The organism is Calothrix sp. FACHB-168 (genome assembly GCF_963889195.1).
GTDB classification, from domain to species: Bacteria; Cyanobacteriota; Cyanobacteriia; order Cyanobacteriales; family Nostocaceae; genus Aulosira; species Aulosira anomala_A.
Map to the genome: position 1 here is coordinate 173,015 of NZ_CAWPNJ010000010.1, position 43,914 is coordinate 216,928.

Genomic DNA, 43,914 nt, shown 5'->3' on the forward strand with positions numbered 1-43,914 from the left:
GGTGAAGTACCTGAAGGCGAACAGGAATATGTCTCAGAACTTCAAGACGCCTTAAATATTTCCAACCGCCGCGCACAACAGATTATAGATCACATCTTTGGTGAAGATGATGACGAAGAATACGATTACGAAGATTAATTTTTTTGGCGCAAACAGTCCCTTCTTATAAAACTTGCAGAATCAAAAACAGGCTCATGATGGCGTTATCAGCGCTATTATGAGCTTTTTATTCACAAGATTTACGCAAAAATCAGCAAAAAATTTGAATTTATTGAACCACCAAGACGCCTTCGCGTTAGCGTCTCCCTTTGGGAGCAGAATTCGTAACTCATTCTCTGAGTACCTCTGTCTTGAAAAGTTATGTTCGTCGTTCGACGAAGTCGTTCCCGAAGGGTAGACGTTGGCGAAGCCATCGCCGGAAGCCGGCGCTCATACTTTTCGCTGCGCTTACCTTTGCGAGCCTACCCTGCGGGAAGGCGAAGCGCCTATGCGTTTCAATTTCACCCTTCAATCAGCCAAGATTTTATCCAAAGCTGTACTAAGTTATTATCATCAAATAGTTTTCAGCACTATTTAATGACTCAAAAACTTTCCCTGGGCTTAACGCTACTGCTTTTAACTACCCAACTAGGTATTACCCAGCAACCAACTAAAGCCCAAACCCCTACACCAGCACCACCAACCACCACCACAAAACCAATCTGTCCCGCTCAACTGGGAAGTTCTATAGAGGCTATTATCAATCGTCCCTCATTTAATCGCGTGCGCTGGGGAATCTTAATTCAACCTTTGTCATCTGGACAAACTCTCTACAGTCGAGATGCTCAAAAATACTTTACACCAGGTTCTAATACAAAATTACTCACCACTGCTGCTGCATTACAAGAGTTAGGTGCAAACTTTCGCATTCGTACCTCTATTTATCAAAATTCCAATGGAGTGTTGCGTGTTGTGGGTAGGGGAGATCCCAGTTTAGGTGATACTCAATTGCAAGCCTTAGCAAAACAATTAAGACAAAAAGGTATTACCCAAATTCAGCAATTGATTGCCGATGATAGCTATATTCAAGGAGATATAGTTAACCCTACTTGGCAATGGGAAGATGTGCAATCAGATTATGGCGCACCAGTTAGTAGTTTTATTTTAAATGAAAATATTTTTAGCTTCAGACTTGCACCACAAGCTTTAGGGAAACCCTTACAAATAGCTTGGACTGATAGCAATGAGGAAAGACGCTGGCGGATTGTTAATCAGTCAACAACTGTAAGCAAAAATCAAACCAATTATATTGATGTTACTCGCGATTTAACAGGTACAGTCCTGCGTATTCAAGGACAGCTAACAGAAAATTCTCAACCTTATTTAGTTACCTTACCTGTAGTCGATCCCAATTATTATTTTTTGCGGCGCTTCCGGACAATTTTAGCAACAGAAAAAATTAGTCTAGGACAAACATTAGTATTAAATGGTGGCAATAATCAACAAGAAATTGCTGCTATTGATTCGCCTCCTCTATCACAGTTAGTAACAGAGGTAAATGTCAATAGTAATAATTTATATGCTGAAGCATTGCTGAGGGCATTAGCGGTGAAACAACCAAGAGTGCAAAATAAAATTACTGCGAATATTGGCTTAGAAGTTTTAAAGGCAAGTTTAACTAAATTGGGAGTCGATCCGACAAGTTACTCTTTAGTCGATGGTTCTGGTTTATCGCGGCGTAATTTAATATCACCAGAAGCTTTAGTACAAACTTTGCGCTTAATGGCGAAAACATCAGCCGCTAATATTTATCGTGCATCTTTACCGGTTGCTGGTAAGACTGGTACTTTAAAAAATCGCTTCCGCAACACTCCGGCTGAGGGAATTGTGCAAGCAAAAACAGGAACATTAACTGGTGCAGTTTCTTTAGCTGGATATGTGAATAATGCTAAGTATGAACCTGTAGTTTTTAGTATTATGGTAAATCAAAGCGATCGCCCCGCCAGCGAATTACGCCAAGCCATTGATGAAATTGTGGTGTTATTAGGACAGTTGCAGCGTTGTTAGGGACTTCCAAATAAAAAAATATACAACTATTTATTGTGGGGTGGGCGTCTCGCCCGCCCATAGTCAAAGGCGGGCAAGACTTCGGCGTGAGCGCTCAGTCGAACGCTGCCCACCCCACAAGATTAGATAATTTATTTCTTGGAAGTCCCTTAATGCTATCGCTGTGAATGCATTGAGCAGCATCTACCGATGACATCTGAGCACGTAAATTCATCATCAGCATCTACCAAGCAATAGCCATAGATTTCAAATTTAGAGCGGTTATGGTATTGAAATATAGAGCTAATTAGCGTTTCTATCACCTGTTCCTGGTAATTTGCCCAAATATAGCCCAAGCGTAGTTTACGAGGATGATGCATACAAGCGATCGCTTCCTTCACCAATGACAATTGTACAGACAAGGGTTCATCGCGTCTCTGACAAACGACTAATAACACCCTTCTCCTATAGGAGATGCTACGCGTAGCTTTCTTCCCCGCAGGGGTACACCATTTATCTTTAAATTCCGCCGACCTATTTCAATAGATAATTAAAGTCTCACTCCTCACTAAATTTTATGGGTTTTAATTCCGCATTGTATACAGTCATCGCTAATCGTATCGCCACAAGTCCCGAAAAGCGAATTACTTTTGCTGAATATATGGATACAGTTTTATACCATCCCGAACATGGTTACTATTCCAGTCATGCAGACAAACTAGGTTTTAAAGGTGGTGACTTTTTTACATCTGTGCATTTGGGTAATGATTTTGGCGAATTACTAGCAGTACAATTTCTGCAAATGTGGGAAATTTTAGGAAAACCAGAAAACTTTGATTTAGTAGAAATGGGAGCAGGACAAGGACTTTTAGCATCGCATATTCTTAATTATTATAAACAGCATCACCCAGAATTTTTAGCTATACTGAAATATTTAATTATTGAAAAATCACCCACACTCAAACAAGAACAACAGCAACGCTTACAAAATTTCTCCGTGCAATGGTGCAATTTAGCAGACATAGCATCTAATTCCATTACAGGTTGCTTTTTTTCTAATGAATTAGTCGATGCTTTCCCAGTACATCAGTTTATTTTTGAGGCGGGGGAGTTACAAGAGGTTTATGTGACAACGCACGGTGAGGGGGATGAGGGGGACAAGGAAGACAAGGGGGACAAGGGGGGAGGATTTGTAGAAGTTACAGGGGAATTGTCTACCCCCAGGTTGGCGGAATATTGGGATTTGGTGGGAATTGATTTGCGCCAAAATAATTACCCCGATGGGTATCGAAGTGAAATTAATTTAGCGGCTTTAGACTGGTTGAGTATAGTGGCAGACCGCTTGCGGTGCGGGTATGTGTTAACAATTGATTATGGCTACCCTGCCAGCCGTTACTATAACCCCAGGCGATCGCAAGGAACCTTACAGTGCTATTATCAGCATCGCCACCATGACAACCCTTATGTCAACATCGGAGCGCAGGATATTACAGCCCATGTTGATTTTACCGCTTTGGAACGATGGGGCGATCGCTGCGGATTAGATAAAGTAGGTTTTACTCAACAGGGATTATTTTTAATGGCATTAGGATTGGGAAACCGGATTTCTGCCCTTTCTGAGCAAGAAAAGTCCATTTCTCAATTATTACGGCGGCGAGAATCTCTCCACGAACTGCTCAACCCTTTAGGATTAGGCGGCTTTGGGGTGTTAGTTCAAAGCAAAGGCTTAACAGAAACAGAAATTTCTCAACCGCTAACAGGCTTAATTGTGCCAGAGTAAAAGTAGGCGAAAAGTTAAAACTCTATTAATGCTGTACTAGTCTCAGTTGACTAAGGTAACACTGTAACAGTGACAACTAAAAACCTAAGGAAACGAGGAATTATGAATACCCATGATTTGTTAATGCTAGTGACACTACTTGCCCCCGGTATCTTACTATCTGTTGTCATTTTGGTGACATTTGCCGCAGGTGGCTAGTTAAAAGAAGGCAGAAGGTGAGCCACTGCGGTGGACGGGTTCCCCGGCATAAAGCAAGTGGCGAACCCGAAGGGCAGGAGGCAGGAGGCAGAAGGAATTCCCAGATATATAGTAAATAAACGGGAATTTTTTCAGGAAATTGTATTGATTAAATAAGTTTAATTAAATACATTTCTGATTTTGGTTCATAAATATATTTACTTACTCTGTGAACTTGTGGCAGAAAAAAGAATCTTTCTTTTAACCTTCTGCCCTCTGCCTGGTCACTGAGCTTGTCGAAGTGCTGCCCTCTGCCTTTCTTCAGTTATCAGCCATCACTGTTAACTGTTAACTGTTAACTGTACGCGATTAATCGATAATAAAAACGCGAAGTCTCACACAGGCTTCGCCTAAGCTGTACGAAAGGAACTAAACAATGAAGGTGGCATTTCTGGGAACTGGACTGATGGGACTACCAATGGCGCAAAGGCTATTGGCAGCAAATATAGAGTTAGTTGCCTACAACCGCACCCCAGAAAAATTAGCACCACTACAAGCAGCTGGTGCCGAAATCGCAACAGAACCCCGCTATGCAATTCGTGCGGCTGATTGCATTATCCTCATGCTGACAAATGCTGCTGCAATTTATAGCGTGTTGCTTTCAGATACTTCCTGGCGCGCGCTTTCCGGACGCACCGTCATTCAAATGGGCACAATCACCCCTACAGAAAGCCTAGAAATTAGAGATGCTGTTGTCTCCGCAGGTGGCGAGTATATTGAAGCGCCGGTTTTAGGCAGTATACCCGAAGCCCAAGCTGGCAAACTAATTGTCATGGTAGGCGCTCGCGAAGACCAATTTCAACGCCACTTGAGTTTATTGCAAAACTTTGGCCCCGAACCGCGTTTAGTCGGGCCTGTCGGTGCTGGCGCATCAGTTAAACTAGCTTTAAATCAACTAATTGCTGCCCTTACAACTAGTTTTTCTTTGAGTTTGGCTTTTATTCAACGTCAGTATATTGACGTTGAAGTGTTTATGGAAATTCTCCGAGAAAGTAGCCTTTACGCTCCTACTTTTGATAAAAAGCTATCACGAATGTTAGATGGTAACTTTGCCAATCCGAATTTTCCCACCAAACATTTGTTGAAAGATACAGACTTATTTATCAACGAAGCTAAAGCTGCTGAATTAGATGTTAGTAGTATTAAAGGTGTCAGGCAAATATTGCACTCAGCGATGAAAATGTCATTTGGTAATGATGATTATTCATCGGTGTTTTATGCCATCAAAGCTTGGGAAGAAGGGCGCTGGGAATAAATAGGGAAGTTAACAACGCGCGATCGCCTAAAATTACACTAAATTACACTATTGGGTAAAATATTCATGACCTATGGTAAATTATCAACGCGATCGCGTCCTCCCAACCAGCGCTGAACTCCCATGTTCAGATGATACGCCTGTGGATAATGTAGACCGAAGGGCTTGGCGAAGCCTAGACCAAAACTTTATTCCCAACTTACTGCTTTTTCTCCTGGAGTCAATTTGGGCACACAGGAATGATTGGTTTTTTGGCATTGATATGAGCATTTACCACACTACAGGCGTGAGTCATCTAGTACCAGTAGTCCCCGATGGTTTTTTAAGCTGAGGAGTGGAACGGCGCAAAGCAGATAAATCCCGCCTCAGCTATGTATTATGGGAAGAACAAAACATTGTCCCCAAGTTTGTTTTGGAAGTAGTTTCTAAAACTCCTGGTGATGAATATGATACAAAGCTGAATATTTACGCCCAATTGGGTGTACTTTATTACGTCATCTACAATCCGCAATATTGGCGACGCGACCAACATCAGCCATTTGAATTGTATAAATTGATTGACGGGGAATATCAACTACAAATAGGCGAACCCTTTTGGATGCCAGAAATTAACTTAGGAATTGGGCGATGTCTGGCGACAAGCCGCTTCGCGTCTACGCGTTATATATCTGGCACAATTCAACGAGAGGTACTGTATTGGTATGATGAAACTGGTACTCGCTACCCGACTGCTGATGAAATTGCTCAAGCCGAACGCCAACAACGAGAACTAGCTCAACAACAAGCACAAGCCGAACGCCAAAAAACAGAAAAATTAGCAGCCAAGCTCAGAGAATTAGGCATCGACCCAGATAATATTTAATGATATTGGGAGCCTAAACTCAATTCTCCTCAAAATTACTCTTCTCTGCGTTCTCTGCGTCCTCTGCGATCAGCCTTAACTTGCTTTTTATAATTAACTATGATATCTGTTATTTGATATAAACTACTGTATTTCTACCAATTTATAGTACAATCTTGCTATATAGCAGGGTGTATACACTTTTTGCCATGAATTTAAGTTTTTTTAAAAAGCATCCACTGTTGTTATTAACAATGATTTTCTTTGGGCTTTTTTTCAGCAGTACAGTAGTTTCTGCCAGACTTAAATTATATTTAACTCACCGAGAATCCGGTTCAATCAAAATAGTAAACTCCCCAGCAATTAATATTAACAAACAACAAATACCTGTTGATAACTTACTAAAATTGATTCAGCAGCGATTGATAATTGCACATGATGTAGCACGTTGGAAATGGAATAATCAACGCCCTATTGAAGATTTAAAGCGCGAACAGGAGTTACTATTAAAAGTTAGGCAACAAGCAACAAGCCAGAATTTAGACCCCGATACAGTAGCAGCATTTTTTCAAGCACAAATAGAAGCAGGAAAAATGATTCAAAAAGCTGACTTTCAAAAATGGCAACAGCAAGGGATTAAATCTTTTAGTAATGTACCAGACTTAACCCAAACCATCCGACCATCCCTAGATAAATTAAACGTAGAATTTCTCCTTGCTTTAACAGAATTGACTCCGGTTCTAGGTTGTACAGAGATTAGAGAATTAATTCAGTCACGTTCCCAGGTAATTATTCAGGGTGATGGTATTGATAAACAAGTGCAGAATCTATCAATTTCACCATTACTACAATTGAAAAGCGATTCTTGTAAAGTAGTTTCCAAAGTTGAGGCTAACGTTTAAGTAGTTGACATGGGTATTAAATATTTATACCAGCCAAGTATTTCTGTAAACCTATATGAGAGAAAGAATAAATACCCCTTGCTCTCTCAAGCAATAAACCATTGTGAGCTTGAATATATTTAAGAATCGCAGCGCTATCAATTCCCGTTAAATCTAAACTTAAAATATATTCGCGAATTTGCTGCTCAATAGCTGCTTTTAAAAACAAATATTCGCCTTTATACCAATAATTTTTTGCAATATTACGCAATAATTCTGCTGTCTGTCTCACAGTAATTTGTTGACAAATCATATCCCGTTGAATATGACGCTGTTTATCCCATTGTGTAAGTAAAATATCTAATACCTCTTGATAAATTGCAGATGTATTCAAGTTAAAATCTGCTCTATCTTCAAAAAATAAACAGAGGAAAGTTAATAATAAAGGACTAGTCGCTAGTGATTTCAAGGATTGATTCTGTCGCAGTTTATATAAAAAATCTTCAGATTGTATCGCGGCTTTATCCTGAAACCATTGAATAGCAAACTGGGTAATCTGCTGCTCATCAAAATCAGCAATTTCTACTTCTGTGAATTGCTCAAAGATATAATTTTGTGCTGCGACTCGACAGGTAATTACAAAAGAATTGGCATAAAATCGGGTTGTAAACTGGCAAATTTCTTGCAAAATTCGGTTATAGTCCCTATCCCTTACTCGATCTAACCCATCTAATAAAACTACCGCTTGTCCTTGAGTCAGAAGAGTTAGCGCCGCATTGGGTGTAGTCACACCGCAATCTTCAAACTGTTCTGTAATATACTCTAGTAAGCTGGGTTTCTCTTTTATCTGTGCAAAGTCATTGAGGTCAATAAATATAGGAACGCGATCGCCTCGATACTCACCCAAGTTACACTGAATAGCCAGCCACTTTAAAAATATCGTCTTCCCGCTTCCCGGTTTCCCCAAAATCATCAATTTATCGTAGCTTTCTACAGCTTCTATCGCTGGTAAGCGCGGTTGTTGGAGAACACCCAAGTTAAAACAGTTAAACTTTGTTGGATCGAAATCTCTGACTATCTCCCCAATTTCCAGCCTTCTGCGTCTAGCGATCCGCTCCCAAATGTAAACAGGAGTGTAGATATTATCCAACCTTCGGGGCTTTTCCATATCCAGCACCCGCATCACCCCACAACGCCTTTGAATGCTGTTATGGACTTTTTCGCGGACATTCTGTACCAAAACTTGAATTTGGCTGAAACTAGCTGATGCTTCTTCCTCTGGGAACGATGAAGGCTTGACAATCTCTTCCCAATTTAAGTTAAGCTTCTCGCAAATTGTCACGAAAATATAGCGATCGACAGCTTTACCTTGAAAAAACTTAGTAACTGGCTGACGACTAATTCCTAATTCTCCCGCTAACCCTTGCTGCGTCAAAGAATTGCGGATTAGCGCAGCTTCAGCCTTACTAATTCCCTTAGCCGATGCTTGAAGCGATCGCCTACTCATTACCCCTATATCAAAGCATTTTGTTAATTATATGACTATTTTCCCAAAAAATCATACCTATCTCATGCAAAAGTCATACATAAGTCATGCCTAAGAATGATTGTAAAACATGCATAAGAGTGCGAATCTAGAGATCTAGGTATTTGACATCTCTTACATAAAGAAGTGAAATATTATGTTACGCGATCGGTTTAGGAGGGATTATGAGCGGGATTAACGTCACCATTGATGCTCCTTCCGGAAAACATGTTATGCAGCAAGCACTAGAGAAAATCGCCGGAGAATTTCAGGATTATCTCAATTCACTACAACCTGAGGAAATAAAATGTTTAGCTGAACGATTAACGCCAAAAAATATTAAGCCAAAGTATTCTCAAGCCGAAATAGACTTTGCCGCCAAGCTAGGCGCAGAACAAATTAGCGATGAAGAACGTAGCCGCTTAGAACTGGCTACCCTCACAAGAAATTTTAGATGGAGACAAGAATTACTTAAATCGTCATTAACGGCACCACAGGTAGCCGATTTACTCAATACAACTCGTCAGACACCACACGATCGCTTAAAAAAGAATAGCTTAATTGCTGTTCAAGATAACGGAGTCTGGAAATTTCCCACCTGGCAATTCGATCCTGAGGGGCCAGATGGAGTAGTCACTGGGCTACCAGATGTGTTAAAAGCCTTAAAAGTTCCTGCTTTCTCCAAAATTAGCTGGTTAACTCGACCCAATAGAGGTTTAAATGGTTTAACACCCATAGAAGCCTTAAAATTTGGTCAAATAAATGATGTCATTGCCGAAGCCAAGACGGTAAGCATCTTGTAATAGTCTGTTATTCAACAAATGATCAATCAAATTAACGCGGAGACGCGGGGAATTAACCTTCCCTGCGTCTCTGTTTCTGTATAAGGGTTAGTCAATGGTCAATCGTCAATGGTCAATAGTTAGTCATTTAGTTGATTCAAGCTTCCCCCAATGCCTAAATCCCTGCATCTTTCATCAATATCTGGACTCTTGACTATTGACTATTGACTATTGACCCTTGACTCTTAACTAAGTATAAATCCTGCCAAAAAAGCAAATCAGTGGCGGCTAAAAGTTACATAAACTACAGTTAAATTGATAAAAATGTCCGGAAACACGTAGCTAATATATGAAATTTGCAGTAGATGTAGTTGTAATGTACTAGTCCAGCACAGCAGAAATGCAGCTAATATTCAAAATAGATAAAAAAGCTACGTAATCAGCTGGTTTAATTTTGAATTTAGTATGGCGGCTGTAATTTCCTAATGCAGTCAAAGTCTGCAAGTTCAATAAAAGGCTGAATTATCAAGGATACAAGATGAAATCAAAGCTAAAGCTATTCTGCTTTTAAGTTGCACAATCCATTGTGAAGGCTGTTGACAGTTGACAGTTGACGGTTCACAGTTAACAGTCAACTGTCAACAATAACAATGGAATATTTTTTTACTTGGAAGTCTCTTAGTCAATTTGTCAGGAGGTAAAACACCTCACCAAAGACATCTTGGTTTTGTGTTGTTTTCCATTCACAGGAACTTTCATCTTTGATCCTTTATCGTTCATTCTTATTCGCTCAAGTATTTTTAATTTCTCCATCAACTAGATGAGGAGTGACAAGGTGGTTAAACTAATTGTCCCGCCACCTAACTTTGGCAGGCCAAAACCAAAATTTCATACCTTAAAAAAGGGTACGGAACTGTTCAGAATTTTCCGGACAGATTTTGGTACGACTGCTTTAAGTTTTCGCTTTTGGGGGCCCCTTTATCGCTTCGATCATCATCGTGGGAAATTAGATAAAGTTTCCTACGAACCTCTGGATTCTCACCAACCAGACAATGACAAAGAACGCGGTATCTATTACCTTGCACCAAAAGTTTCTAGTTGTTTAGTAGAAATTTTTGGCGATGTTGGTTGTATTGAAATTTCCGATCAGCAAATTGCGATCGTCACAGCCACAAGAGATTTAAAATTACTAGATATACGTGGTGATGGTGCAATGCGTGCTGGTGCAAATGAAGCCACCCTAGCAAAAACAGAAAAACGCGGTCTTAGCCAAGCTTGGTCACGCTATTTTTATGAACAGTCAGCAATTTACTCTCAAATTCATGGGTTAATTTATTACAATGCCCATAATAACGAAGAAGCGATCGCAATTTACGAGCGTGCCGAACATTTCTTCACCTGTAAACCCGAAAATATCTTTCCACTAAGACATGAATTATTACGAGGCGTAATTTTAAAAGCAGCCGAAGATAATAATTTAGAAGTAATTCCTTATTGGTAATTTGTTACCACCAATTCCCGTAGGGGCGGGGTCTCCCCGCCCTTTTCTTGACAATAATTCAACCCCATGATTTTTTAACTATCATTCAACCCCGCCCTTTTCTTGACAATAATTCAACCCCGCCCTTTTATTGACGATAATTTATATATGGCTATGATTAATTAAATTTGTAGAAAAATTATGATTAGCAAATCAAATCAAGAACCAAGTAACAACCAAATTTCCAGAGAAGCAGTAGACTGGCTACTCAGAAGAATTACTCATATCCCCAAAAATTGGTTAATTATCAGTAGTATTTTTATCTTACTAAGCACCATTCAAATTACGGGCGGTGAAAAATTTACTTTTAAATTTCAAGTAACTAATACAACAGCTATTTTTTCAGCTTTAATTTGGCTCCCATCTTTGCTAAAAATTGTAGCTTTAACTGGAGGTGCAATCAAAACCCCAGCAGGAGAAATTACAGGCTCTAGTATGATGCCGATGCTACAATCATTAACTGGAGATACTCTAGGCTTTTTAATTGAGCATACTAAATTAGCAGAAGATGTAGCACCACCACAACAGCAGTTAGAAATGCGACAAATGCGCCATGAATGGCAAAAAGCTTATGCTTCAACAGTTCCTTCTTCAGAAGCCAGAAAACAAATTGAAAGCTTAAGTCAACGCTACAAAGAACTGAGAAATTCTCTACCACCAGGCGCAAAACGTACATTTGAAATGGAATCGATTGCAGGTAGAATGCGTGCGTTAGCTTCCGAGGTAAATTTTTCAGAACCAGAGGTAAATCATCTGCTGAAATCTAACGACCAAGGTAAGCGATTGTTAGGACTTTCTGTCACAGAATGGTCTGGAGATGCGACTTATTTTTATACTGTGCTAAATATGATTAATAATTCGGAAACAGCCTTTGAACAGACTTGTGCATTACGCGCTGTAGAAAAGATGGTAATAAAACTTAATAATCAGCAGAAACAAGACTTACACTCAGTGCTAGTACATCAACGCAATTACAACGAAGCAGAAAAATGCTGGATTAGACCTAATTCTAACCGTTGGGCGTTGAGCGATCGCATTTTGACAGCCTTAGAAGCATAATTTAACTATTAAATTTTTTAACGCGCCTCTAGCTTGGTGATTCGCGTCTCTAATTTGTTGACTTGTTGCTTGAGTTCAACTACTAAAGTTGCAAGACGATCAAACATTTTGTCACGTTCTGTCTGTGATAAACTTCTCCCAGATCCACTTGAAGTTCTAGGCGTCAGAGTTGTTCTTGGTGATGGCGACACCCTAGTTTGACCAAGTTGATACTGCAACTGATTTAACTGTAATTGCACGCGATTTAAATCAGCTTCTAGGTTATTAATTCGCGATTCTACTTGTTGTGATGAAGCAGTATTAGATAATAGCCCCAACCAAAGCACAAGTGCAAAAACTCCAGCCAAAAATAATCTTTTAAACATTATTACTTTCTCCCTTGGGTAAGTAGATAGTAGGAAAAATCACTATCAACTACCCTTGACGTATTTTCTTACATTTATTCTCCCTGTTATTCGGCTTTATTTATCAGGTTGTAAGCTAGAAAAAAGCCTTTGCCAATCGATAGATTTAACCTCATTTTCTCCAGCTTTGACTTCAAATGTTAGATTAGCAGCTTGTGGTTGTTTCAAAGCTTCTATGCAAATTTCAGCCACATCTTCACGGCTAACTTTACCCCGAATATTATCGCCTTGCTCAAAAATTAATTCCTTTCCACCAGATTCTTCAGTTAACGCACAAGGGCGAATAATTGTGTAAGAAATTCCGCTATTTCTTAAACTTTCTTCACCTTGCAATTTCCAAGTTAAAATTCCTCCCAATTGCTCGTTTAATCTTACTGCTGGCGGTTCTTCATCCAGATTAATCCCAGGACGACCGGGACGAGTTACACCAGCAGAACTAACTAAGATAAACTTGGGTAAAGTTGCACTACCATAAGCTTTAATTGACTCCACTTGTAAAGTGAATCCCCCAGGCGAAAAATGAGGATTTAACGCGCCATCATATTCAAATTTACTTAACATCAATTGCAATGAGCAAACTTTGCTACTGTCAATTGCTGGCGCATCATTCACAACCTTGGCGCGAAATACAGGAATAAAATCTTTAAAAGGAATGCGAAGATTTATCCAGGTATTAGCTACCGTATCGAAAGAATAGCTATAACCAATGCCATCCCATTTACCATCAGTCCGCAAAAATAATTTATAGCGTTTTCCATCGCCTCTAACACGTAGTTCTACACCTTCATAACCAAGTAAATTAAAAGGTGTATCGAAATTCTTAGTTCTCACAGAAGCAAAACCACCAGAATTAGCAGTAGAGACATTACCAGCAAACAAAGCTGTATTGTCTACAAATTGCATATTACTTGCACTTACACCACCCATCACAACATCATCCAATGCTCCCCACACATTCCGCAATTCATCTGACGGATTGGTAAAATCAAATATTATTTTTTCATTTGATTGAGCGAGATATGGTTTTGCAGCTTCCAGCAAATTTTTCACACCCCGATATTCCACATTTTCGGGTGTATCGCCTACAATTTCTGGCTGATAAAATTTGACTCCTTGATAATATTTAGCTCTCTCTGCTGTATCTCCTTCTACAGGTTGTACCCGCACCGCCGTACAACAAATTACAGCTTGAATATTCGCCATCACAATAGGAGTCAAAGTTTCTGGTTTAGTAATATCTGCAACTACTAAATCAACATCATTACCTAAAACTGTTCTTGCTTTCTCAATATCACGGACAAGACATCTCACCTGATAGCCACGTTCTAATAATCCTTTAACAACACGCTTTCCTAAACCGCCAGTTGCGCCAGCTACTAATATTGGACTCACATTGATTCCTCCATTGGGTTGATTTTTATCATTTTTAGTACGTCCTTGAATTAATTTTTGGATGCAGTTTAAAAAAGGAATAACCTCAAAATAGCTCAAAGTTTTGATGAATCTGCCAAAGTCCCATTGAGAACGATTTTTTTCAGTCACGATTGCGCCCTCACAACTTTATCTAGTTTATAGCACTCTGATATCACTCATACCTGATTTTCGGGAGATTTGGAATATACGTAAGATAGGTATTGAGCAAATAAACTATTATCTATTTGGTAATTGCCAGTCTATAGATATGCATAATTACTATATTTATTATTTGATATTTATATGTAAAAATTACTGTATTTCAAATCCTCCGAAATACTTCAACCCTTCGAGATTGGAAACATTTGGCATTGATGTAAATCCCAAAAAACGATATTGTCAAAAATTGTAGCTGAAATTTTCCATGCCCAATGACGCCAGTTGCTACAACGCGGGAAACCCGCGCAACACACTGGCTCCCCAATGCCCCATGCCCATGACTAACTATTTCCGTTCTAATGTTAATGCAATGGCTAGCTATGTACCTGGCGAACAGCCACCGCGAGGTACATCAATAATCAAGCTGAATAGTAACGAAAATCCTTATCCTCCCTCACCTGCGGCTTTAGAAGTGTTGCGGAATATCGATGGCGAATGGTTGCGGCGCTATCCTGAACCCTTTGGCGGCGAATTTCGCCAAGCTGCTAGTAAAGTTTTGGGTATTCCTAGCGATTGGATTATTGTGGGTAATGGTAGCGATGAAGTTTTAAGTATTGTTATTCGTGCTTGTACTGAACCGGGACGCAAAGTAGTTTACCCAATGCCCACTTATGTTCTTTACCGCACATTAACTGAAATGCAAGCAGCAGATGTTTTAGAAATTCCTTATCAAGAGAATTACAGCTTACCAATAGAAGAACTTATTGCAGCTGATGGTGCGGTAACTTTTATTGCTTCTCCTAATAGTCCCTCTGGACATGTAGTCCCAGGTGAAGATTTGCGCAAATTAGCCAGTGCCTTATCTGGGGTTTTAGTAATTGACGAGGCTTATGTAGATTTTGCTACAGAAAATGCTTTAGATTTAGTCCGGGAATATGAAAATGTCATTTTAATTCGCACCCTTTCCAAAGGTTACTCTTTAGCCGGATTGCGCTTAGGATTTGGGATAGCGAATCCCCAATTATTGTCTGGGTTGTTTAAAGTCAAAGATAGTTATAACATTGATGCGATCGCCTGTGCAGTTGCAACTGCGGCAATTACTGATCAAGAGTATAAAAATACTTGCATAGCTAAAATTACAGCATCCAAAAATCAGCTAGCAACCGATTTAAAACAATTAGGTTTTATTGTTTGGGATTCCCAAGCTAATTTTTTACTAGTTCAGCCACCGCAAGGAAATGCAGAGTATCTTTATCAAAAACTGAAGGAACAACAAATTCTCATCCGCTACTTTAAGCAACCAGGATTAGAGGATAAATTACGCATTTCTATTGGAACTGATGAGCAAAATCAAACTTTGGTAAACGCCTTAAATAGTTTGCTCAAAACCGGAGAATAAAGCCTGCAAGGTTTCAAAATACATTAACTCAATACTTCCAGTCCCTTGGTAGTAGACTGTAAAGTGCCGTCAATAAAATATTCTATCTACGCCGCATAATCCAGAAAGCCTGTGTATTTTGACAGATTAATCTCAAATCTTTAGGACTATAGCTTATTTTCACCAAATAAAACTGTAGTTGAGGCTGTTAATGGAGATAGAGTCACTTTTAAGACTTGTAAGATACTCCGTATAAATACTTCATTACTTAGAGTATAATATAAAACGAACCAAGTAAAAATATATAAATGATAAGACTTGCTGATTTTATGGTATTAGGGTTTGTAAAATCTCATACTTTGAACAATATCGCGATCGGTTATCATATGAGCGTATGAGTAAGTTCAGCCCTATGGCACATCATAATTGTAGACATACCATAATTTTTGGTGCCGATCTACAATATTTGCCAGAGGTGAATCAGAGAAAACTATGCACAATTTGCAAGTTATTTACATCTGTTTTTAGCTGAACTTATCGCTCCTTGTTGAAACTTACGTAACCCACATGACTATTTACGTTGGAAATCTCTCATACCGCGCTACCGAAGCGGACTTAAGAGCAGTATTTACAGATTATGGCGAAGTCAAAAGGGTAGTTTTGCCTACCGATCGCGAAACAGGCAGGCTCCGGGGCTTTGCCTTTGTTGATATGACTGAAGATGCCCAAGAAGACGCTGCTATCACAGAATTAGATGGCGCAGAATGGATGGGGCGTCAACTCAGAGTCAATAAAGCTAAACCACGAGAAGATAACCGACGAGGTAGCTGGGCGAACAAACAAGAAATATAAAAAGTGTGAAATACAATAATAACAAATTGTTTTCTAGTTACGCAAGACATTAGTCAGTGAAATTTACTAGAAACAATCCACAATCTAATAACTTACTAGAATTCGACCCGGCTAGTTACGATGAGTAGGCAAATCTCACAGCTAGTCGGTTTTTCGCATTAATAGCGGAAAATTGAGGGCTAAGGGCTAGGGATAGAAAATCTTTCTTTTTGTGTTACGCGATTCTCCGGAGATTGACTAGCGGGAAAATTGGGGATAGCCGTTAGGTGCTAAAGGCTAGGGAATAGAGATTTTCACGCTTGGTTGTAGCAAACTGGGCGTGAATCGCTAGCAAAAAAATCAGGTATGGAGATTTGGCAGGAAGTATTTTTTTCCTTGCTCATTTCTTTAGTTTATCTAAAAACAAATATAGGTTATCAAATTCCCTTTCTAAGATAGAGGCAGCGACAACGATCGATAGCCATAACTACTAGGGAGAACAAAACAATGGCTCAAGCACCTGAATCTTTAAATTTATCTTATAAGGAAGCTGAAGATAAGACCTTAGATAGAGATTGTACAACGTTATCTCGTCATGTCTTACAGCAATGTCAAAGTTTTTCCGCCCAGGCGCAAGATTTGAGCGCCTTGATGAATCGGATTGGTTTAGCAGGTAAACTCATAGCCCGTCACCTCAGCCGTGCGGGATTAATGGAAGGTGTTCTCGGATTCACTGGCGAAGTCAATGTTCAAGGTGAATCTGTCAAAAAAATGGACGTTTACGCCAATGACGTATTCATTGCTGTGTTTAAGCAAAGCGGCTTAGTTTGTCGCTTGGCTTCCGAGGAGATGGATAAGCCTTATTACATTCCCGAAAACTGTCCGATTGGGCGCTATACCTTGTTATATGACCCAATTGATGGTTCCTCAAATACTGATACCAATCTCAGCTTAGGTTCGATTTTTTCCATTCGCCAGCAGGAAGGTGATGATATTGATGGCAAGGCTACTGACTTACTAGCCAATGGACGGAACCAACTGGCTGCTGGTTACATACTCTATGGGCCTAGCACGATGCTGGTCTATACTATAGGTAAAGGAGTTCACTCATTTACCCTTGATCCCAGCTTGGGTGAGTTTATTCTCACGGAAGAAAATATCAAAATTCCTAATCACGGTTCGGTGTATAGCGTGAATGAAGGGAATTTTTGGCAGTGGGAAGAATCCATTCGGGAATATATCCGCTATGTCCACCGTACCGAAGGTTATACGGCTCGCTATAGCGGAGCAATGGTGAGTGATATTCACAGAGTTTTGGTTCAAGGCGGAGTTTTTCTCTATCCAGGCACAATTCAAAAACCAGAAGGCAAGTTGCGCCTGCTTTATGAGACGGCTCCTTTAGCTTATGTGATTGAGCAAGCAGGAGGTCGTGCCACCACAGGACTAGTTGATATCTTGGACGTATTACCGAAAAAGCTGCATCAACGTACACCTTTAATTATTGGTAGTAGAGAGGATGTTGCTAAGGTAGAGTCGTTTATTCAAAACGGTCACTAGTGTAAACAGTCACTTCGACTTCGTTCAGTGACGTAGGTGTAACAAGGTGAGTAACAAATAATTACGGCGATTGGAAATGCACAATAGCTGTTTTGGAAGTGAATGAAACATTATCTCAGCAGGTCGATGCGAGAAGTGATTGGCAACGCCACAATTCAAAAGTCACCATCAACCTTTGATGGGTTGTGCCAAGTTCACTGAAAAAATTCCTCACAGGAGTGAAACAAATATAGCTATGGCAACCAATCATTTACTAGAGATTAAACAATACGGTCAAAGTATCTGGATGGATAATTTGAGTCGGGACATTATTCAATCGGGCGAACTCAAAAATTTGGTGGAAAATCAAGGAATTTGTGGGATTACTTCCAATCCAGCAATTTTTGAAAAAGCGATTGGCGGTAATGTAATTTATGATGCCGATATTGAGGCTGGAGTGCGTGCTGGGTTACCCACATACAAAATTTACGAATCCTTAGCTTTTGCAGATATCCGCAATGCTTGTGATATTTTGCGCCCTGTATATGATGCTTCCGATAGACTCGATGGTTATGTGAGTATCGAAGTCCCGCCCACAATCGCCCACGATACTGAAGCCACAATCAATGAAGCCCGGCGCTATTTCCAAGAAGTTGGCCGGGAAAATTTGATGATTAAAATTCCAGGGACAGCAGCTGGGTTACCAGCAGTCGAACAGGTAATAGCTGAGGGGATCAATGTTAATGTCACATTGCTGTTTTCTGTCCAAAGCTACATTAATACAGCAGCGGCTCATATTCGCGGTTTAGAAAAACGTGCCAGCGAGGGTAAGGACATCAGTAAAGTAGCTTCTGTCGCTAGCTTTTTCCTGAGCCGGATTGATAGCAACATTGACGGCAAAATTGATGGTAAGTTGAAAAAAGGCGTTGATGATATTGCTATTGAGGCCAAATTAAAAGCTGTGAAAGGAAAAGTAGCGATCGCAAATGCCAAGATTGCTTATCAAGAATACAAGAAAATCATTGAAAGCGATCGCTGGCAAGCCCTAGCCGCAAACGGAGCTAAAGTACAGCGCTTACTTTGGGCTAGCACCAGCACCAAAGACCCCAGCTACAGCGATGTCATGTATGTCGATGAGTTAATTGGCCCCGATACCGTCAATACCCTACCACCTGCCACCATCGGCGCTTGTGCGGATCATTGTAATGTCGCCAATCGCATAGAAACAGGCATACAAGAAGCTTACAACCTGATCGACAACCTCAAAGATCCCGACATCAACATCAATATCGATACCGTCATGGAGGAATTACTCACAGAAGGGATTGATAAATTCGTCCAACCCTTCCAGTCATTAATGAACTCTTTAGAAGGCAAAGTCAAGCTATTGTCACCTGTATAGGGGCTAGGGACTAGAGGCTAGGGGCTAGGGACTAGAGAATAAATGCCCAATGCCCCAAGCCCCAAGCCCCATGCCCAATACCCACTTCATCCAACATCCCAAATTCTTATGGTTAGTCTGTTAGAAAATCCCTTGCGCGTTGGTTTGCAACAACAAGGGATGCCCGAACCCCAAATTATCGTTATTTTCGGCGCTTCTGGTGACCTTACCTGGCGCAAACTCGTACCAGCGCTTTTCAAATTGCGACGGGAACGGCGCATTCCCCCAGAAACCACCATTGTCGGCGTAGCTCGTCGCGAATGGAGCCACGAGTACTTCCGCGAGCAAATGCAAAAAGGCATGGAAGAAGCTCATAGTAATGTTGAGCTAGGGGAACTCTGGCAAGACTTCTTACAAGGTCTGTTCTACTGTCCTGGTGACATAGATAAACCAGAAAGTTACCAAAAATTAAAAGATTTACTAACTGAATTAGACGAAAAACGCGGTACTAGGGGCAATAGAATGTTCTATCTTTCTGTTGCTCCTAATTTCTTCCCCGAAGCTATTAAACAGCTAGGGGGAGCAGGAATGTTAGACGATCCCTACAAGCACCGTCTAGTAATTGAAAAGCCTTTTGGTAGAGACTTAGCCTCTGCCCAAAGCTTGAACAAAGTCGTGCAGAAATACTGCAAAGAAAGCCAAGTTTATCGGATTGACCACTACTTAGGTAAAGAAACCGTTCAGAACTTATTGGTATTTCGCTTTGCCAATGCGATTTTTGAACCTTTGTGGAATCGTCAGTTTGTTGACCATGTGCAAATTACCGTAGCAGAAACCGTAGGAGTTGAAGACCGGGCTGGATATTACGAAAAATCCGGGGCGTTGCGGGATATGTTGCAGAACCACTTGATGCAACTGTATTGTTTAACCGCAATGGAAGCACCAAACTCAATGGATGCTGATAGTATCCGCACGGAAAAAGTTAAGGTGCTACAAGCTACCAGATTAGCGAATGTGAATAATTTGTCCCGTTCTTGTGTACGCGGGCAATACAGCGCTGGTTGGATGAAAGGAGAACAAGTACCGGGGTATCGTACTGAGCCTGGAGTTGACCCCAACTCCACCACCCCTACTTATGTAGCGATGAAGTTCTTAGTGGATAACTGGCGCTGGCAAGGCGTACCATTTTACCTGCGCACTGGCAAACGGATGCCGAAAAAAGTCAGTGAGATTTCCATCCATTTCCGCGAAGTTCCTTCTCGGATGTTCCCATCGGCGGCTCAACAAAGAAATGCCAACATTTTAGCGATGCGGATTCAACCGAATGAAGGTATTTCTCTGCGCTTTGATGTAAAAATGCCTGGGGCAGAATTCCGCACCCGTTCGGTAGATATGGACTTTAGCTATGGTTCCTTTGGTATCCAAGCTACTTCTGATGCTTACGATCGCCTTTTCCTTGATTGTATGATGGGCGACCAAACATTATTCACCAGAGCCGACGAAGTAGAAGCAGCTTGGCAGGTTGTGACACCAGCCCTTTCCGTTTGGGATTCACCAAGCGATCCCGCAACTATTCCCCAATACGAAGCCGGTACCTGGGAACCAGCAGAAGCGGAACTCTTGATTAATCAAGATGGTCGTCGCTGGCGCAGACTCTAAAATTTTAGATTTTAGATTTTAGATTTTAGATTGAGGATAGGGAAATTAGGTAATGAGTTATAGATAACTGGAAAGACAATTAACAATTACTAATTACCAATTCTTAATCCAAAATCTTACATCGCCAATCCAAAATCCGTCTTGAAAAGTTCAAACCTAAGGAAGCCTTCGCTCCGACGCCAGTCGCCTCAAGTCGGCAAAGCCGCCCAAGTCGCTGGCTCGACTTTTCGCAAAATCCAAAATCCCCAATTGACTATGACTCAAGCTCCTACGATTTTCTCACTACAAGCACCAAAGGACATTTCGCTCACAGAAATAGAAGCGGAACTGAATCAAATTTGGCAAAGTTACGGCATTGCTGGTGATGATGGTGCCCTACCAGCAGCTACCCGCGCCACGACTTTTACCTTAGTAGTTTATGAACCAGAAGAAACTCAGTATCTTTTGGCGACTTTAGGGTTTTATAACGGGCCAATTGACGGCATCTTAGGGCCGCAAACAGAAGCCGCACTGCGAGAAGTGCAGCGCAAATTCCAATTACCAGAAACCGGAACCGCAACCCCAGAAACCCTGGCTAAATTGCGGGAACAATTTGCTAAAGGTCACCGTCACGGAGCTATCGGCGATAGTTCTGCGCCTGTTTCCTATGGAGATGCGGCTAGTCCCCGGATTGCTGATGAAATTGCGATTCGTAACCCATGCCGAATTATTGCCCTGTGCCCCATTGCTGGTGAAGATGAAGGGGTGAAAGCGCAGGTTTCTGCTTATTGCCCAATTCAAAAGCAATCTTCCAGTACCCTTATTTGCTGTGAATACATCACTCTATCAGGAACTCCCAGTGCTTTGGAACGGATTGGGGGTATGATTCCCGCTTTGTTGATTGGTGGTTTACCTAAGTTTTTGTGGTGGAAAGCTACACCAGATCCCAACAGCCCTTTATTTAAAAAGCTGGCGGCGGTTTGTAACAATGTGATCGTCGATTCTTGCAATTTCAACGAGCCAGAAAACGATTTACTCAGCTTACAAGAGTTGGTAGAAAATGGCATACCTGTAGCTGATTTGAACTGGCGGCGCTTGGCTGCTTGGCAAGAATTAACAGCACAGGCTTACGATTCACCCAATCGTCGTGCGGCGCTCAAAGAAATTGACAGAGTGAATATTGATTACGAAAAAGGTAATCCTTCACAAGCTTTACTATTTTTAGGTTGGTTGGCTAGTCGCTTGCAATGGCAGCCAGTTACCTATGAAAAAGAAAGCGGAGATTATGATATTGCGAAGATTCGCTTTGTGACGCAGGATCAAAAGCAAATAGAGGCTGAGGTTGCTGGTGTTCCTGTGGCTGATGCGGGTGAAGTAGCAGGTGATTTAATTGCTCTGCGCTTAAGTTCTACCAATCCTAAAGCTGACTGCGGTACAGTAATTTGTACAGAAACTGGCGGTTGTATGCGCATGGAAACCCACGGTGGCGCGCAATCTGCTGGTTTGTTCCAACAAGTCAGTTCACTTTCGGAACAAAAGGCGGAAGCGTTGCTGAGTCAGCAGGTACAACGCTGGGGTCATGAGACTCTGTTTGAAGATAGTCTGGTATTAACAGCGCAATCGTTAAAGTTAGGCGTTAAGAGTTAGTTCAGCCTGAAAATTAAATACTTCAATTACCTCCAGATTTGATGATATTTTTATCTCTAGTCTGGAGGTATTATATGTATTAGCAATTTGAGCTTTGTTGGGTTTCACGACCTTCTACCCAACCGACGCATTTACTATATCTTTTTGAAACGCAAAGGTACGCGGAGGTTAACGCAAAGGTACGCAAAGTTAGCGATCGCATTTTTCATTCACAATTATTTTTATGGCTTTAGTAATTGCGGGAGAGCGTAGCGGGGTAGGTAAAACAACAGTAACGCTCACCCTTTTAGCATCATTATGTCGGCGCGCGATCGCAGTCCAATCTTTTAAGGTCGGCCCGGACTATATCGATCCAATGTTTCATCAGCATGTCACTGGGCTTGCTTGTCGTAATTTAGACCCAGTATTAACTTCTGAAGCTTATGTTCAGTCTTGCTTTACCACATATAGCCAAAAAAGTCAATATGCGCTGATAGAAGGCGTCATGGGCTTATTTGATGGAATCTCGTCAAATGACAAAATACCAATAACTGATTTTGCTAGTACAGCCCATATCGCCAGATTATTGAATTTACCTGTGGTGTTAGTAATTGATTGCAGTCGCTTGTCTGGTTCGGTGGCTGCGATCGCACATGGCTATTGTACTTTTGATCCCAATATTAAAATAGCCGGTTTAGTTTTGAATCGCGTCGGGAGCGATCGCCATCTTGATTTACTTAAAAATGCCCTAGAACCTTTAAATCTACCAATTATCGGCGTCATACGGCGTCAAGATGATATCACAATTCCCGATCGCCATTTGGGTTTAGTGCCTACAGCCGAACTTCCCGAACTGGATGCTGTGATTAATCGGCTTGCTGATTTGGGCGATAGTTGTTTTGATTGGGAACGCTTGTTACCACTGTTGAGGAGTGGGGATGAGGGGGAGACACAATTCAAAATTCAAAATTCAAAATTCAAAATTGAGGAATGTTTGAGTTTATCTGGTAAGGCTGTGGTGAGGGTTGCGGTGGCACGCGATCGCGCTTTTAATTTTTACTATCAAGATAATTTGGATTTGTTGCAAAAATTGGGCGCAGAATTGGTTTTTTGGAGTCCTTTAGCTGATAGTGAATTACCAGAAAACGTCCAAGGGATATATTTTGGTGGTGGATTTCCGGAAGTTTTTGCCCAACAATTATCAGAAAATATTAGCCTGCGTAAATCAGTTAAAAATGCAATTTTGCAAGGAATACCCACAATTGCTGAATGTGGCGGATTGATGTATTTATGCGAGCAAATAATTGACTTTGCTGGGGAATCTTGGCCGATGCTAGGAATATTACCCACATCTGCGGAAATGGGAGGACGCTTAACTTTAGGTTATCGTCGTGCAGTGGCTTTACAAGATAGTTTGTTAATAAATTACGGAACAAATATTTATGGACATGAATTCCATCGTTCGCGGTTAAAAATACCACCCAATCAACCTTTATTTGAAACTTATCGTTACGATTGTGCAGAAAATATGGGCGATGAAGGCTGGAATTTACCTGCAAATATTCATGCTTCCTATATTCATTTACACTGGGGTGCAACTGTAGAGATACCCCAGCAATTTATTCAAAAATGTCTGGAATTTAAAACTATAGCTGTTGACTGTTGACTGTTGACCGTTGACTGTTGACTGTTGACTAACGACTCTGTGAACTATCCACATTAATTTTTTCATTCAATTCGCGAATTAAACGTGATAATTCTCGAATGATATTAACTGCAATTTCTGGAGTTTCTTCAATGGCGTCATACAGTTGTTCTTGTGTCAGTTCCAAACAGTCACAAGGTTCTAAAGTTGTGGCGGAAGCAGAACGGGGTTGAGTGTCAAAAACAGCCATTTCGCCAAAATACTTGCCTTTATCTACCTCTGCCAACTTTTTATTACCAATGTGAACTTTGACACGCCCAGATACTACAATGTAGAGCGATCGCCCTTCTTCTCCTTGCCTAAAAATGGCATGATTCGCAGGAAATGATAGCTCGCTCATCACTGAAGCAAGCCGCACGATAAAATCATCCCGCAATTCTTTAAAAATCGGGACTCGCCGCACAAACAATAAACGGTCAACGCTGGTCAGCATGATAGCAAGTTAAAAATCAAACATTATTTTAGGTCATCTTGTACAGGTTGTGCCCAAAATAGGTGTGAATGGGTAGGGCAAGGGGTTAGGGGCTAGACACTTAGAGGCTGAATGCAGTTTAGTGCTAATTCAGACGCAAAGGGGATGAAAATTTTTAGATTTTAATGTTAAGATTTCTGACTTGTTTTCGCAATGCCAAAAAATTTTTTTTCCGCACAACAGCACAGGACAATTGTTTATAGGTCTATGTAGTTTAGGGAAAAGGTGCTGCCAAGAATGTTTTGGAAAGGGTTTTTGAGATTATTGATATTATTCCTGGGACTATGGCTAGTCTTAGATATAGCTGCCCGTCTAGGATGTGAGATTTTGTGGTTTCAGGAAGTTGGCTATCTGCAAGCTTTTTTGTTGCGATTTGTCACAAAAGCCAGTTTATGGGTAGTTGGATTCAGCATAAGCGCTACTTATATTCTGGGAAACCTCTACTTGGCGCAAAAGTGGAAATATCCCCAAAATTTAAAAATTGCCCCAGTTCGCCGTGAAGAAGCAGTAATTAGTAGTCAAATTAGAAACTTTTTAAGTCCGCAATATCCCAGAGGCGATGAGCGGAAAATAGCTAAATCAGAACGTTGGCAAACCTTCAGACTACGCTGGTTGTTACCTGTAAGTTTAGGATTAACCCTAGTAGTCGGGTTGATGCTAGCTTACTATGGGCAAATTATCTGGTCTTACTCAACTGCTGACCTGAACAAAGCTAATCTTACGGTTAACGCTTTGTTTCAATTGCACAGTTTTTGGCAGTTATTTAAGATAATCATTGCTCAAATTTGGTATCTGGGTTTAATTGGCGGAATTGCGATCGCTATTTTAATTTACCCCCGATTGTTGCTAAATGCGATCGCCATTATCTTCAGTATTTTATTTGGGATATTCCTATTCCACAATTGGGCACATGTTTTACAGTATTTCCATCCCCAGCCATTTGACTTCTCTGACCCTTTATTCAATAAAAATATTAGCTTTTACGTATTTGGCTTACCTGTATGGGAACTACTGTTAATTTGGCTATTTGGATTATTCCTCTATAGTTTAATTGCTGTAACTCTGACTTATCTGTTATCAGCAGATAGTCTCAGTCAAGGAATTTTTCCAGGGTTTTCGCCACCACAGCAACGCCATTTATATGGTTTGGGTGGTACATTTATGCTAGCTGTGGCTTGCTGTTATTTATTGAGTCGTTATGAATTGGTGTATTCTTCCCGTGGAGTAAGTTACGGTGCTAGCTATACCGATGTCAGAGCGCAATTGCCAGCTTATGACATTTTATTTGTCTTCGGATTAGCGATCGCATTTTATTTGTTATGGCGAACGATTTTTTGGAAACCCAAATCCTACAGCCAGCGATTTGTATTCTATGGATTAGGAATTTATCTCGCGCTAATGGTAGTCGGCGGTATTTTCATCCCCACTGCTGTACAATATTTGCTAGTAGAGCCGAATGAATTACAACGAGAGCAACCCTACATTCAGCGTACTATTACCGCAACAAGGCAAGCATTCAATTTAGCAGCGATTGATGCACAAGTTTTCAACCCTCAAGGTCAATTAACTGAAGCCGACCTTAAAGCCAATGATTTAACAATTCGTAATATTCGCCTGTGGGATCAGCAACCCCTACTGCAAACTAACCGCCAGTTACAACAAATTCGCCCATACTATCGCTTTCCTGGTGCTGATATTGACCGCTACACCCTAGAAACAGACAGCAGTAGCACTAGGCCAGCTGCTTCCGAAGATTCCCCAAATTCTCAGCCAGAACCTTTACCAACAACCGAACAACGTCAAGTATTAATTGCTGCCAGAGAATTAGACTATAGCGCAGTCCCCCAGGCGGCGCAGACTTGGGTGAACCGTCATTTAATTTATACTCATGGTTTTGGTTTTACCCTTAGCCCTGTAAATACAGTTGCACCTGGTGGATTACCTGAATATTTTGTCAAAGATATTAGCGGTGATAGCCGCGCCTTAACAACTTCTAGTCAAGCAATTCGTAATAGCATCCCCATTGGTCAACCACGAATTTATTACGGAGAAATTACCAATAATTATGTCATGACTGGCACAAGAGTTAGAGAACTCGACTATCCAAGTGGTAGTGACAATGTTTACAATACATACGATGGAGCAGGTGGTATTACTATTGGTAATTCTTGGCGAAAGTGGTTATTTGCCACATATTTGAAGGATTGGCAGATGGTACTGACGCGAGATTTTTTACCAGAGACAAAAGTTTTATTAAGGCGAAATATACAACAAAGAATTCGCGCGATCGCACCTTTTTTAAAATATGATAGCGACCCTTATTTAGTAGTTGCTAATGCCAATCTCAATAATAATAATCCAGACTTTTCCACAAATCAGAATTATCTGTACTGGATTGTTGATGCTTACACAACCAGTAATCACTATCCCTATTCCGATGTAGATTCAGATGGGATCAACTACATTCGGAATTCCGTCAAAGTCGTCATTGATGCTTATAACGGTTCTGTTAACTTTTACATTGCCGATGCTAGCGATCCTATAATTGCCACTTGGGAGAAAATATTCCCGCAATTATTTAAACCATTGAGTGACATGCCTGCAACACTCAAAAGTCATCTCCGCTATCCAGTAGACTTTTTCAATATTCAAGCGGAACGGTTAATGACTTATCACATGACCGATACCCAAGTATTTTACAACCGGGAAGACCAATGGCAGATTCCAAACGAAATTTATGGTAGTAAAGCCCGTTCCGTAGAACCCTATTATTTGATTACCAGCTTACCTACCGTACCCTTTGAAGAATTTATCCTGTTACTGCCTTATACTCCTAAAGAACGGACTAACTTAATTGCTTGGTTAGCAGCGCGATCGGATGTTGATAACTACGGTAAGTTGTTATTATACGTCTTTCCTAAAGAACGTCTGATTTACGGCCCAGAGCAAATTGAAGCCAGAATTAATCAAGATCCCGTCATTTCTCAACAAATCTCTTTGTGGAATCGCCAAGGTTCAAGAGCAGTTCAGGGTAATCTTTTAGTCATACCCATCGAACAATCCCTGCTTTACGTTGAGCCAATTTATTTAGAAGCAGCCCAAAATAGCTTACCAACATTAGTTCGGGTAATTGTCGCTTACGAAAATCGCATTGTCATGACGCAAACCTTAGAACAGGGATTACAAGCCATCTTCCAACCACAAGTAACCCCAGCACCGCCAATTATTCGTCCAGTAGAAGAAACCCCTAGTTCCTAGTCTTGTTGTAGTTGAAGCAAAGGCAGAAATTGTAGAGACGCGATTAATCGCGTCTCTGCGCCATGCCCAATGCCCAATGCCCAATGCCCTATACATATTAAGTAACATTATCGCGAATTATTCAGATTTAAATTCGGCATATAATCTGTAAAAAATCAGGTTTTATGCCGTTTTTTTGCACTGAATTTCAGATTTTCTACTTTACAAAATTTAAAATACCAAAAACCATGAAAAAAATCATACCATTATTACTAAGTGCAGCTTTACTTAGTAACACTGTTGCTTGTAGCAAAACAAGCGATCGCACTTCCAATAATGCTACATCTAATCAAACTACTGCTACTCAAGCTACAAATAATCAAGCCAGCAAAACTCCAACTTCTCCAGCATCCATACCCGCAAATACCAATTTAGAGACAGTTCTGCAACAAGAATTATCTACTGGTAAAAATACTAATAATGAGCGGTTTACTCTCAAAGTAAAAAACTCTGTTAAAGGTGTAACACCTGACTTAAAAGATGCGGAAATTCAAGGACATTTAGAGAATGTAGTCAAAGCAGCGAAGGGTAAAAAAGCAAGTTTACATCTAGTTTTTGATGAAATTACCTTTAAAAATGGTGATACTTATCCCATTGATGCGGGTTTAGTCAACACCCAAGTAGAAACCAAAACTAAAGGCAAATTTATCCAAAATGCTGGCATTATTTTAGGTGGAACCGTTGCTGGTCATTTTATTGGTAAAAAAACCAATGTCAAGCATGGAGGTTTAGCTGGCGCTGCTGCTGCGACTGCTTATGTTTTATCAAGTCCTGGGGGTGAAGTAGTATTGAAAAAAGGTACAAAAGTCAAACTGAAGCTAAAATCTGCAATTAGCAATACGCCATAAATTTGCAGAATTCACGCAGCAATTTTTCATATTACTTCCAGCTTATTCCAGATAAATTCATTACACATCTAGGGTAATTATCTCTAGAGAGCCAGTCCAGTTTTTATAAACACCCGCAGCTAGGGGCATGGCACTGCCATGCCCCTACAATCAACGATTCTAATTCATACTTTTGGCGAGCAAGCATCAATTTAATTTTGTTAAAATTGAACTAAAACTAAGACATTCAGCAGCAAAAAGTATTACGTGATTAAGCCAATATCCCCCAATGGAAGGATGTTGATTTCTAGTTTATTCCATTGGCTAAATAATACATCCCAAAAATACCCGTACTTATCGAGAGTCATTGGTGCAGGTTGGATTGCGATCGTACTTTCTTTAACTGGATGCGAACAAGCAATTGAGTATTTACCACCGCTACCAAATATTGAAATTCCCACCAACCAACCGCCACAGTCGCCCCAACTAGCGCAAACATCCCAAACAGCACAAATTGAGTCAGAAATTCGCCAAGAAATTAATCAAGTGCGTCAAAAAAATGGACTACAACCTTTACAAAATAATGAGAAATTAGCGCAAGTCGCTAGAAAATACAGCCGCCAAATGATGGAACAAAACTTCTTCAGTCACACAGGAATTGATGGTAGTACTCTCTCTCAAAGAGTGGGTGCTGGTAATATATCTTATTGGATGATTGGCGAAAATTTATTTAGAAGTAAAAATATTTTTCAGCCTGTATCGCCAGCAGTAGAAGGGTGGTTAGCTAGTCCCGGACATCGAGAAAATATTCTCAGGCCAGTATTTAGAGAAACAGGTGTAGGAGTGTGGCGCAAAGGTAACACCTACGTTATTACTCAGTTATTTTTGCGAGGTTAAATAACATCAAAAAAATAAATTATGCCAAATTGTAGGGGCGGGGTTACCCCGCCCCTACGAGTGGCGGGTTTGGTAAGTTAATGATTGGAATATTTTTTATTTGGAAGTCCCTAATCGCGAAAAAATCCCTCTTCCCAATGCCCCATGCCCCATGCCCATTTTCAATTAATACCTACTACTCGGTAAAAGCAGAATATCTACCATTTCACCGACAAATAAGGCTGATAATGCTAATATTGTCAACGCTAAAAATGAATCTAGTTTGCTAAAACCTGCAAACCGCATCTCTAAATCGGCTAAAAATGTCGTGGCAATTGGGATAAGAAAAAGACTTAATATAATAGACCAAGTGGCAACTATCGCAATAGAAAGACTTAAAAATAACACAATAACTAAAGTTTGAGAACCAAAAGTAAACAATTGTTCTAACCAAACAATACTCTTTCTGGCTATAACTAGCGCTACAGCCGTGATAAAACCTCCCACCAACCAAATAATGTGATGTGCTGCAAGATACCAGCCTAAAAGGATATAAGCTAGACAGAGTAATGCCAAAGACATCCAAGGCATCCTCTTGGAAAATTCTATATTCATAACTTGTTAACAATTAAACTTAATATCTAATACGGCAATTACAATTTTCTAATTGCGCAAGTATTTTACTTGTGTTACTTTTAGTAAATTGCCAGGGTTGCCCAGCCAAAATTGCAAGTTTTTGTAGACTTTTATACTAAAGTTTTGGCTGATGTCAAGATTAATAGTATGTATCAGAAATAGCTATTCATTTATGAGAACGAGCAAATATATTCTAACACAGTAGTTTATATATAAACATCACATCCTTAATTTATGCCTTTAGATATATAACTATAAATAACAAGCAAAACCCTTGGCAGATATACCTTAACTGGTGTTTTGCTAAACCTATAATTGAAGGATTGCTTGCTTCCTCTTCATCTGCTCAAATTAAAGATTTATGAAAATAATTTTCTTTATGTTAATTAACCAAGGTAAATAATATGTCCCTGGAACTCATACTGCAAAAAAATGCGATCGCCAATCAAAATATAGCTCAAGAAACAAGAAATGATGTTAAGTCTGAGCCACAAAAGCCAGCGCCATTTAGCATACCCGATGTGGCTATATCTGTGACTCCTCTAGCTGTGTTAATTACTTGGCTCGGTTTTTTTATCCTGTTACGCAAATACCAAACATCTAGAGACAATAAAAAAGGTTTTATAATTCAGACTTTACGTAAAGTTCCTTGTAAAAATTGTCAGTTTTATGCAAATAACCATTATCTCAAATGTGCAGTTCAACCTTCTTTGGTAATGACAGAAGAGGCGAAAAACTGCTCTGAATATTCACCCTCTACTAACAAATCAAGTTCTAAAGATTTCTTTAATCGTGATCACGATTCTTAGTTAAGTGGAGTGGCGCAATTACCCACATACCTATTTGTAGCAAAAATTATTAATTGAATTTTCACTATTTGGCATCTTATCGAGTATAATGCTGAACATCATTCCTGCCCAAAGGAGAATTTAGCTTTTGCAGTCGGAATTGTGAGCGCAAAGAGCCTTTGAAACAAGGGACATTTTTCAGCAATTTATACCTATGATTCCTACCTTAATTTTAGCTTGGATCGTATTTGCAGTATTATGGAAAGTGGTCAAAACGACTATCCGAACTGCACTGACTTTAGCAGCGCTCTTGATATTATTGCACATCAATTTTGGCATTACACCCCAAGATATTTGGGATGCAATTGTGAATTTACCACAAACTTTCTCGCAAGTAGGTATTAGAAAATAATCAAGATGAAGTGTGTCATATGTAGACATTAAACAGCTACATATTTCACGCTTCATCCTGTGAAATTAATTATTTTTAAATGTGGAAATTTTTAGTAATGCATCTTTGAAAGCACCTGGTAACTGACGCATAATTTTGCCTCTTTCCCGATCTAAGGCTACTAAAGTTACTTTGGCGGTGGTATACAATTGTTGTCTATCAGGAGAAACGATCGCATAATCCCAATTCATCCTGACACCAGTTACATCAGTCATGCGTGTTTTGACTAACACATCCAAGCCTAAAACTAGAGAACGATGATAATGCAGGGAAAGATTGACAACGGCTAGATCGCAGCCTAAAGCCACTAAATCTGTATAATCAATCCCAATAGATCTTAAGCATTCTACCCTGGCTTCTTCCATCCAAGTTATGTAGTTACCATGCCAAACAATTCCTGCACAATCAGTATGGTGAGGATACACCCTGACAGGATAGGTAAACCAATCTTCAAATGCATAATTTGTTGGTTTATCAATGGCGCTAGTTGGCGGGATTTCTGGTTGAGTTGGTTGAGCTGCTGACATGTTTAAATTTCTCAGTATTTATGAATTTCTACCTCTTGAGTAACATAAAAATTACTAACAAAATAGTTGATGCTTTGTCAAAGCCTGATATTTATCTCTGCTCAAAGCAAGCTCAGAGTCGGGCTAAAACTTCCACACGGCTCTTTCTGGTAGAATAGTATCAAGATATGTGGATGCTGAGTTAGCTTTGTTAACTCAGGAGCGGCAAAATCAGATAATTTATTACTTTATCATTTACGCTCCCAAAAATAGGGGGTGTTTTGTTATGCGATATTATTCTCAAATATATATTGTTATTATAACTACCTTGATGATTTGCCTTTCTGGGTGTAATACCCAACAAAAGCAACAGGTAAATCAAACTCCTAGCACCCAGCAAAACTCACCAGAAAACAATCAGCCATCTAGCCAGATTAAACTGCTGAATGAAGAAGCAGTAAAATTATCAGAGCAAGGTCAATTAAAAGAAGGTTTCCAAAAATTAGAACAAGCTTTAACTATTAGCACAGATAGAGGCGAGCGTTTTTGGGAAGCTGTGACTTTGAATAATATGGGCAGAATTTACCAAAAACAAGCCAATTATGCCCAATCGCTGCAATCCTATCAGCAAGCTTTATTAATTAACAAAGAATTAGGCGATCGCGTCCAATTAGGTAAAACCTATAGTAACATTGGCTACCTATTTGATATTCAAAAGCAACCAGAGTTAGCAATTTTCTTTTATAAACATTGTCTCATCAATCGCGAGCAAGCCAGGTTAGAGCCATCATTGCTATCTGCACCCCAACCAGACGCCTATAGTATCACAGTTGCCCAAACCTATCGCATTTTGGGCGACAAACTATTGAAACAGGGGAGGGTAGCAGAAGCCCAACGCAGTCTAGATTTACTCAAGGTAGAAGAATTACAAGGTTTTGCTTCGGGAGTAAGGGGTAATCAGCAAACTGCTAAAGGGATCAATATTATCCCCCAAGAAACAGCAACAAAACAAAAGTTAGAGCAAACTCTAGATAATGCTGTCGAACTGGGTAAAGAGTTAACCAAGCTGCGAAAAATTCCCCCCGAACAGCGATCGCCCCAGGAAAAACAACGTATAGAAGAAATCGTTTTAACTCAGCAAAAACTCTTAAAGCAATTTAACGATTTTATCGCTAGCCCGCCTGTAAAAGCACAATTAGACCAAATTAGCCGCGCAGCCAAAGGGCAAAATTTAGATTTAGGCAGTATCAACGAACTCCGGGATAATTTAGCCAAATTACCAGAAAAATCTGTGTTAATTTATCCCCTAGTTCTTCAAGATAGCTTGGAATTGGTAGTAGTCAGCCCCGAATCTGTACCCGTCCATCGCCCAGTTAAAGTCACCAGAGAACAGCTAAACCAAACAATAGCCACTTTTCGCCAAGATTTACAAAGTCCTCGGCGTCAAGATGCGAAAAAAACAGCCAATCAATTATACGATTGGCTGATTAAACCCTTAGAAAATGACATCAAACTCGCAGGGGCGAAGCAACTAATTTATGCACCAGACGATCAGTTACGTTACATTCCCCTGAGCGCTTTGTATGATGGTAAGCAATGGCTAGTTGAGCGCTTTAGTGTTAATTACATCACTGCTGCTAGCCTGAGTAACTTTAACACCCCACCAAAAAGAAATTTTCGGGCTTTAGCAGGTGCGTTTACTCAGGGTAACTATCAATTTCAGGTAGGTACTCAACAACTCAATTATGCTGGGTTACAATTTGCGGGACAAGAAGTAGAAAGTATCGCCGCTACCCTCCCCGGATCGCAAAAACTACTCGATCAAGCCTTTAATCCCCAAGCTACCATCCCGCAAATGGACGACTATCCGATTGTCCATTTAGCTACCCATGCGGCTTTTGTGGTCGGTAAACCAGAAGACTCATTTATTTTATTTGGTAATGGCGATCGCATTCACTTGCAAGATGTCGCCAACTGGTCTTTACCTAACGTTGATTTAGTCGTCTTGAGTGCCTGTGAAACCGGTTTAGGCGGTAAATTAGGTAACGGTGAGGAGATTTTAGGGTTTGCTTACCAAATGCAAAAAACTGGCGCTAGAGCCACAATTGCCTCATTATGGTCTGTAGATGATGGCGGTACGCAAGCCTTGATGAGTGCTTTTTACACCTTGTTATCTTCCGGTAAATTGACAAAAGCTGAGGCTTTGCGACAAACACAAATCGCCTTAATTACGGGGAAATCTCCGGAAAACAATCCTCTTCCCATAGCTATCAGTAGCGGTTTCAGCCATCCCTACTATTGGGCCCCTTTTATTCTCATTGGTAATGGCTTGTAATATTTATGACTCAACCGCTCAGTTGGCTAGGAAATATCTCCAAGAATAGTTTTCTGGTATCTGTCACTCGCTGGGTAGTGAAAATAAATCTTTGTTAAAAATCTCGCTATCCTACATCAGGTGTATGGTAAGGCGTTAATTTTAGCCACAGTAAACTTGATTGTTTCCAAAGATGTAGTCAGCCATTCATCCATAAAATAACTAAAGGTAACGGTGAATAGGTAATAGATGAGTCAAAATTTACTCCTAATTACCAATTCCCGATTACCAGATATATTCTCAATACTTGTTTGACAATAGCCCATCAGCCGCAATAATCCTTAAAACTTCTTAGCCAAGGCTTTATTTGCAGCGATCGCTGGTGGTGCAGACTGCTTGACAATATTCGCCAACTCTTGTAGTTGACTAATCGCTTCCGCACCTTCTAACTTCATTAATTCGCGATCGTCTCGCATTTCTGTCCAAGTAATACCGTAGTCAGATACTAAAAACCGAATTAGGTGATTATCTCCCAAACTCACCATAAATGAAGCACTATTCATCTGGTCGCCGCAGGTATAGCAGGATGCAGGATATCCGCGTCGCTCCAGTACTACTGCCAAGGCTTGTAGGTTCATTACCAAGTCTTGTACGAATTGTCGATGTTGATGCGCTAGTCTCAGAAACACTTTTGTCCTCCAGACACCACAGTCATTTGAATTTCTTTTATATTTTCTTTAGATTTTCTCATCCAATGGTATTGTAAACTATCCATTACAATAACCATACGTTTACGTAGACTTTTTTGACTACCTAGCTTAGGGTAGTAGATAACGGTTTTAAGTACCGTATCAAAGTATTCAATTTACAAAGACCAAATATCAGACAGAATTCCTAAATTTAAGATTATCTTTAGATGCTTCTGTCAGTTTAGATGTTTGAGATAGTAATCCGCTTTAAGAGTAACTTAAATTTGCTACTAGTCAACCAGATAAAAGATACATCTTGGGTTGAGATTGGCTAGTGAAGCCAAATTCCTTACTGGTAAAGACTTTGGGAATAGTTTTCGTAGCCTGAGCAACATAGGCTCCCTTAATCAACTAATTTATTCTCTAACATCTGCTTGGTCTTGCCCAAGTACTTGATACCTTGAGTTACATTGTCCTCAATCTATGGCATTTGGCAGATGACCATAAAACTTTGAGATTTAGTATTTCCTAAACTGAGATAATTTATCTGTCTTGGATTATACATTCAGTGTAACGTAACCACGATGCCAAATGTAAAACCCCCTGTCATCGGATTAAACACTGAGAATAACTCTAGTGAAAAAACCTATGTTGCCATTTAGGCAAGATTTTCGGGAATGTTCAGATTGCAGAGATATTGTTACATAAGGTACTAAATTTTTTTGGTCATTATAGAAAAAAGTTACATAAAATACAGAAAACTTTATAGTTAAGTGTAACTATGCGGTCTAACTGTTACTCTTCATTAACTACTTAGGGCACAATTTGATTGTGCCCTAAGTACTTGATATAAGTTGGGATGATTGATTTACCCAATATTTCAGTGTGATGGGAATTTCCTGAGATTAGTTAATAAACTACATCCCACCAACCAAAAGCTGGGCCGATAAAACGGATGGTTACCCAAGCAGCTACCATAACTCCTATACCAATCCAGGCCCCACGAGTCGTCAAACTGACAAATTGTTCGGCTTGAGATTTGGAAATTGGTACCCAAGGTAAGATTCGGGTAGTATCTTGACCGTAATTTTCGCCTAATGTGTCTTTACGACGCTTTGCTTCACCCATAATCAGCAATTTAAATTTGTAATTTCATCTAAGTTTTTGGTTGAGATTGGCTGTAATGCCTGTGGCAAGCCATTAAGGTATGTAAACAGATGATAGCTCGTGGCGTAGAGCGATCGCTCTATGGTTGACAAAACGTAAATAGTTAATGGGCATTGGGCATTGGGCATTGGGCATTGGGCATTAAAATAGACTTGTAGAATCAGGCGGAAATCTAGCTAAATTTAAACTCAGTACAAAGCTTGTCAGATAGCCATTATTCTGTTGACTGTTGACTGTTGACTGTTGACTGTTGACTGTTGACTGTTGACTGTTGACTGTTGACTGTTGACTGTTGACTGTTGACTGTTGACTGTTGACTGTTAACAGCCCTTATCTAGCACGAGTGATGAAAGTAGAATAAGTAGCAAACTTTCTCCTAGAGGCTAAAGCTAAACCAACCAGTGCAATACCTAATAATGTTCCTGGTTCCGGGACTTTCTCTACGCGAACGTTATCAATGTAAGAACCATAAGTATTTTGCTTATCATTAGAGACATCATAGTCAAATTGCAAGCGGGACAAGTTACTGTTGGCAACAATATCAACTGTATACTTTGACCATTTTGTTATAATATCATCACCTTTACCACCGGAAATAGTCTGGTTGAGTACGTTACCAAATAGAACACTAAAGTTATTTTCTGTTGCTTCTGTCTTAGGGCGTGGTGAATAGAAAAAGGATAGGCGGTATTTACTACCAATTTCGGTAGCAATATCCTGAAAAATACCGATTTTATTCTCACTTGTATAGTGATGGCTATCCAATTCTGTCAATTGTTGCCCATCTTGAGCCTTGCCTGCTACTCCGCCGCGTTGAAGTTCAATTTTGCCACCACTAGTAGCCTCCCAACCTATAATCTTGTCGTAGGTGTCCCAACGATTCTGATTGGTGACTATAGTATCTTCAAAGCTACCATTAACTACCAGATTGGCAGCAGCAGCAGGCTTAACTTGGCTAACACTCAAAACTGAACAAACAACAACACTAGCAACTGATAGCTTCTGAAGACTAGCAGGAATAAATTTCATATCGGTAGATTGGCTTAATAAAAGTCTAGTCATGTAGAAAGAAAATTCAGCTATTTATCGTCTGCAACTGTTTTTTCTCCTACATTGATTAACTTAGCACTTGTGTACTTAAATTAAAGCCATGAAAAAGTATATTTCATTACATCTTTATCAAAAAAATAGTCAGCATAAAAGCTTTACTAAGCCTAGAAAAACTTGATTTTATCTATAATTAACTAATAATGATTTCGTTAATATTACTTAAGCGTTTGTGGTGATGTCTTGTACCAATAACCATGAATATTAAAACAATGAGTACGTGTAAAAGGCAGCAAATGTTGAATATTCAGTTCATAGGTGTAAATTTAGCATTCTTCCCAGTGAACGATCGCCTAGCATATTGTAATATTTAACACAAGTATCTATTAGGTTTGGTGATTTCAGCTTGATTACAACATTCTGATTACGGATATTCAGCTAATCGTCATTTAAATTGCATCATTTTTATGGTAATTTACCCGCGATCGCTTTGCCCGTGCAAAATTGGCATGGTGAATAATCCCCAGGCTAAACCTGTAATTAATCCAAATGGTGTAACCAGATAATTATTAAAATCCCACCAGCCAAGAACCTGGGCGGCTAATTCCACGGGATAAGCCATCATCAAAACAATGGCTAAGGCGACACCATTCCAGCCATACTGACTTAACCAATAAAAACCTTTACCACCAGTTACCCCATACAACAGCCGCGTTATGAATAAACCACTGACAGTCCCGTAACAACGCATACATACAGCCATGATATGTGGTGGCGCTAAATCTAAGCCCATATCTGGTTGGGGACAGACATGAACGCCCATAAAATAAATAATATTGGCAATTACTCCCAATAGCCACGATCCAGAGGCAGCAAGAAAGGGAGCGGCTAGCGGGCCTATTACCATACCCGCTAGCAGAAAATCAGCGATCGCACTTACCCAATTAATTTGCAACTCTCGTTTGAAAGCTACTCTCATCATTCCCTTTCTTACCTTTAGCGCTGTGTGTTACGTTTCTTAACGTACCACTGCCCGATAAGGACTTGTCAACTTATCAAGCTGCTGGGTTAACAGACTGAGGAATAATCCCACATCTGTCACCACACCCACCGATTCTATCGAACCGCGATCGCTTAATTTGGTAACTACAGCTGGATTAATATCCACACATACCATTTTCACCCCAGCCGGAGTCATATTTCCCACGCCAATGGAGTGCAGCATACTCGACAGCATCAAAATCATCTCCGCACCTGCTAGATTTTCGGCGTATTCTTGCTGTGCTTTGAGTAAGTCCATTTGCGTGTCGGGTAAAGGCCCGTCATCGCGAATCGAGCCGGCGAGGACAAAGGGGACATGATTTTGTACGCATTCATACATTACCCCACTCTTAATTATGCCAGCTTCCACGGCTTTAGCAATACTGCCATGACGGCGAATGGTATTAATTACCTTCAGGTGATGACGATGTCCGCCACGCACAGCCACACCCCGTTTCATATCCACACCGAGAGATGTTCCCATCATATTTTGCTCGATGTCATGGACAGCGATCGCATTTCCGCCTAATAAAGCTTGGACATATCCCTCCCGAATCAACCTTGAGAGATGTTCGCCGCCACCAGTGTGAATCACTACAGGCCCGGCTGTGACAACTACTTTACCGCCAGCATCGCGAATTTTACGTAATTCCCAAGCTACTTGTTCTACGACTAATTCCACCCGGCGCTCGCTGGAAACCCCAGCAGACATAAAGCTGAATTCTTGGGCGTTGCGCTGTTCCCGCGATTCGGTTTTGCGGATGGTGCGGATACCTTGGACATCAACAATTACCTGTTCGCCTACTTCTAAATCGCGTAATATTTTACACTTAGCAACGTAACCATTAGCAGATCGAGTAATTGCGATCGCGCCGTCCATGCGCTGATTTTGCACCTTCACCCACTCACCATGAATCCGCACTTCGGTGGGATAAATTGTACTCACATAAAAATCATCTGGGGCGACACCAGCTTGAATTACAGGCTCTAGCTTCGCATCTCGTTCATCTTGGGGCAAGTCTACCGCACCCAAATCGATTAACTGCGAGATAATTTCTTCCATTACCTCATGAGATGGTGCTGATACCTTGACTTCAGCTGCTGAGGTACTTTGGCGCTGTTCTCCCAAGTCAAAATTCAGAACTTGGAAACTACCACCTGTATCAACAATCAAGTCTAAAGCGCGGTTAATCAAGCCAGAATCAAGCAAATGCCCTTCTAAGCGGATAATCCGACTTTCCACAGATACATTTGCATGAACTTCATCCCTGACTGGTTCGGTTACCCGCAGAGTCAGACATTTAGCCGCACCACCAGCTTTGAGGAATTCTGTGAGCGGCGTTTCAATAATTTGGAAACCGACATTTTTCAAGCGAGATTTTAAACTATCACTCGCCTTGTTCATAATCACGATGCTGTCTACATTCACCGCATTACAGGCGAAATTCACCGCATCAGCTTCTTCTATCGCAATGCGTTTTTCTGCTGCTACCCGCATTTCAATTAAGCGGTTAGAGTAGGAATCAAAGGCCCCAGGATAATAAAGTAAATAACCGTTAGCTAAAGGACAGAAGCAGGTATCTAAATGATAAAAACGCTCATCAATTAGCCGTAGGGATAGTACTTCAATATCTAACCACTTCGCCAAGAAGGGGTGAGAATCCAATTCTGAACGGAAGCCATAACCCGCCCATAACCAGCGTCCTTCTCGATCTAGTAGGGCGTCTCCCGCACCTTCAAAAGGTAAATCTTTGGGGAGGACATGAACTGTGTAACCATTGGCTTCAAACCATTTTTGGAAATAAGGCTCTTCTCCCTGACGTTCTTTGTGTAAAAAACGACTCAGAACAACATTATCGCCCAACACTAAGCCAGCGTTAGCGGTAAATACCATGTCAGGCCAGCCTTTTTCTGGTGTAACTAAATCGACAATGGCGTGTTCTTTGATTACGTGGTAGAGTTTTTGCCACTGTTCCACAGCGCGATCGCGCGATGATTTATGGATATTCCCTTCCATCCAGGGATTAATCACATAGTCCACATCGTAGTGGTCAGGAGCGCACATCAAAAAGCGAATCGGGGAAGTCATAAAAATCTTACAAGCGTTGAGATGCTACAAGTTCTTTTAGATACAGACTCTTGCTGTACTATTTTGTCAACTTTGCTACAAAATGTCTGTATGCAGCTAGTTTAATCCGATACAAAAGTTTGCTGTTACTTTTTCTCTTAGCTAACGAAATCCAGTGCAGAAAAGGCACATAAAAGTTCAGGTGTCAAATTACTTAAGGAATAATGGTACAAAACCAAAAGTTCAGTGTGGTGACATTGTAGCGCTAATTGGTTCAGGGCACTAAATATGACAGACTTAAAATTTACAGTTGATGACGATCCCCAGCCAGAGGATATTCGTACTGTTATCAATCAACTTGTTGAATACAATAATGCTCAACAGATAGAAAAAGATGTATACCAACCTTTAGCCGTTTTTATCCGCGATCCACACCAGGAAATTGTCGGGGGTTTAGTTGGTCAAATACAGTGGGGATGGTTATTTATTTCTCACCTGTGGGTGGCGGAAGCATTGCGCAGTCAAGGGTATGGAAAAGAACTCATGCTGCAAGCGGAAAGCGCAGCTAAACAACGCGGTTGTAGTTACGCTTATCTAGATACATTTAGTTTTCAATCCTTGGGTTTTTACCAACATCTTGGTTATCAAATATTTGGCGTTCTCGATAATTTCCCACCTGGACATCAAAGATATTTTTTAAAGAAAGAAATTTAGCTATTTGTAGTGAAAGCTAATGAGATTGCTTTGATGACAAAAATTATTTTACAAAAACAATTTTTAATAAAAAAGAATAAGTCAATTGTCAATAGTAATGGTTTTCAGTGTCTTGACGTTAATATTCAGCAATTTTCAGGTATATAGACCAAGCTGTAGGGGCATGGCAGTGCCATGCCCTCTAAAATATATTGATGTGCTGCTTTTATTGACCTGTAAATTCTCTGAGTATAAACATTGCTTGTGGAGGAATTTTTGTCACTAGACGAATAGGAAAGGCTTGAGTTGAAGCAAACTGCGCATAATCTGGTGTGAGAAAAACCGCATATTTTTCAGCTTCAGGAGTTAGTTGTGCGGCGAAAGATAAAGCGATCGCTTGCAAATATTTACGAATATCAGCAGCTTGCTCGCCAACTACCTCACCACCAGATAAAGGAGTATTGAGTCTTTGCTCTTGATCTAAGGTGGTACTGGGATCTTTAACACTTAAATGGGTACCTCCCAAAACGCCAACTAACCATTTAGGAGATGGCATTGCTGTAAATCCGATAAACTGTTCTGGTAAAGCGGGAACAGTTTTATCCGCAGAAGCAGCCCAGATTAAAGTAGGTACTTGCAACTTACTCAAACCATTTTTACCAAATATTAAAGATGTCGTGGGACTAAGAGCGATCGCTCTTTTAATTCTGCTATCCCCTAATTGATATCTATTAGCTGGTAATTCTTGCGCCACACATTGTAATGTTTCCCCAAGACTCAAGCCAGTAACATTCTTTTTACATCTTTGCTTGAGATTTTCTATTTGTAACTCAGCACCAGCAATAGCTAAAGCAGTACCGCCACCAAAAGAATAACCAATTACCATCGCGTTATCAGCCGCAATTTTGCCTTGTAATGGCTGATTTGGTTTTTGGTTGAGTTTTTCTAGTTCATCGAGAACAAAACTAATATCCTTGGGACGTTCTAAAAACTCTTGAGGTTGGATAAGTCTAGTATTATTTTTAATTGCTAATTCAGTATGTGTTGCATTACTTCCCGGATGTTCTAATGCCACCACTATATAACCGTGGGATGCTAAATGTTCTGCGAGGTAGCGCATATCTGTACGCACCGAACCAAAACCATGACTGAAGACAATTACAGGTTTTTCTATGCTAGAAGCATTTGACCAATAAATATCAGTGGGGATTTTGCGGTTACGTTTTTGGTCATTTAACTGCAAACTCAAAACCTGAAATTGTTCGTTTCCGCGCAAACCGGGATCGAAGGGAAAAGATAATTGGGATGTAGTGGGGTTAAATTGCGGCGCGATCGCCAGCATAAACTGTTGCGTTAGCCAAAAGCCAGAGTTTAAATTACTGGCAACGGCAAATGCTTGAGATAAATTAATTTCTAGACGTTGGCTAGGATAGGCTTTAATAAACGAAAGTATCGAAAGACCTTGAGGTGCAGTAGAGCCTAAAACAAATCCTGCTCTGAGTGCTTGTGCGCCGGCTTGGTCTTTTCTCACCAAAGCCGTTGCTAAATCGTTGAGAATCGTTGTCCCTATCTGCGTATTCAGCAATCGACTAATAGTCACCACATTGAGCGGTAGCTTAGTTCTCAGCGCTCCTAAAATTAAGTTACGGTCTTGTTCTGATAGCCTGTTGGTAAAAGATTCCAAGTCTCTGGGGAATTTTCCCGTTTCCGCAGCCGTTTGCAAATCCGCCACTGAGATTGATTCTGCAAACAGACCAAATCGCACCACAACTGTATCAGCAGCTGTTGCAGAGTGATTTATCCCCAAAATTTGAGCGATCGCTAATGCACAAAACCAACCTGTAATAGTTTGGAAACTTTCCCTAATTCTTCCCATTAACATCTTTATTTCCCACGCTTAGGGGAATATAACTGATATTCGTGCCTTTTACTACCCATATTGTAAAAAATCTTAGCAGCAGACCGGAGGCTAGGGAAGAAGTGCAAGGAGGACAAGGGAGACAAGGAGGACAAATGACAATTGTACAGACGCGATTCATCGCGTCTCTGAGCAATTACCAATGACCAATCAGTGTTGAATGCCACAAAAATTTAGTTGATTATAACTTATTTTAAAAATACAAATTTGCTCCAAAAATGATTGTAATGAGAGCCTTGAATTAGTAAATTGTAGCTCAAATTACTAATTATTTTCCTATTAGCAGTTTCATCTACTGACACACTTCATAAATTTCATAAATACTCATTGTTGACTTTATGTACCGTCAACTTATCTATGTCTTAGTCTTCCTTGTTTCACTAATTACTGTAACTTTGTTATGGCCTGTAAATGATTCTCGATGTAATTCAGAAGCTTTCCTCGCATCAAATATTCAAAAATTTCAAGTACAAGCTACTAAAGTTGTTGTCCAACCTTGGTTAGGCGAACATAATGTATATGGTATATTCATGGTTCCCGATAAATATAAACAAGCACCATTTTTTGTATTAACTGTAAAAGGATTTGGTCATGAATGTTCCAAACCTTTTGGCTATGGTCAAAAATATGATGATATCTCTGCCCAACCTGGTACACATTTAATCAGAAACTACATCAGAACTCGGACTGCACTGCGGCTCATGCTTCAAGGTTTATATTGGCAAATTAACGATAAACAAAACTGGACTCTAACCTATCCGGAAATTCAAGCTAGAAGTCAATAGTTAATAGTCAATAGTCAATAGTCAATAGTCAACAGTCAACAGTCAACGCTATTTTCAAGCTAGGTATAATCAACTTGATTTGTACCTGTAACTAAGAATTACAAATTATTAAAAAAGCGCCCTCCCAACCGGGAGAGCGCTTTTGAATTCACAGAGAAGCTATTGTTATCTGGGGCAATTAGCCGTTGATAGCAGGAGCAGTCAGAGCAACAGGAGCAACTTCACCAGCAGCCAAGTCTAAGGGGAAGTTGTGAGCGTTACGCTCGTGCATGACTTCCATACCCAAGTTAGCGCGGTTGATGATGTCAGCCCAGGTGTTAACTACACGACCTTGAGAATCAAT

General features: G+C 40.3%; 38 protein-coding genes and 1 pseudogene (1 of these 39 running past the window's edge). 24 read left to right on the forward strand and 15 right to left on the reverse strand.

What is annotated here, in order from left to right; all coding sequences use genetic code 11:
• Both AACW45_RS04595 and dacB read left to right on the forward strand, forming a co-directional pair.
• Nucleotides 1–138 carry the final stretch of a tellurite resistance TerB family protein gene (locus AACW45_RS04595; RefSeq protein WP_190631533.1) on the forward strand. The gene continues 333 nt to the left of window position 1, outside the view, so the window shows 138 of its 471 coding nt (coding positions 334–471); its start codon lies off the left edge, out of view; the stop codon is at nt 136–138.
• A gap of 438 nt (nt 139–576) precedes the next feature.
• Nucleotides 577–2,046: a D-alanyl-D-alanine carboxypeptidase/D-alanyl-D-alanine endopeptidase gene (gene dacB / locus AACW45_RS04600; RefSeq protein WP_190631612.1), complete on the forward strand. Its 1,470-nt coding sequence runs from the start codon at nt 577–579 to the stop codon at nt 2,044–2,046.
• Nucleotides 2,047–2,201: 155 nt separating this feature from the next.
• Here the strand turns inward: dacB and AACW45_RS04605 are convergent, their stop codons facing one another.
• A complete protein-coding gene (locus tag AACW45_RS04605; RefSeq protein ID WP_339381948.1) occupies nt 2,202–2,447 on the reverse strand; it encodes a hypothetical protein in 246 nt (81 codons plus the stop codon).
• A 155-nt stretch (nt 2,448–2,602) separates the two neighbouring features.
• Between AACW45_RS04605 and AACW45_RS04610 the strand changes: the two genes are divergently transcribed.
• From AACW45_RS04610 to aroQ, 4 genes and pseudogenes are all read left to right on the forward strand, one after another.
• Nucleotides 2,603–3,805, forward strand: coding sequence for a class I SAM-dependent methyltransferase (locus AACW45_RS04610; protein WP_190631537.1), 1,203 nt, complete (start codon nt 2,603–2,605; stop codon nt 3,803–3,805).
• Nucleotides 3,806–4,418: 613 nt separating this feature from the next.
• Nucleotides 4,419–5,297: an NAD(P)-dependent oxidoreductase gene (locus AACW45_RS04615; protein ID WP_190631539.1), complete on the forward strand. Its 879-nt coding sequence runs from the start codon at nt 4,419–4,421 to the stop codon at nt 5,295–5,297.
• A 73-nt stretch (nt 5,298–5,370) separates the two neighbouring features.
• Nucleotides 5,371–6,159, forward strand: a pseudogene (locus AACW45_RS04620) (Uma2 family endonuclease).
• Nucleotides 6,160–6,347: 188 nt separating this feature from the next.
• Entirely contained in the window at nt 6,348–7,040 is a 693-nt protein-coding gene (aroQ, locus tag AACW45_RS04625) for a gamma subclass chorismate mutase AroQ (RefSeq protein ID WP_190631541.1), read from the forward strand.
• 16 nt (nt 7,041–7,056) lie between these two features.
• Here the strand turns inward: aroQ and AACW45_RS04630 are convergent, their stop codons facing one another.
• Nucleotides 7,057–8,526, reverse strand: coding sequence for an NACHT domain-containing protein (locus tag AACW45_RS04630; protein WP_190631543.1), 1,470 nt, complete (start codon nt 8,524–8,526; stop codon nt 7,057–7,059).
• A gap of 203 nt (nt 8,527–8,729) precedes the next feature.
• Here AACW45_RS04630 and AACW45_RS04635 point away from each other — a divergent pair, with 203 nt between their 5' ends.
• From AACW45_RS04635 to AACW45_RS04645, 3 genes are all read left to right on the forward strand, one after another.
• Nucleotides 8,730–9,347, forward strand: a complete 618-nt coding sequence (locus AACW45_RS04635; protein ID WP_190631545.1) for a DUF2384 domain-containing protein — start codon at nt 8,730–8,732, stop codon at nt 9,345–9,347.
• A gap of 814 nt (nt 9,348–10,161) precedes the next feature.
• Complete coding sequence (locus AACW45_RS04640; RefSeq protein WP_313933759.1) at nt 10,162–10,827, forward strand: RES family NAD+ phosphorylase; 666 nt, start codon at nt 10,162–10,164, stop codon at nt 10,825–10,827.
• Between the two features lie 180 nt (nt 10,828–11,007).
• Entirely contained in the window at nt 11,008–11,925 is a 918-nt protein-coding gene (locus tag AACW45_RS04645; protein ID WP_190631550.1) for a hypothetical protein, read from the forward strand.
• 17 nt (nt 11,926–11,942) lie between these two features.
• Here the strand turns inward: AACW45_RS04645 and AACW45_RS04650 are convergent, their stop codons facing one another.
• Both AACW45_RS04650 and AACW45_RS04655 read right to left on the reverse strand, forming a co-directional pair.
• Complete coding sequence (locus AACW45_RS04650; RefSeq protein WP_190631552.1) at nt 11,943–12,290, reverse strand: hypothetical protein; 348 nt, start codon at nt 12,288–12,290, stop codon at nt 11,943–11,945.
• 96 nt (nt 12,291–12,386) lie between these two features.
• Nucleotides 12,387–13,871 (reverse strand): CIA30 family protein, encoded by a 1,485-nt coding sequence (locus AACW45_RS04655; RefSeq protein WP_190631554.1) that lies wholly within the window; start codon nt 13,869–13,871, stop codon nt 12,387–12,389.
• Between the two features lie 367 nt (nt 13,872–14,238).
• Here AACW45_RS04655 and hisC point away from each other — a divergent pair, with 367 nt between their 5' ends.
• The 7 genes from hisC to AACW45_RS04690 all read left to right on the forward strand — a co-directional run bounded on the left by hisC (nt 14,239) and on the right by AACW45_RS04690 (nt 23,957).
• Nucleotides 14,239–15,300, forward strand: coding sequence for a histidinol-phosphate transaminase (gene hisC / locus AACW45_RS04660; protein WP_190631614.1), 1,062 nt, complete (start codon nt 14,239–14,241; stop codon nt 15,298–15,300).
• A 546-nt stretch (nt 15,301–15,846) separates the two neighbouring features.
• On the forward strand, nt 15,847–16,131 hold the full coding sequence (locus AACW45_RS04665) for an RNA recognition motif domain-containing protein (RefSeq protein ID WP_190539105.1): 285 nt from the start codon (nt 15,847–15,849) through the stop codon (nt 16,129–16,131).
• Nucleotides 16,132–16,617: 486 nt separating this feature from the next.
• Nucleotides 16,618–17,667, forward strand: a complete 1,050-nt coding sequence (gene fbp / locus AACW45_RS04670) for a class 1 fructose-bisphosphatase (RefSeq protein ID WP_190631556.1) — start codon at nt 16,618–16,620, stop codon at nt 17,665–17,667.
• A gap of 235 nt (nt 17,668–17,902) precedes the next feature.
• Nucleotides 17,903–19,048: a transaldolase gene (tal, locus tag AACW45_RS04675; protein WP_190631559.1), complete on the forward strand. Its 1,146-nt coding sequence runs from the start codon at nt 17,903–17,905 to the stop codon at nt 19,046–19,048.
• 108 nt (nt 19,049–19,156) lie between these two features.
• The gene (gene zwf, locus AACW45_RS04680) at nt 19,157–20,686 is read left to right on the forward strand and encodes a glucose-6-phosphate dehydrogenase (RefSeq protein ID WP_190631615.1); all 1,530 of its coding nucleotides are present in this window, start codon (nt 19,157–19,159) and stop codon (nt 20,684–20,686) included.
• A 255-nt stretch (nt 20,687–20,941) separates the two neighbouring features.
• Entirely contained in the window at nt 20,942–22,312 is a 1,371-nt protein-coding gene (opcA, locus tag AACW45_RS04685; RefSeq protein ID WP_190631561.1) for a glucose-6-phosphate dehydrogenase assembly protein OpcA, read from the forward strand.
• A gap of 223 nt (nt 22,313–22,535) precedes the next feature.
• Nucleotides 22,536–23,957 (forward strand): cobyrinate a,c-diamide synthase, encoded by a 1,422-nt coding sequence (locus AACW45_RS04690; protein ID WP_190631563.1) that lies wholly within the window; start codon nt 22,536–22,538, stop codon nt 23,955–23,957.
• A gap of 28 nt (nt 23,958–23,985) precedes the next feature.
• On the opposite strand, the gene AACW45_RS04695 is transcribed toward AACW45_RS04690, so the two are convergent.
• The gene (locus AACW45_RS04695; protein WP_096644683.1) at nt 23,986–24,429 is read right to left on the reverse strand and encodes a cyclic nucleotide-binding domain-containing protein; all 444 of its coding nucleotides are present in this window, start codon (nt 24,427–24,429) and stop codon (nt 23,986–23,988) included.
• 276 nt (nt 24,430–24,705) lie between these two features.
• Here AACW45_RS04695 and AACW45_RS04700 point away from each other — a divergent pair, with 276 nt between their 5' ends.
• The 3 genes from AACW45_RS04700 (at nt 24,706) to AACW45_RS04710 (ending at nt 29,489) form a co-directional block, all read left to right on the forward strand.
• Entirely contained in the window at nt 24,706–27,726 is a 3,021-nt protein-coding gene (locus tag AACW45_RS04700; RefSeq protein WP_190631565.1) for a UPF0182 family protein, read from the forward strand.
• A gap of 227 nt (nt 27,727–27,953) precedes the next feature.
• Nucleotides 27,954–28,613: a hypothetical protein gene (locus tag AACW45_RS04705; protein WP_190539097.1), complete on the forward strand. Its 660-nt coding sequence runs from the start codon at nt 27,954–27,956 to the stop codon at nt 28,611–28,613.
• A gap of 246 nt (nt 28,614–28,859) precedes the next feature.
• Nucleotides 28,860–29,489 (forward strand): CAP domain-containing protein, encoded by a 630-nt coding sequence (locus AACW45_RS04710; RefSeq protein ID WP_313933760.1) that lies wholly within the window; start codon nt 28,860–28,862, stop codon nt 29,487–29,489.
• A gap of 165 nt (nt 29,490–29,654) precedes the next feature.
• On the opposite strand, the gene AACW45_RS04715 is transcribed toward AACW45_RS04710, so the two are convergent.
• On the reverse strand, nt 29,655–30,083 hold the full coding sequence (locus tag AACW45_RS04715; protein WP_190631567.1) for a hypothetical protein: 429 nt from the start codon (nt 30,081–30,083) through the stop codon (nt 29,655–29,657).
• A 425-nt stretch (nt 30,084–30,508) separates the two neighbouring features.
• On the opposite strand from AACW45_RS04715, the gene AACW45_RS04720 reads away from it, so the two are divergent.
• Together AACW45_RS04720 and AACW45_RS04725 are read left to right on the forward strand one after the other, a co-directional pair.
• The gene (locus tag AACW45_RS04720) at nt 30,509–30,913 is read left to right on the forward strand and encodes a hypothetical protein (protein ID WP_190539095.1); all 405 of its coding nucleotides are present in this window, start codon (nt 30,509–30,511) and stop codon (nt 30,911–30,913) included.
• A gap of 193 nt (nt 30,914–31,106) precedes the next feature.
• Nucleotides 31,107–31,304: a hypothetical protein gene (locus AACW45_RS04725; protein WP_096644677.1), complete on the forward strand. Its 198-nt coding sequence runs from the start codon at nt 31,107–31,109 to the stop codon at nt 31,302–31,304.
• Between the two features lie 65 nt (nt 31,305–31,369).
• Here AACW45_RS04725 and AACW45_RS04730 read toward each other — a convergent pair whose 3' ends face one another.
• Nucleotides 31,370–31,870 carry an acyl-CoA thioesterase gene (locus AACW45_RS04730; protein WP_190631569.1) on the reverse strand — a complete coding sequence of 167 codons (501 nt, stop codon included), beginning with the start codon at nt 31,868–31,870 and terminating at the stop codon, nt 31,370–31,372.
• A gap of 265 nt (nt 31,871–32,135) precedes the next feature.
• On the opposite strand from AACW45_RS04730, the gene AACW45_RS04735 reads away from it, so the two are divergent.
• On the forward strand, nt 32,136–34,184 hold the full coding sequence (locus AACW45_RS04735; protein ID WP_190631571.1) for a CHAT domain-containing protein: 2,049 nt from the start codon (nt 32,136–32,138) through the stop codon (nt 34,182–34,184).
• A gap of 320 nt (nt 34,185–34,504) precedes the next feature.
• Here AACW45_RS04735 and AACW45_RS04740 read toward each other — a convergent pair whose 3' ends face one another.
• The 6 genes from AACW45_RS04740 to argZ form a co-directional block, all read right to left on the reverse strand.
• Nucleotides 34,505–34,852, reverse strand: coding sequence for a DUF1815 family protein (locus AACW45_RS04740; protein ID WP_190631573.1), 348 nt, complete (start codon nt 34,850–34,852; stop codon nt 34,505–34,507).
• A gap of 909 nt (nt 34,853–35,761) precedes the next feature.
• Complete coding sequence (locus AACW45_RS04745) at nt 35,762–35,980, reverse strand: DUF2839 domain-containing protein (protein WP_190631575.1); 219 nt, start codon at nt 35,978–35,980, stop codon at nt 35,762–35,764.
• A gap of 2 nt (nt 35,981–35,982) precedes the next feature.
• On the reverse strand, nt 35,983–36,147 hold the full coding sequence (locus AACW45_RS04750; RefSeq protein ID WP_190631577.1) for a hypothetical protein: 165 nt from the start codon (nt 36,145–36,147) through the stop codon (nt 35,983–35,985).
• Nucleotides 36,148–36,349: 202 nt separating this feature from the next.
• Nucleotides 36,350–37,081, reverse strand: coding sequence for a DUF642 domain-containing protein (locus AACW45_RS04755; protein ID WP_190631579.1), 732 nt, complete (start codon nt 37,079–37,081; stop codon nt 36,350–36,352).
• Between the two features lie 460 nt (nt 37,082–37,541).
• Nucleotides 37,542–38,048 (reverse strand): DUF2085 domain-containing protein, encoded by a 507-nt coding sequence (locus AACW45_RS04760; protein WP_190631581.1) that lies wholly within the window; start codon nt 38,046–38,048, stop codon nt 37,542–37,544.
• A gap of 36 nt (nt 38,049–38,084) precedes the next feature.
• Nucleotides 38,085–40,196 carry a bifunctional arginine dihydrolase/ornithine cyclodeaminase gene (argZ, locus tag AACW45_RS04765; RefSeq protein ID WP_190631583.1) on the reverse strand — a complete coding sequence of 704 codons (2,112 nt, stop codon included), beginning with the start codon at nt 40,194–40,196 and terminating at the stop codon, nt 38,085–38,087.
• A gap of 267 nt (nt 40,197–40,463) precedes the next feature.
• Here argZ and AACW45_RS04770 point away from each other — a divergent pair, with 267 nt between their 5' ends.
• Nucleotides 40,464–40,889: a GNAT family N-acetyltransferase gene (locus tag AACW45_RS04770; protein WP_190631585.1), complete on the forward strand. Its 426-nt coding sequence runs from the start codon at nt 40,464–40,466 to the stop codon at nt 40,887–40,889.
• A gap of 205 nt (nt 40,890–41,094) precedes the next feature.
• On the opposite strand, the gene AACW45_RS04775 is transcribed toward AACW45_RS04770, so the two are convergent.
• Nucleotides 41,095–42,744 carry an alpha/beta hydrolase gene (locus AACW45_RS04775; protein WP_190631619.1) on the reverse strand — a complete coding sequence of 550 codons (1,650 nt, stop codon included), beginning with the start codon at nt 42,742–42,744 and terminating at the stop codon, nt 41,095–41,097.
• Nucleotides 42,745–43,124: 380 nt separating this feature from the next.
• Between AACW45_RS04775 and AACW45_RS04780 the strand changes: the two genes are divergently transcribed.
• Nucleotides 43,125–43,571, forward strand: a complete 447-nt coding sequence (locus AACW45_RS04780) for a hypothetical protein (protein ID WP_190631587.1) — start codon at nt 43,125–43,127, stop codon at nt 43,569–43,571.
• A gap of 178 nt (nt 43,572–43,749) precedes the next feature.
• On the opposite strand, the gene AACW45_RS04785 is transcribed toward AACW45_RS04780, so the two are convergent.
• On the reverse strand, nt 43,750–43,914 hold a 165-nt coding region (locus AACW45_RS04785; protein WP_190631589.1), incomplete at its 5' end, for a photosystem II protein D1.

What these genes read in the sequence shown, in the direction of transcription:
- dacB (WP_190631612.1), top strand. Translation starts at nt 577, where the DNA reads ATGACTCAAAAACTTTCCCTGGGCTTAACGCTACTGCTTTTAACTACC.
- AACW45_RS04610 (WP_190631537.1), top strand. Translation starts at nt 2,603, where the DNA reads ATGGGTTTTAATTCCGCATTGTATACAGTCATCGCTAATCGTATCGCC.
- AACW45_RS04615 (WP_190631539.1), top strand. Translation starts at nt 4,419, where the DNA reads ATGAAGGTGGCATTTCTGGGAACTGGACTGATGGGACTACCAATGGCG.
- aroQ (WP_190631541.1), top strand. Translation starts at nt 6,348, where the DNA reads ATGAATTTAAGTTTTTTTAAAAAGCATCCACTGTTGTTATTAACAATG.
- AACW45_RS04630 (WP_190631543.1), bottom strand. Translation starts at nt 8,526, where the DNA reads ATGAGTAGGCGATCGCTTCAAGCATCGGCTAAGGGAATTAGTAAGGCT.
- AACW45_RS04635 (WP_190631545.1), top strand. Translation starts at nt 8,730, where the DNA reads ATGAGCGGGATTAACGTCACCATTGATGCTCCTTCCGGAAAACATGTT.
- AACW45_RS04645 (WP_190631550.1), top strand. Translation starts at nt 11,008, where the DNA reads ATGATTAGCAAATCAAATCAAGAACCAAGTAACAACCAAATTTCCAGA.
- AACW45_RS04650 (WP_190631552.1), bottom strand. Translation starts at nt 12,290, where the DNA reads ATGTTTAAAAGATTATTTTTGGCTGGAGTTTTTGCACTTGTGCTTTGG.
- hisC (WP_190631614.1), top strand. Translation starts at nt 14,239, where the DNA reads ATGACTAACTATTTCCGTTCTAATGTTAATGCAATGGCTAGCTATGTA.
- AACW45_RS04665 (WP_190539105.1), top strand. Translation starts at nt 15,847, where the DNA reads ATGACTATTTACGTTGGAAATCTCTCATACCGCGCTACCGAAGCGGAC.
- fbp (WP_190631556.1), top strand. Translation starts at nt 16,618, where the DNA reads ATGGCTCAAGCACCTGAATCTTTAAATTTATCTTATAAGGAAGCTGAA.
- tal (WP_190631559.1), top strand. Translation starts at nt 17,903, where the DNA reads ATGGCAACCAATCATTTACTAGAGATTAAACAATACGGTCAAAGTATC.
- zwf (WP_190631615.1), top strand. Translation starts at nt 19,157, where the DNA reads ATGGTTAGTCTGTTAGAAAATCCCTTGCGCGTTGGTTTGCAACAACAA.
- opcA (WP_190631561.1), top strand. Translation starts at nt 20,942, where the DNA reads ATGACTCAAGCTCCTACGATTTTCTCACTACAAGCACCAAAGGACATT.
- AACW45_RS04690 (WP_190631563.1), top strand. Translation starts at nt 22,536, where the DNA reads ATGGCTTTAGTAATTGCGGGAGAGCGTAGCGGGGTAGGTAAAACAACA.
- AACW45_RS04695 (WP_096644683.1), bottom strand. Translation starts at nt 24,429, where the DNA reads ATGCTGACCAGCGTTGACCGTTTATTGTTTGTGCGGCGAGTCCCGATT.
- AACW45_RS04700 (WP_190631565.1), top strand. Translation starts at nt 24,706, where the DNA reads ATGTTTTGGAAAGGGTTTTTGAGATTATTGATATTATTCCTGGGACTA.
- AACW45_RS04705 (WP_190539097.1), top strand. Translation starts at nt 27,954, where the DNA reads ATGAAAAAAATCATACCATTATTACTAAGTGCAGCTTTACTTAGTAAC.
- AACW45_RS04715 (WP_190631567.1), bottom strand. Translation starts at nt 30,083, where the DNA reads ATGAATATAGAATTTTCCAAGAGGATGCCTTGGATGTCTTTGGCATTA.
- AACW45_RS04720 (WP_190539095.1), top strand. Translation starts at nt 30,509, where the DNA reads ATGTCCCTGGAACTCATACTGCAAAAAAATGCGATCGCCAATCAAAAT.
- AACW45_RS04725 (WP_096644677.1), top strand. Translation starts at nt 31,107, where the DNA reads ATGATTCCTACCTTAATTTTAGCTTGGATCGTATTTGCAGTATTATGG.
- AACW45_RS04730 (WP_190631569.1), bottom strand. Translation starts at nt 31,870, where the DNA reads ATGTCAGCAGCTCAACCAACTCAACCAGAAATCCCGCCAACTAGCGCC.
- AACW45_RS04735 (WP_190631571.1), top strand. Translation starts at nt 32,136, where the DNA reads ATGCGATATTATTCTCAAATATATATTGTTATTATAACTACCTTGATG.
- AACW45_RS04745 (WP_190631575.1), bottom strand. Translation starts at nt 35,980, where the DNA reads ATGGGTGAAGCAAAGCGTCGTAAAGACACATTAGGCGAAAATTACGGT.
- AACW45_RS04750 (WP_190631577.1), bottom strand. Translation starts at nt 36,147, where the DNA reads ATGCCCAATGCCCAATGCCCATTAACTATTTACGTTTTGTCAACCATA.
- AACW45_RS04755 (WP_190631579.1), bottom strand. Translation starts at nt 37,081, where the DNA reads ATGACTAGACTTTTATTAAGCCAATCTACCGATATGAAATTTATTCCT.
- AACW45_RS04760 (WP_190631581.1), bottom strand. Translation starts at nt 38,048, where the DNA reads ATGATGAGAGTAGCTTTCAAACGAGAGTTGCAAATTAATTGGGTAAGT.
- argZ (WP_190631583.1), bottom strand. Translation starts at nt 40,196, where the DNA reads ATGACTTCCCCGATTCGCTTTTTGATGTGCGCTCCTGACCACTACGAT.
- AACW45_RS04770 (WP_190631585.1), top strand. Translation starts at nt 40,464, where the DNA reads ATGACAGACTTAAAATTTACAGTTGATGACGATCCCCAGCCAGAGGAT.
- AACW45_RS04775 (WP_190631619.1), bottom strand. Translation starts at nt 42,744, where the DNA reads ATGGGAAGAATTAGGGAAAGTTTCCAAACTATTACAGGTTGGTTTTGT.
- AACW45_RS04780 (WP_190631587.1), top strand. Translation starts at nt 43,125, where the DNA reads ATGTACCGTCAACTTATCTATGTCTTAGTCTTCCTTGTTTCACTAATT.